Source organism: Streptomyces sp. SAS_281, from assembly GCF_052542855.1.
Genome location: NZ_JBMNDO010000052.1, coordinates 1 through 52,561, shown reverse-complemented (window position 1 = coordinate 52,561; position 52,561 = coordinate 1). Strand labels below are relative to the sequence as shown.

The following is a 52,561-nucleotide window of genomic DNA, read 5'->3' as shown; positions in this document are numbered from 1 at the left end:
GCTGATGCCGAGTTTCTCGGCGGCGGCCTGGTCGGTGCAGCCGTCGGCCAGGAGGCGGGCGATGCTCTGCTGGACGGCGGTGACGGGGGCGCCGGGGAGTGCGGTGGGGAGGTGCTGGCTGAAGGGTGTGGCTCCGGCCCAGAGCGTTTCGTAGATGGCGGCGAGGGAGCGCACGAGGGCGGGGTGGCGGATCTCCAGGGCGGCGCCGCCGCCGGGGTCGGCGGGGAGGTACGCGACGGTCCGGTCGAAGATGATGAGCCGGTCGACGGCCCGTTCCACGGTACGGACCTCCAGGAGTCCGCTGGGCAGCTGGGCCACGTACTCCTTGAGGCCGGTGCTGTAGCGCGCGGAGTGCTGGTAGATGTGCCGGACGCGGACGCCCCGCGCGACCGTGGGCAGTGTGCCCGACAGCGCGATCTGGAGCTGTTCCGGTGTACGGGTGCTGCCGGGCTGGATGGTCAGGATCTCGTCCCGGGCCTCGTGCGCGGAGCCGTTGATGGACGCCTGGATGGCCGACCGTCCGTGGAGCGTGACGAGGAGGACGGGTTCCCGGTTCGCCGACGCGAGGGGGACGAGGGACTTGGCCAGCAGGTCGACCGTGCGGACCTGGTCGAGGACCTGACGGGCGAGCGGATGCAGCAGGTGCGCCAGGGCGGCCGTGGGCGGTACGGGCCGCAGCCACGCGTCGTCGTGGGGGTCGGCGGTGAGCAGGGCGTGCTCGGCGAGGCAGGGCACTTCCTCGGCGGCGGACCGGTCGATGCGGCCCTGGGCCAGGGCCTGTGTATAGAGGTCCACTGCCGCGTCGCACAGTTCGTCCGTGCCGTGGCGGTGTTCGGTGGGCGGGTTCATCGGGTGGGCTCCGCGAGGCCGGACTGGACGAGGAGGGCGCCGAGGTGGGTGCGGCTGGTGGCGTTGAGGGTGTGCATGAGCTTGGCGATGTGGGCGCGGCAGGTGCGGACGCTGATGCCGAGTTTCTCGGCGGCGGCCTGGTCGGTGCAGCCGTCGGCCAGGAGGCGGGCGATGCTCTGCTGGACGGCGGTGACGGGGGCGCCGGGGAGGGCCGTGGGGAGGGGATCGTCGAAGGGGGTGGCGAGGGCCCAGAGCGTTTCGTAGACGGCGGTCAGATAGCGCACGAGGGCGGGGTGGCGGATCTCCAGGGCGGCGCTGCCGCCGGGGTCGGCGGGCAGGTAGGCGACGGCCCGGTCGAAGACGAGCATGCGGCCCACGCTCTGTTCCATGGTGCGGATCTGGAGCCGGCCGGCCGGGATCTCCGCCAGGTACTCCTTGAGCCGGGGGCTGTAGCGCGCCGAGTGCTGGTAGAGGTGTCGGAGCCGACCGCCCGATGCGAGGACGAACTGCGCGTTCGTCCGGCCCTGGCGCATGTTGTGGACCAGGCGGTTGCCGCCGGGCTGGGCGGTCAGGACTTCCTCCCGGGCCGACCGCGAGGCGTTGTGGAGCGCCGCGCGTATCCGGTCGGCCCCTTCGATCACGGTGACCGAACGGGTCGGGTCCTCGTCGGTCTCCGCGAGCAGCGGCAGCAGGGACCGGGTCAGCTCGGTGGTCAGCCGGAGCCGGGCGTCGATCTCACGGCTGAGAGGGCTGAGCAGTTGACCCAGCACCGCGGACGGCGGCACGGGGCGCAGCCACGCCCCGTCCTGCGGGTCGGGGAGGAGCAGTCCGAGCTCGGTGAGGCAGGGGGCGGGCTCGGTGGCGCTGCGGGCGATGCGTCCGGCGCTGAGGGCCTCGCCGTAGAGGGCGAGGGCGGCTTCGCAGAGTTCTCGTTCGCCGTGGGGGTGCGTCGTCGGCGCGGTCATGACGCAGGGCCCTTCCCGGAGTCCTGTCCCGCGCCCGCGAGGCCGGACTGGACGAGGAGGGCGCCGAGGTGGGTGCGGCTGGTGGCGTTGAGGGTGTGCATGAGTTTGGCGATGTGGGCGCGGCAGGTGCGGACGTTGATGCCGAGTTTCTCGGCGGCGGTCCGGTCGGTGCAGCCGTCGGCCAGGAGGCGGGCGATGCTCTGCTGGACGGCGGTGACGGGGGCGTCGGGGAGGGCGGTGGGGAGGGGATCACCGAGGGGTGTGGAGAGGGCCCAGAGCAGGTCGTACAGCTGCGCCAGGTAGCGGACCAGCCCGGGGTGGCGGATCTCCAGGGCGGCGCTGCGGTCGGGGTTGGCCGGGAGGTACGCGACCTCGCGGTCGAAGATCATCAGGCGGTCGATCGCCCGCTCCGTCGTACGGACCTGGAGGAGGTCCCCGGGCAGTTGGGCCAGATACCCCTTGAGCCCAGGACCGTAGCGTGCCGAGTGCTGGTAGATGTGGCGCAGCCGGACGTTCCGCTTGACGAGCGGCAGCGTGCTGGCCAGGGCCACTCGGAGCATCTCCGGGGAACGGGTGCTGCCGGGCTGGGCGGTGAGGACTTCGTCGTTCGCCTCGCGCAGGGCGGCGTCGATGGCCTCCTGGATGGAGGACTGCCCGGCGACGACCCTGATGGCGAGATCCGGGGGTTCCTCCGCGAGTGCGCTCAGCGTGCCCAGCGTCCTGCCCAGGAGATCGACCGTGCGGACCTGGTCGAGGACCTGACGGGCGAGCGGATGCAGCAGGTGCGCCAGGGCGGCCGTGGGCGCTACGGACCTCAGCCGCGTGTCGTCGCGGGGGTCGGCGGTGAGCAGGGCGTGCTCGGCGAGGCAGGGCACTTCCTCGGCGGCGGACCGGGCGATGCGGCCCTGGGCCAGGGCGTGCGTACAGAGGCCGACCGCCTCCTCGCACAGTGCGTCCACGCCGTGGCCGTGCTCGTGCGGTGCCGTCACCGAGTCGGTTCCACGAGGCCGGACTGGACGAGGAGGGCGCCGAGGTGGGTGCGGCTGGTGGCGTTGAGTGTGTGCATGAGCTTGGCGATGTGGGCGCGGCAGGTGCGGACGCTGATGCCGAGCTTGCGGGCCACGATCTGGTCGGTGTTGCCATCGATGAGGAGGCGGGCGACGCTCAGCTGGGCGGTGGTGATCGGGGTGTCGTGCGCGGGCGGCTGGAGGGGGGAGGTCAGCGGCTTGGCCTGGGCCCACAGCACCTCGTACACCTGGATCAGGTAGCGCACGAGGGCGGGATGGCGGATCTCCAGGGCGATGTCGCGCCGGGGACTGGCCGGGATGAAGGCGACGGTGCGGTCGAAGACGAAGAGGCGCTCGACGGTCTGCTCGATGGTGCGCACCTGGATGCAGCCCGACGGTATGTCGTCCAGGTACGCCTTGATGGCCGGGCTGTACCGGGCCGGGTGCTGGTAGATGTGGCGCAGTGTCACGCCCCGTCCGGCCATGGACAGTGCCCGGTCCAGCGCCTTCCTGAGCTGGTCCACGGGGCGGTTGCCACTGGGCTGGAGGGTCAGGACCTCCTCCCGTGCGCCGTCCGTGGCGTTCTGGATGGCTGCCTCGATCAGCGGAATGCCTTCGAGGACGGTGATGGCGAGGTTGGGGTCGGTGCTGGCGACGGAGGCCAGGGGGGCCAGTGAGTCGGCCAGGGCGGCGGAGAGCCGTATGCGCTCGTGGATCTCCCGGGTGACGGGCTGGAGCAGATGGGCGAGCGCCGCGGACGGAGGGACCGGCCGGATCCAGCCATCGTCCTGGGGATCGGGGTGGACGAGAGCCAACTCGATGAGGCACGGGGCGGGTTCGAGAGCGGAGCGGGGCAGCCGGCCGGCTCCGAGTGCTTCGGTGTACGTCCTGACGCCGGCGTCGCACAGTTCCAGAGCACCGTGCGGCTGGTGCGATATGCCCTCGTCCTTGCCCATTCGTGACCCCCCACTTTTGGCAGTGCAGCAAGATGACGGTGGTGCCAGCCTAGTTCCCGGGCCAGTGTGGAGATGTCGGGGGAGCCGGGAACTCCCCCGGCTGATCAAGGGCGTGGCCATGCTCTCCCCCATTGCGTGGTCCGCCCGCCCGGCCCGGGGGGTGGGGATCTTTGGGGCCGGCCGGTCAGGAATCCTGGTCCAGGATTCCTGACCGGGCGATCAGATAGCCGAGTTGGGCGCGGCTGGTGCTGCCGAGCGTGGCCGCGAGCTTGGCGACATGGGCCCGGCAGGTACGGACGTTCATACCGAGCCGACGGGCGATCGAGTCATCGACGTGTCCCTCGACGAGCAGTTGGGCAATGGAGTGCTGAACCCCGCTGATCCCCAGACGGGTCGGTTCGTACTTGACCTCCTCCCGCAGGGGAGCCGCCCGCGTCCAGAGCTGCTCGAACACGTTGGCCAGGTACTCGACGAGTCCGGGATGGCGCAGTTCCAGGGCGACTTGACGGTCGTCCTGGGCCGGGATGAAGGCCACCGTCCGGTCGAACACGATCAGGCGCTCGATGAGCTCCTCGAGTGTCCGGATCTCCACGTCGCTGTCCGCCATGCGCTCCGCGTACGCGAGTGTGCTGAGGCTGTGCCGCACGGTGTGCTGATAGAGGGTGCGCATCCGGACGCCTCGCTGAACGACCGAGAGGCCGCGGTCCAGCGATTTGCTGAGGCGGTCCTCGATGCGTCCGCCACCGGGTTGGATCGTCAGGACTTCCGTACGGCACTCTGCCGTGGCCTGGTCGAGCGCGGCGTTGATCCGGTTGAAGCCCTCCAGCACGGTGATCGCGTGGGTGACGGGAGGTCCCTGCGTGCTGATGTCCATGAATGGCTCGAATGACTCGGTCAGTTGGACCGTATGCCTGCGGCGCTCAAGGATCTCCCGTTCCAGGGGCTGCAGGTGCTGGGCCAGCGCGACCGAAGGTGGGACCGGCCGGAGCCATGCCGGGTCGTCGGGGTCGGGGTGAAGCAGGGCGAAATCCACGAGGCAGGGAGCGGGTTCGATGTCCGCCCGCGCTATGCGTCCCAGGCGCAGCGCGCTGGCGTAAAGGTGCTCCCCGGCCTGGCAAAGTTCGGTGATCCCATGAGGATGTGTCGGTTTCGTGCTCATTGTGGCCATATCTTCACCCCCCAGGTTCATGAACATACAGGAACATGATGCATCTCCTCGGTGGTGCTCGCGTGCCCCTGTGAGACATCGTTTTTGATGCGGGGGAGAGGAATCCACCAGTGAGGACGAAGCCGACTATGTATAAGCGAATGCTTCGCTCGGCGCTTGCCGCGTCGTTCGTTGCGGCCCTGGGCATAGGTTTGTTGGGCGGCAGCGGCTTTGAGCAGGTCAGCACCGCCGCCTCTGCCGCGGACATCGGCTGGGATGTCTCGCCTGCCAAGTCGGACATCGGCTGGAACGTCGCGCCCGCCGGAGCGGACACCGCGTCGACCGGTGCGGGCGCCTGACATGACCACCCCCCCGGACGACCGGACCTTCCGGCGTGAGATGGCGACCGCCTACCGGTCAGGGTGGCATTTCATCGATCTCGTCACGGCGCTGCCCCACCGTGGCGACTCGTTGATGGTCACTCTGTTCGGCGACCCGGTCGTCGTCGCCCGCGAGGACGACGGTGAGGTCCGTGCCTACCGATGCCTGCGCAAGCCGCGGGGCGCGCCGCAGCCGGTGCGCTGCGCCATCCGTTACGACATGATCTTTGTGAATCTCGCACAGCGTGACCACCAGCTGTTCGAGCCCGAAACCATTGCCGCCACCCCCCACAGTGCCTGAGCGATCCCCCGTCGTTCCACGTCGCTCAGTCACTTCCCCCACACAACGGCGCCACCGTGACCTGAACACGGTGGCGCCGTTGTGCTGTGCCCGCGAGCGGCACGCTCAGCCGCGTCCGAGCGCCCGGTCCAGGGTGATCTCGATGACGACCCGGTCCGGGTTGGGGGACGGCACCCGGTCGTAGCGCTCCGTGTGGCGGCGTACGGCCTCCGCGACCCGCTCCGGGTCCGTGCTGATCCTGGCCACGCCCTCCAGGGTCGCCCAGCGGCGGCGGTGTACCTGGCACGCCGCGACGCGGGCTCCCTCCGGGCCCGCGGCCAGGATGTTGGCCACCTTGCGGCTGTGCTTGTTGGTGATGACCCGGGCGAGGCCGGCCTCGGGGTCGTACGTCACGCACACCGGGACCACGTGCGGCGTGCCGTCGGGGCGGGGCGTGGTGAGCGTGCACACGTGGCTCTCGCGCCAGAACGCGAGGTACTCGGGGCTCGGCTGGTGTACGTCGACTGCCATGGCCCCAGCGTATGCGGGGCCATGCGCGCTGCGGTGGCGGGTACGAGGGGTGGCCGCTTCACTCGGAGAGGGGGCAGGGCGACGTTTCCGCCTTGAGTGGAATGCGCTCAACCCTTCGCGGGTACCACCTTGAGTGGAATAGACTCAACTTTGTGCACGTTGACCGTGTCAGTAGTGGGAACGGACTCGTCATCGCAAGGAGGAGACAGCGCACGTGGACGCCGAGCTGACCAACAGGAGCAGGGACGCCATCAACGCGGCCACCAGCAGGGCCGTGAAGGACGGACATCCCGATCTGACCCCGGGGCATCTGCTGCTGGCGCTGCTGTCGGGCGAGGACAACGAGAATCTGGTCGATCTGCTGGCCGCCGTCGAGGCCGACCAGATCGCCGTACGCACCGGGACGGAACGGCTCCTGGCCGCGCAGCCCAGCGTGACCGGGTCGACCGTCGCGCCGCCCCAGCCCAACCGCGAGCTGCTCGCCGTCATCGCGGACGCCGCGCAGCGCGCCAAGGAGCTGGGCGACGACTACGTCTCCACCGAGCACCTGCTGATCGGGATCGCCGCGAAGGGCGGCCGTGCCGGTGAGATCCTCGACGGACAGGGGGCCGGCGCGAAGAAGCTGCTGGACGCGTTCGAGAAGAGCAGGGGAGGGCGCCGGGTGACCACTCCCGACCCGGAGGGCCAGTACAAGGCCCTGGAGAAATTCGGTACGGACTTCACCGCCGCCGCGCGCGAGGGCAAGCTCGACCCGGTCATCGGCCGGGACCAGGAGATCCGCCGCGTCGTCCAGGTGCTCTCGCGGCGCACCAAGAACAACCCGGTGCTCATCGGTGAGCCGGGCGTCGGCAAGACCGCCGTGGTGGAAGGGCTCGCCCAGCGCATCGTGAAGGGCGACGTTCCCGAATCCCTCAAGGACAAGCGGCTCGTCTCGCTCGACCTGGGGGCGATGGTCGCGGGCGCGAAGTACCGCGGCGAGTTCGAGGAACGCCTGAAGACCGTCCTCTCCGAGATCAAGGAGAGCGACGGCCAGATCATCACGTTCATCGACGAGCTGCACACCGTCGTGGGCGCGGGCGCCGGCGGCGACTCCGCGATGGACGCGGGCAACATGCTCAAGCCGATGCTGGCCCGCGGCGAGCTGCGGATGGTCGGCGCGACCACGCTGGACGAGTACCGCGAGCGGATCGAGAAGGACCCCGCCCTGGAGCGGCGCTTCCAGCAGGTGCTGGTCGCCGAGCCGTCCGTGGAGGACACCATCGCGATCCTCCGCGGTCTCAAGGGGCGTTACGAGGCCCACCACAAGGTCCAGATCGCGGACGCGTCCCTGGTCGCCGCCGCGACCCTGTCCGACCGCTACATCACCTCCCGCTTCCTGCCCGACAAGGCCATCGACCTCGTGGACGAGGCGGCCTCCCGGCTGCGCATGGAGATCGACTCCTCGCCGGTCGAGATCGACGAGCTCCAGCGGTCCGTCGACCGCCTGCACATGGAGGAGCTGGCCCTCAGGAACGAGACCGACGCCGCCTCCAAGCAGCGCCTGGAGAAGCTGCGCCGCGACCTCGCCGACAAGGAGGAGGAGCTGCGCGGCCTCAACGCCCGCTGGGAGAAGGAGAAGCAGGGCCTCAACCGGGTCGGTGAACTGAAGGAGCGCCTGGACGACCTGCGCGGCCAGGCCGAACGCGCCCAGCGTGACGGCGACTTCGACACCGCGTCGAAGCTGCTGTACGGGGAGATCCCCGGCCTGGAGCGCGAGCTGGCCGAGGCCGACGAGGCCGAGCAGGAGGCCGCCCGCGAGCCCAAGGAGACCCTGGTCAAGGAGGAGGTCGGGCCGGACGACATCGCCGATGTCGTGGGCGCCTGGACCGGCATCCCGGCCGGCCGTCTCCTGGAGGGCGAGACGCAGAAGCTGCTGCGCATGGAAGCGGAGCTGGGCAAGCGCCTGATCGGGCAGACCGAGGCCGTGCAGGCCGTCTCGGACGCGGTGCGCCGCACCCGCGCCGGCATCGCCGACCCCGACCGCCCGACCGGCTCGTTCCTGTTCCTCGGCCCGACCGGGGTCGGCAAGACCGAGCTGGCGAAGGCCCTCGCGGACTTCCTCTTCGACGACGAGCGGGCCATGGTCCGCATCGACATGAGCGAGTACAGCGAGAAGCACAGCGTCGCCCGCCTGGTCGGCGCCCCGCCCGGTTACGTCGGTTACGAGGAGGGCGGCCAGCTCACGGAGGCGGTCCGCCGCCGTCCGTACACCGTCGTCCTGCTGGACGAGGTCGAGAAGGCCCACCCCGAGGTCTTCGACATCCTGCTCCAGGTCCTGGACGACGGCCGGCTCACCGACGGACAGGGCCGGACGGTGGACTTCCGGAACACCATCCTGATCCTGACGTCCAACCTCGGCAGTCAGTACCTGACCGATCCCCTGACCAAACCGGAGGAGAAGAAGAGCCAGGTTCTGGACGTCGTCCGGGCCTCCTTCAAGCCGGAGTTCCTGAACCGGCTGGACGACCTGGTGGTCTTCTCCGCCCTGTCCGGCGACGAGCTGGCGCACATCGCGGGCCTCCAGATCGACCGGCTCGCCAAGCGCCTGGCCGACCGGCGGCTCACCCTGGAGGTCACCCCGGAGGCCCTGGCGTGGCTGGCCGAGGAGGGCAACGACCCGGCGTACGGCGCCCGGCCGCTGCGCCGCCTCATCCAGACGGCGATCGGTGACCGGCTCGCCAAGGAGATCCTGGCGGGCGAGATCAGGGACGGTGACACGGTCCGCGTGGACCGCTTCGAGGACGGCCTGATCGTCGGCGCGGCGAGCTGAGCGCGGCCGCCGACGCGGTAAGCGGAATCCGTACGGCGTAATCGGAACGCCCCGGCCCCGGTTCCCACCGGCTGAATATCAGCTTGTGGCGGATCGGGGCCTTCCGGGCTTGCCATGCCCCGCCCGGCATAAGAGAGGATGGCAGCCAACCGCACGAAGGGAAGTAACGGTGAGCATCGATCCGTCCTCGATTCCTAACTTCGGGGCTCAGCCCGAACCGCAGGCGGCAGGACCGGAGGGCCCCGTCGTCCCTGACCAGGACCTCGTCAAGCAGCTGCTGGACCAGATGGAGCTGAAGTACGTCGTCGACGACGAGGGCGACCTCGCCGCGCCGTGGGAGGAATTCCGCACGTACTTCATGTTCCGCGGCGAGGGCGAGCAGCAGGTCTTCTCGGTCCGTACGTTCTACGACCGCCCGCACGCCACGGACCAGCGTCCGGTCCTCCTCGACGCGATCGACGACTGGAACCGCCGCACCCTGTGGCCCAAGGTCTACACGCACACCCACGAGCCCGAGGAGGGCTCGGAGGAGACCGGTCCCTCGGTCCGCCTGATCGGTGAGGCGCAGATGCTCATCGGTACCGGCGTCTCCCTGGAGCACTTCGTCTCCTCGACGGTCAGCTGGGTGCGCGCCTCCATCGAGTTCGACAAGTGGCTGCTGGAGCGCCTGGGCCTGGCCCCGGCGGAGCAGAAGTCCGAGGACGGCACGGAGCAGTCCGCTCCGGACGCCTGAGCCCCGCACACATGGAGAGGCCCGGCCCGGGGAAACCCGCGCCGGGCCTCTCCATGTGTCAGAGGCGCTTCAGCCGGGAAACCGCCTCCTGGAGCACGTCCGTACGTTTGCAGAAGGTGAAGCGGACGAAGGGCGCGCCCTGGTCGCGGTGGTCGTAGAACACGGCGTTGGGGACGGCCACCACGCCGCAGCGTTCCGGCAGCGCCCGGCAGAACGCGATGCCGTCGCTGGTCGCGTCGAGCGGGCGGATGTCGGTGGTGACGAAGTACGTGCCGGCCGGCCGGTACACCGCGAACCCGGCCTCGGCGAGTCCCGCGCACAGCAGGTCCCGCTTGGCTCCGAGGTCCGCGCGCAGCTCCTCGTAGAAGCTGTCGGGCAGCCGCAGCGCCTCGGCGACGGCGTACTGGAGGGGGCCGCCGGAGACGTACGTCAGATACTGCTTCGCCGAGCGCACCGCCGTCACCAGCTCGGGGCTCCCGGTGACCCAGCCGATCTTCCAGCCGGTGTACGAGAAGGTCTTGCCGGCCGAGGAGATGGTGACCGTGCGGTCGCGCATGCCGGGGAAGCCCGCCAGCGGCAGGTGTTCGCCCTCGAAGACCAGGTGCTCGTAGACCTCGTCGGTGACGACGAGAAGGTCGTGTTCGCAGGCGAGTTCCGCGATCGCGTGCAGCTCCTCGCGGCTGAGGACCGTGCCGGTGGGGTTGTGCGGGGTGTTGATCAGCAGCAGCCGGGTACGCCGGGTGACCGCCGCGCGCAGTTCGTCGAGATCCAGCCGGTAGGTGCCCGCGGAGGTGTCGGGCCGCAGTGTGACGGGAACGCGCGTCGCGCCCGCCATCGCGATGCAGGCGGCGTACGAGTCGTAGTACGGCTCCAGCGCGACGACCTCGTCACCGGGCTCCAGGAGCGCCAGCAGCGAGGCGGCGATGGCCTCGGTGGCGCCCGCGGTGACCAGCACCTCCGTGTCGGGGTCGTACGTCAGGCCGTAGCGCCGCTGCTGGTGGCCGGTGATCGCCGTGCGCAGCTCGGGGACGCCGGGACCGGGCGGGTACTGGTTTCCGTGCCCGGCGCGCAGGGCACGCACCGCGGCCTCGCGGACCTCCTCGGGGCCGTCGGTGTCCGGGAAGCCCTGGCCGAGGTTGATGGCTCCGGTGCGGACGGCCAGCGCGGACATCTCCGCGAAGATCGTCGTGCCGAACTCGGCGAGGCGGCGGTTGAGCAGCGGTCGTCCGTGTGTCATGGCCGCCATCCTGCGCGCAAGCTCTGGAGTTGCTCAAGTCTGCTTTGGCCGTACGGCGGCAAGGGCATCTCCCCTGCACGCCGGAAGGGCGCGGAGCGGGGGGCCTCGCTTCGGGGGACGGAAGGACGTGAGGTCATGGGCGGTGTGCTGGTCGGGGTGATTCTGGTCGTGCTGGTCGTGGTCCTTGTCGCGATGCTGGCGGGGGCCGGTGGACGGGGGCGTGCGCCGGCGCGCAGCAGGCGGCGCGGCGCGGCGGGCGGCTCGGCCGCCGGGGGCAGCTGGTGGGCCGGGGACAGCGGCGGCGGCTCGTCCTGCGGCAGCGGTGGGCACTCGGGCGGCCACTCCTGCGGCGGGGGGTCCTCGTGCGGCGGGGGTTCCTCCTGCGGCGGGGGTTCCTCCTGCGGTGGCGGGGGCGGATGCGGCGGAGGCAGCTGACACGGGGCAGTTGGTCCGCGTGGGCGTGTTCGCGAACACGCCCTGAGGCCCGGCGGGACGCGCGCTGATTGCGCCAAGTCCCGCCGGGCTCCTTTTTGTTGGGGGCTCTCATGGGTCTGCGGTGAACAGGTGAGCGGGAGGCCCCCCGAGGGGGAGGGAAACCCCGGCAAGTTGGGCAAAAACGCTGTGAGTGCGGTGTAGTTCGTGATTCCCTCGTGAGAGAGAACATCCAGCCCTCGGACCCCAGTTGGACCTGATCGGGCGCTTCCCACCCCCCACGCGCACGACACGGGGGCGTCCCCTGTCCATGTGTCCATGCGTGTTTGCGGAGCCGACCCATGCTCACGACCCTTCATACGGCCTATTCCGACACCCGTGCCGCCGATCTGGCCTGGGCGCTGGGGCGCGAACCGCTCCCCGCGCTGGCCGTCCTCGACCTCGAACTCGCGGGCGCCACCCTGCAGCTGCGGCTGCTCGGCGCCTCCCACCAGGTGCTCCTGGAGGAGGAGCAGGGCAGCTGTTCCGAGACCGTCGCCTGTATGCCCGGCAGCAGCACCCCGCTGCCGCTGGGCGTCGCCAAGCGGATCGGCGGCTGGGAGTACGAGTTCGCGGCCCGCGTGGAGACGCTGAACGCGGGCTCCTTCGCCGGACGCGCGCAGGAGCTGCTGGCGCTCGTCGCCGACCACCCGCACGGCCTGGCCGGAACGTTTCCGGGCAGTCCGCACGCCTTCACCGCCATGCTCGCCCAGCGGACCGAGGGCCAGGTGCGGTGGCGCACCTGGCACGCGTACCCGCAGGAGGGCCAGCTCGTCGTGACGCGGACCCGGGTGGGCGTGCGGACACCCGCGGTGGCGCTGTGACGCACGCCTGCCACGCCGCAGGTGCGCCACTTACACCCTTGTGGGTGACAAGCGGCGAGCGATCAGTGACGTAGCGTTCGCGGCATGATCGACCAGCAGGTGTCGCTGCGAGGGGGCGCGGCGCGGCTTCCCGTCCGGCCGAGGACCGGTCGGTACCTCGTGCTGGCCGCCGTCTTCATCTGTGCCGCCTGCGGACTGGTGTACGAGCTGGAACTGGTGGCGCTCGCCTCCTATCTGATCGGTGACTCGGTCACCCAGGCGTCCGTCGTGCTCTCCGTGATGGTGTTCGCGATGGGGATCGGCTCGCTGCTCGCGAAACGTTTACGCAGCCGGGCGGCGGTGGGCTTCGGGCTGATCGAGGCGGCGCTCGCCCTGGTGGGGGGCTTCTCGGCGCTGGTGCTCTACGCGTCGTTCGCCTGGTTCGGCGAGTCGCGGTACGCGCTGGTCGCGTTCTCGCTGACGATCGGCGTCCTGATCGGCGCGGAGATCCCCCTGCTCATGACGCTGATCCAGCGGGTGGACCGGCAGGACGCGGGCGGGGCCGTCGCCGATCTGTTCGCGGCGGACTACGTGGGCGCGCTCGTCGGCGGTCTCGCCTTTCCGTTCCTGCTGCTGCCGATGCTCGGCCAGCTCACCGGCGCTCTGCTGACCGGCGCGGTGAACGCGGCGGCGGGCGGGGCGCTGGTGCTGTGGGTGTTCCGGCGGGACGTGTCCCCCAGGGCGCGGTGGCTGCTGATCGCCGCCAATGTCACGGTGATCGCCGTGCTGGCCACCGCCGCGCTGCTGGCCGGCGACTTCGAGCGGGCGGCGCGGCGCGCGGTGTACGGGGACCAGGTGCGGGTCGCCGTGCGGACCGACGTGCAGGAGGTCGTGCTGACCGGGGCCGGCCGCAGCTCCCTGGACCTCTATCTGGACGGCCGGCTGCGGGTCAGCGCCCGCGACGAGTACCGGTACCACGAGGCGCTGGTGCACCCGGCGATGAACGGGCCGCACGCCCGGGTCCTGATCCTGGGCGGCGGGGACGGGCTGGCGGCGCGGGAGGTGCTGCGCTACCCGGACGTGCGGAGCGTGACCCTGGTGGAGCTGGACCCCACCGTCACCCGACTGGCCCGTACGGACCCCGCGCTCTCCGCGCTGAACGCGCACGCGCTGGACGACCCCCGCGTGACGACGGTGACCGGCGACGCGTTCACCTGGCTGCGGACCGCCCGCGGCCGCTACGACGTGGTGATCTCCGACCTCCCCGACCCCGGGATCTCCGATGGCACGAAGCTCTACTCGGCGGAGTTCTACGGCCTGGTCGCCGAGGCCCTCGCACCGGACGGACGGCTCGCGGCGCACGCCGGACCGCCCGTCGGCCGGCCGCGCACCTACTGGACGGTCGACGCCTCCATGCGGGCCGCCGGGCTGCGTCCGCGCCCCTATCGGATCAGCGGGCGCCGGTCGGGCTCCGTGGCCGGCCCCGACCGGGCCGAGGGCGACGCGGACGGCGGCTGGGGTTTCCTGCTGGCGGGGAAGGCCGCGACGCCCGCCCTCGGCCTGGCCCCGGACGCGCCCGCGCTGCGCTCCCTGAGCGTGCCGGGGCTGCTGGACGCGGGGCGCGGGGCGGAGGCCGGGCGGCTGTCCGGCCTCCCGCCGTCGACGCTGGTGCACCCGCGTTACTGGGAGGGGCGGTGAGGCGTCGTGGTGGCCGCGGCCACGCGGTGCGGGGCGGTCACGGGTGCGGAAGCGCTGACGGGACGGCCGGGGCTGAGTAGGCTCGTTCACCATGGAGCATGAGGTGTTCGTTCCGGTTCCGGTCCCGGCCCTGCGGCGGACGCTGGGCGACCCCGTCCGGGTCGCCCGCTGTGTACCGGGGTTCCAGCAGGACGCCGACGCGTCGGCGGGTCCTTTGGCGGGCCGGCTCAGAATCCGGGCGGGCGGCCACACCATCACGTACCGGGGCGCGCTGCGCCTCACGCCGGTGCCGGGCGACCCGGACGTGGACTCCGTGCACGCCGTCCTGGTGGAGGGCGAGGGCGTGGAGGCCCGGGGCGGAGGCTCGGCGAAGCTGTCGCTGACCCTCCGGCTCACGGAGGGCGACGAGGGCACGTCGATCGCCTTCGAGGGCGGGGCGAGCGGCGACGGGCGCCTGCGGGACCTGGAGCCGGCGGCGGCGCTGTCGACGGCCCACCGCCTGCTGGACCGGTTCGCCCAGCAACTCGTGACGGAGTCGCTGGCCGCCCAGGGCGAGGGCGCGGCGGACGAGGCCTGGGGCGGCGGGGTCGGCGACGGGGCCTCCGCCGGTGGTGGCTCTGCCGGTGGTGGGTCTGCCGGTGAGGGTCCTGCCGGTGGTGGCTCTGCGGGCGCCGGGGCTGCCGGTACGCCGGAGACGCCGGGTGCCGCCGAGGCCACCGCCGATGAGCTGGCCGTCGGGGAGGCCGTGGAGAAGGCGCTCGAAGAGGCCGCCGAGGAGGCGGACCAGAGCGGCCCCGAGCCCTCGGCCGGCTCCCCGCTCAGCGGCTCCGGGCCCTTGGGCGGCGCCGACGAGTCGCTGCCGACGCACGAGGCCGCCCCCGACGAGGCGCCGGGTGCGGAGCAGCCGGGGGAGCGGGACGCGGGGCAGGACGGGGAGCGGGACGGAGAGCCGTCGCAGGAGGAGTCCCTGTTCGACGCGCCCGTTCCGCCGTCGTCGCTGGATCCGGTCGCCGGGATCGAGTTCACCGTGCCGGACGGGCCTCCGGCCGAGGCCGCGCATGCCCGGCGCACCATGATCGGGCGCAGTGCGGAGGAGGTCGACCACGCCCCGCCGCGCGGCCGCTACGCCCCCGTGCCCTCGCCGGATTCGGGCGGGGGGGGGGGGACCCTGCGCTGGGTCGCCCCCGCGGCGGCTCTGGCCCTCGCCTCGGCGGTGGTCGTCAGCCGGGCGTTGCGGCGGCGGAGGTAGCGGCGCCAGTAGGGTCGTCCCGTGAGCAGTAGCGAGAAGGACGTCCGGCTCTCCGTCGGCGACACAGAGTTGACCGTGAACCCCGCCAACGGCTGCCGTATCAGCAGCCTGCGGATCGGTGGTACCGAACTGCTGAGGCAGGGGGAGCGGTACGGCTGCTTCCCGATGGTGCCGTGGTGCGGGCGGACCGAGAACGGGCAGTTCCGCGACGGCGGCGTCCTCCACCAACTGCCGCTGACGGCTCCCCCGCACGCCATCCACGGCACCGGCCGCGATACGGCGTGGCACACCGCCCTGGAGAGCGGGACGCAGGCGTCGTTCTATTACGACCTGGCCGACCCCTGGCCGTACCCGGGCCGAGTGACCCAGACCTTCGAACTGGGCGAGGACTCCCTCACGTTGGCGTTCGGCATCGAGACGTACGGGGACTCCTTTCCGGCCCAGGCGGGCTGGCACCCGTGGTTCCGGCGCCGTCTCGACACCGGTGAGGAGGTCCGTATCGACTTCGACGCCGCCTGGCAGGAGGAGCGCGGCGAGAACCACCTGCCGACCGGCCGCCGGATTCCGCCCGTGCCTGGTCCGTGGGACGACTGCTTCGGGATGCCGGACGGTGTGGACGTCACCCTCACCTGGCCGGAGCGGCTGGAGCTGACGGTGAAGAGCCGGTCCGAGTGGGTCGTGATCTACGACGAACAGGACGAGGCGGTCTGCGTGGAGCCGCAGTCGGGTCCGCCGAACGGGCTGAACACCGAACCTCGCTATGTCACCCCGATCGAGCCGCTGGAGATCGCCACCACCTGGAGCTGGCGCCGGCTCTGAGCGCGGGGCGCCGGCGGGCGGGCGCGGTCCGGACTCGGGCGGGTTCCGGACTCGGGCGGGACGTCGTGGAAAACGCGCGCCTTATCCTCATAGCCATGACTGACGTACGTGCTGAGCTGCTGCAGCAGATCAAGGACAAGGCCGTGGTTCACGGCAAGGTGACGCTCTCCTCCGGCCTGGAGGCCGACTGGTACATCGATCTGCGCCGCATCACGCTGGACGGCAAGGCCGCTCCGATGGTCGGTCAGGTCATGCTCGACGCGACGGCCGAGCTGGACTACGACTGCGTGGGCGGTCTGACGCTGGGCGCCGACCCGGTCGCCACGTCGATGCTGCACGCCTCCGCGGCCCGTGGCCAGGAGCTGGACGCCTTCGTCGTCCGCAAGGCCCAGAAGGCCCACGGGATGCAGCGCCGGATCGAGGGCACGGACGTGAAGGGGCGTCGCTGCCTCGTCGTCGAGGACACCTCGACCACCGGTGGCTCGCCGCTGACCGCCGTCGAGGCCGTGCGCGAGGCCGGCGGCGAGGTCGTCGCCGTGGCCGTGATCGTGGAGCGCGGCGCCGCCCCTGCCATCGCCGAGGCGGGCCTTCCGTACGTCCACGTCTACACGGTCCCGGACCTCGACCTCGACTGACCTGGCGGTTTGCCCGAAGGCGGTCGGTTTCACGTGAAACCGACCGCCTTCGTCGTACGCCCGTGAGCAGGGACCGCCCGGGCTGGGAGGCACCGCCGGGTGGAGCCGGAACCAGAGTCTGGGAAGATGGGGGCGACGATGACGTCGCCCCCAGGTCAGGGACCCAGCACGCACACCCGCACATCCCAAGGAGCGGACAGATGCCCATCGCAACCCCCGAGGCATACGCCGAGATGCTCGACCGGGCGAAGGCAGGCAAGTTCGCCTACCCGGCCATCAACGTGACGTCGACCCAGACCCTGCACGCCGCCCTGCGCGGCTTCGCGGAGGCCGAGAGCGACGGCATCGTGCAGATCTCGACCGGCGGCGCGGAGTTCCTGGGCGGCCAGTACAACAAGGACATGGTCACGGGCGCCGTCGCCCTCGCCGAGTTCGCGCACATCGTCGCCGCCAAGTACGACGTCACCGTCGCGCTGCACACCGACCACTGCCCCAAGGACAAGCTGGACACGTACGTCCGTCCGCTGATCGACGTCTCCGCGGAGCGCGTCGCCAAGGGTCTGAACCCGCTGTTCCAGTCGCACATGTGGGACGGCTCGGCCGAGACGCTGGCCGACAACCTGGCCATCGGCCAGGAGCTGCTGGCCAAGGCCGCCGCTGCCAAGATCATCCTTGAGGTCGAGATCACCCCGACCGGTGGCGAGGAGGACGGCGTCACCCACGAGATCAACGACGAGCTCTACACGACCGTGGACGACGCGCTGCGCACCGCCGAGGCGCTGGGTCTGGGCGAGAAGGGCCGTTACCTGCTGGCCGCCTCGTTCGGCAACGTGCACGGCGTCTACAAGCCGGGCAACGTCGTCCTGCGCCCGGAGCTCCTCAAGGACCTCCAGGAGGGCGTCGGCGCCAAGTACGGCAAGACGTCGCCGTTCGACTTCGTCTTCCACGGCGGCTCCGGCTCCACCGCCGAGGAGATCGCCACCGCGCTGGAGAACGGCGTCGTGAAGATGAACCTCGACACCGACACCCAGTACGCCTTCACCCGCCCGATCGTGGACCACGTGTTCCGCAACTACGACGGTGTGCTGAAGGTCGACGGCGAGGTCGGCAACAAGAAGGTCTACGACCCGCGCAGCTGGGGCAAGTCCGCCGAGGGCGGCATGGCCAAGCGCGTCACGGAGGCGTGCGCCAACCTGCGCTCCACCGGCACGAAGCTGAAGTAATCCGGTACGGCTGTGTGGCGTGGGCCCGGCACCCCTCGGGGTGCCGGGCCCACGGCATGTCCGGACCCGTCACGCACGACCCGAGGGAACAGGTGTGAGTACGTCCTACGACTTCGACACCGTGATCGACCGCCGCGGAACCTGGTGCGTCCAGTGGGACGGGGTCGCGGACCGCTTCGGGGTGGACGGGCTGCTGCCGTTCACCATCTCCGACATGGACTTCGAAACCGCCCCCGAGGTGCTGGCCGCCCTGCGGGCCCGGCTCGAACACGGCGTATTCGGGTACACGGACTGGCGGCTGGGCGACTTCCGGCCGGCCGTCGCCCACTGGTACGCGACGCGTTACGGCACCGCGATCGACACCGGGAGCCTGGTGTACGGGCCGTCCGTGCTCAGCCAGTTCTCGCAGCTGCTGCAGATGTGGACCGACGAGGGCGACGGGGTGGTCCTGCACACGCCCACGTACGACGGCTTCCGCAAGGCGGTCCACGGACTCGGGCGGGAGCTGCGGGGCGTGCCGCTGGGGGACACGGACGCGCTGGAACGGGAGCTCGCGCGCCCGGACAGCAAGGTCCTCGTGGTCTGCTCCCCGCACAACCCGTCCGGGCGGGTGTGGACCGAGGCGGAGCTCGCCGGGATGGCCGAGCTCGCCGCACGCCACGGTGTGGCCGTGATCAGCGACGAGATCCACGCGGACTTCGTGCACGACGGACGTCCGCACGTGCCGTGGACCCGGGTGGGCGGCGACGCGCGCTGGGCGGTCGTCAGCTCGGCCTCGAAGTCGTTCAACTTCCCCGCACTGACCGGTTCGTACGGTCTCATCGGGCGGCCGGAGGACCGGACCGAGTACCTGCGCCGGATGGAGACGGCGGAGGGCCTCGCCTCACCGGCGGTGCTCTCGCTGACCGCGCACATCGCCGCGTACCGGGAGGGCGGACCCTGGCTGGACGCGGTACGCGCGTACGTCGCGGAGAACCTGGCCCTGGTCGCCGAACGGCTGAACGCGGCGTTCCCCGCCCTGGAGTGGGAGCCGCCGCAGGCCGGGTACCTGGCCTGGATCGATCTGCGGCGCGCGGGCGTCCGGGACGACGAGGCGTTGCAGCGGGTCCTGATCGAGCGGGAGCGCGTCGCGGTGATGCCGGGCAGCACGTACGGGGCCGAGGGCTTCGTCCGGCTGAACGTGGGATGCGCCCGGAGCAAGGCCGAGGCCGGGCTCGACGCGCTGATCCGGGGCGTCGAGGCGGTACGCGTCGACGTCTGAGGTACGCGTCGACGTCCAAGGTACGCGTCGACGTCCGAGGGCCAGGGCCTGGCTGACGATGCCTGTCTGCCAGGCCCTACCGGTGGCCCTTCGGCCGGGTGCCGACGATGCTGAGGCCATGGAGAAGAGCGAGGCGGACGGGCCCGCGATCCGAGTGGCCTCCCCCGTCGGGCGCTGGGTCGTCCTGACGACGGTGCTCGGGTCGAGCATGGCCATGCTCGACTCCACCGTCATCAACGTCGCCCTGCCCCGTATCGGCGACGACCTGGGCACCGACCTGGCCGCGCTTCAGTGGACCGTCAACGCCTACATGCTGACCCTGGCGGGGCTGATCCTGCTCGGCGGGGCGCTCGGCGACCGCTACGGGCGGAGGCGGGTCTTCGTGGTGGGCGTCATCTGGTTCGCCGCCGCCTCGCTGGTCTGCGGCCTCGCCCCGAACGCCCCCGTGCTCATCGCCGCCCGCGCCCTCCAAGGGGTCGGCGGAGCGCTGCTGACACCCGGCTCACTGGCCCTGATCCAGGCGAGCTTCCATCCGGACGACCGGGCCCGCGCCGTCGGGCTGTGGTCCGGGTTCGGCGGGGTCGGCGCGGCAGTGGGGCCGTTCCTGGGCGGCTGGCTCGTCGACGGGCCGGGCTGGCGCTGGGTGTTCCTGCTCAACCTGCCGCTCGCCGCCGTCTGCGTGCCCGTCGCGCTGCGCCACGTACCGGAGTCCCGTGACCCGAACGCCCGGGGGCGGTTCGACGTCGCCGGAGCGGCCCTCGGCGCCCTCGCGCTCGCACTGGTGACGTACGCGCTGATCGACGCGCCGGGGCAGGGCGCCTCCCCGGCCGTGATCGGAGCGGCGGCGGGCGGGGCGCTCCTCGGTGCCGCCTTCGTCCAGCTCGAACGGCGGCGGGCACATCCGATGCTGCCGCCCTCGGTGTTCGCGTCCCGCCAGTTCACCGCCGTCAACATCGTCACCCTGTGCGTGTACGCGGCGCTCGGCGGCTACTTCTTCCTCTCCGCGATCCAGCTCCAGGTCGTCGCCGGGTACTCGGCGCTGGGCGCCGGCACCGCGCTGCTGCCGACCACCCTCCTGATGCTGCTGTTCTCCGCCGCTTCGGGCGAGCTGGGCCAGCGCATCGGCCCGCGCATCCCGCTCACCGCCGGGCCCCTGATCGCCGCCGCCGGCATGCTGCTGATGCTGCGCGTGGGGGAGGGGTCGAACTCCGTCACCGGCTACCTGACCGACGTACTGCCCGCCGTGGCCGTCCTGGGCGTCGGCCTGGTCACCGTCGTGGCGCCCCTCACCGCGACCGTCCTGGCCTCCGTGGACACGGGCCGGGCCGGACTCGCCAGCGGCATCAACAACGCTGCCGCACGCGCCGCCGGCCTCATCGCGGTGGCCGCGTTGCCGCTGCTCGCCGGCATGGGGCCGGAGGCGTACCGGGACGCCGGGGAGTTCGCCGCGACGTTCCGGCGGGCGATGCCGATGTGCGCCGGACTGCTGGTGCTCGGCGCGCTGATCGCCTGGGCGACCGTACGGAGACCCGCCCCCGTGCACGACGCCGCGCGGCCCGAGTGCGCGGTGCACTGCGGCGTCACGAGCCCGCCGCTGGAACCCGCGCCGGAGACGGCCCCGCCGGACACCACGGGCTGAAGGGCGCGGTGAGTCCGAAGCCGCGCGGGCCGGGGCGGAATTCGTGCCCACCGGGTCCCCGGCGGCCCCGTGCCAGGCACACTGGGAGCATGTCGATCCACGAAAACCTCCTCGGGGGCCCGCCCCCGACCCACCTGCCCGACGACCCGGAGCCGCGCGAACTGCTCGCCGCCGGCACGGCCCCCGCCGACGTCGCCGCGAAGTACCCGACCTCCTCGCTGGCCTGGGCGCAGCTCGCCGACGAGGCGTTCGAGGGCGGCCGGGTCGTCGAGTCGTACGCCTACGCCCGCACCGGCTACCACCGCGGCCTCGACGCGCTGCGCCGGGCCGGCTGGAAGGGCCACGGCCCCGTGCCGTTCGAGCACGAGCCGAACCGGGGCTTCCTCCGCGCCCTGCACGCCCTCGCACGGGCCGCGCAGGCCATCGGAGAGCAGGAGGAGTACGAGCGCTGCTCGACGTTCCTGCACGATTCCTCGCCGACCGCGGCCCAGACCCTCGGCTAGCCGACGCCCTACCGCAGGCCCCGCAGTTCCGCATCCGCGACTGCGGGGCCTGCGCGTGTCCGGAGCAGGCGTTTAGGATGCGAACAGGGGACCGGAGCTCCACTTCCGCAGGGAAGGGGCGGACCGCTACCCGGAAGCTCGTGTCGAGGAGACAGCGATGTCGACGATTCCCCCCGACCCCGAAGCCACCGGTGCGGCGACCCCGCACCTCGACTTCGCGGGCACGACTCCGTACGAGGACTATGTCCAGGCGGATGTCCTGACCCACCTCCAGCACCTCCGCTCGGACGATCCCGGCGAGATGGTCTTCCTGGTCACCACCCAGGTCATGGAGCTGTGGTTCACCGTCATCGTCCATGAGTGGGAGACCGCCGCGCACGCGATGCGCGAGGACCGCCTGGACGTCGCGCAGGACGCGCTGAAGCGGTCACTGCGCGAGCTGGAGGCCCTGAACGCCTCCTGGACGCCGCTCGCCCAGCTCACCCCCGCCCAGTTCAACTCGTACCGGTCCTCGCTCGGCGAGGGTTCCGGTTTCCAGTCGGCGATGTACCGGCGGATGGAGTTCCTGCTCGGCGACAAGTCCGCGTCCATGCTGGTGCCGCACCGGGGCGCGCCCCGCGTCCACGCGGAGCTGGAGAAGGCCCTCGCGGAGCCCGGCCTGTACGACGAGGCCCTCGCGCTGCTCGCCCGGCGCGGGCACGCGGTCCCGGAGGCGGTGCTCGGCCGGGACCTGACCCGGAAGTACGAGCCCTCGCCCGAGGTCGAGGCCGTCTGGGCGGAGATCTACGCCAACCCGGACCAGAACGACGAGCTGGTCCGCCTCGGGGAGGTGCTCACCGACGTGGGCGAGCTGGTGTGGCGATGGCGCAACGACCATCTCCTCGCGACCCGGCGGGCCATGGGCTCCAAGACCGGCACCGGCGGCTCGGCCGGCGTGGCCTGGCTGGAGAAGCGCGCCACGAAGAACGTGTTCCCCGAGCTCTGGACGGCCCGAAGCCATGTCTGACCTGCGGGAGCGCGCACAGGCGCTCGACACCGGGGACGCCCTCGCGCCGCTGCGCGAGCTGTTCACCCTGGACGACACCGTCTACCTGGACGGCAACTCGCTGGGCGCGCTGCCGCGCCACGTGCCCGCCCGGGTGCAGGAGGTCCTCACCCGCGAGTGGGGCGAGCTGCGCATCCGGTCCTGGGGCGAGAGCGGCTGGTGGACGGCGCCGGAACGGATCGGCGACCGCATCGCCCCGATCGTCGGTGCGGCGGCCGGACAGATCGTCGTCGGCGACTCGACCAGCGTGAACGTCTTCAAGGCCCTCGTCGCCGCGACCCGGCTGGCGCCGGGGGGCCGCGACGAGATCCTGGTCGACGCGCGGACGTTCCCCACCGACGGCTACATCGCCGCTTCGGCGGCCCGGATGACCGGCCACCGGATCGTGCCGGTCGACCCCGCGGACGTGCCGGACGCGCTCGGTCCGCGGACCGCCGCCGTTCTGCTCAACCACGTCGACTACCGCTCGGGCCGGCTGCACGACCTGCCGGGGCTGACCGCCGCGGTGCGGGCCGCGGGCGCGATCGCGGTCTGGGACCTGTGCCACAGCGCGGGCGCGCTCCCCGTCGGCCTGGACGAGCACGGCGTGGACCTTGCCGTCGGCTGCACGTACAAGTACCTCAACGGCGGCCCCGGTTCGCCTGCCTACCTGTACGTCGCCGAGCGCCACCAGACGTCCTTCGACTCGCCCCTTCCGGGGTGGACGTCGCACGCCGACCCGTTCGCCATGACGCCCGGTTACACCCCGGCGGACGGTGCGGTGCGGGCCCGGGTCGGCACGCCCGACATCCTGTCCATGCTGACCCTGGAGGCCTCCCTCGACGTCTGGGACGGGGTCGGGATCGAGACGGTCAGGGCCAAGTCCCTGGCCCTGACGGACTTCTTCCTGGAGTGCGTCGAGGCGTACGCCCCCGAAGGGCGGGTCACCTCCGTAACCCCGGCCGCCCACGCGGAACGGGGCAGCCAGGTCGCACTGCGGTGCGACGACGCGGAGCCCGTGATGGCCGAGCTGATCGCGCGCGGTGTCGTCGGGGACCTGCGCCGGCCCGATGTGCTGCGTTTCGGTTTCACACCGCTGTACGTGGGGTTCGCGGACGCGGAACGCGCGGCGCGGGTGCTCGCGGAGGTTCTGGGCGGCCCGGCGGCGTAGGCTGCCGCATCCGTCCGGTGACCGGCTCGCCCCGGTCACCGGACGGCGCCGTGCTGCGGGCCGGCCGTGGTGCCCGGGCCGGTGTGCGGGGGTGCGGATTCCCAGTGGGCGGGGCCGGCCGCCGTACTGGTACCGTCCCCGCAGGTCAGGCCAGTTGGGCCGGACGACAGGGAGGGTGGGAGCGGGATGTCGGATTCTGCCGCGCGCGAGCGGGACGCCGCCGAGACCGAGTCGGCGTTCTCGCATCCGGCCGTCGCTCCCGACGCGTCCGCGGCCTACGGCGGCCATCCCGACCAGGTCATCGACTTCTACGCCCCGCGTGGGGGCCGCGCCGGAGCACCGGTCGTGGTCGTGCTGCACGGTGGTGCGTGGCGGGCCCCGTACGACCGGGCGCATGTGTCGCCGTTCGCGGGCTTCCTGGCGCGGCGCGGGTTCGCCGTGGCCAGTGTGGAGTACCGGCGCGGCAGCGAGCTTCCGCAGCAGCGTGGGACCGGCCCGGTCGCGGGGCGCTGGCCGGAGACCTTCGACGACGTGGCCGCCGCGATGGACGCGCTGCCGGAGCTGCTGGCGCGGGAGCTGCCGGCGGCGGATGTCCGCCGGATCGTGGTCACCGGGCACTCGGCGGGCGGGCAGCTGGCCCTGTGGGCCGCCGCCCGGCACGTACTGCCGGAGGGATCGCCGTGGCGGCTCCCGAGGCCGCCCGCACTGCGGGGCGTGGTGGCGCTCGCGCCGCTCGCGGACTTCGGCTCGGCGGTGGCGCTCGACGTGTGCTCGGGGGCGATCGGGCAGCTTCTGGGGTCTGCGGAGGACTTCGCCGGGCGGAGTGCGCACGCCGACCCGGCGCGGCTGCTGCCCACGGGCATCGCGACCGCGGTCGTCCAGGGCACGACGGACCTCACGGTCCCGGCGGCCGTCTCCGAGGCGTTCGTGGACGCGGCGGCGAAGGAGGGCGAGACGGTGGGGCTGACCCTGCTGCCGGACGTCGGCCATTTCCCTCTGATCGACCCGGCCGCCGACGCGTGCGCGGTGGTCGCGGAGGAGATCGCCCAGCTCGCCTGGTAGGGCGTCGCGGCGGGCGCGCGTAGTACTTGCGACGGACGGCCGGGAATCCGCATCACTGCTGACGACCCGGCCCGCCGCCCCGCCTACCGTGGAGGCGTGACCGAGACCAAGACCAGAAGCCCGGAGCTCCTGCTCGCCGCGCGTGCGACGAACGACCTCCGGGACGACCTCTTCGAGGACGCCTTCGCCTACCGGCCGATGTCACCGATGCGCACGGGCGGCCCTCTGACCAGGCGGCTGCCGAAGCGGCTCGCGGCACGGGCCGCGTGGGCCCCGCACGCGGCCGTGCTGGGCGCCGCGCTGATCACCTTCATGGCGGGGTTCACCGCGACCGGCAACGCCGGCGTCCTGCTGTCCGGGCTGCTGCCCGCCGCCTGTGTGGCGATGACGCTGATCAGGCCGGTCGGGGCGTTCTGGATGTCGATGGTGCTGGTGCCCGTGAGCGTGGTGGTGGGCGGCTACGAGCCGTGGGCGCCGAGCGTCTTCCTCTCCCATCTGGTGGTGCTGTTCGTCGTCGCGGCCAGGACCCGGCCGCGTACCGCCGCCTGGATGTGGGCGCTCACGCTGCTGCTCGGCCTCGTCGTGGAGGGTGTCGTCACCGGCGGGGCCGGCGGCCCGAACACCGCGGGCATGGCGGTGGTCTCGGCGTTCGCGCTGCTCGTGGTGAGCATGGTCCAGGTCCGGCGGGAGGCGCAGCGCGAGGTCACCGTGCAGCGCACCGTCACCGCCGTCGAGCGCGACCGGCGCACGCTGCTGGAGGAGCGCACCACGATCGCGCGCGAACTCCACGACGTGGTCGCCCACCACATGTCCGTCGTCGCCATCCAGGCCGAGGCCGCCCCGTACCGGGTGGAGAACCCGCCGCCGGAGCTGGAGCAGGTGTTCGTCACGATCCGGGAGAACGCCGTGGCCGCGCTCACCGAGCTGCGCCGGGTGCTCGGTGTCGTCCGGGCCGACGACTACGAGGCACCGGACGCGCCGCAGCCCACCCTCGCCGACCTCGACCGGCTGCTCGCCAACGTCGGGGACGCGGGCCTGACGACGGAGAAGGCGGTGACCGGCGCGGTCCGCGAACTGCCCCAGGGCGTCGAGCTGTCGGCGTACCGGATCATCCAGGAAGCCCTCAGCAACAGCCTGCGGCACGCCCCGGGCGCCACGGCCAGGGTCGAGATCGGCTACGTCCTCGGCGGGCTGGGCCTGCGCGTGGTCAACGGCCCGCCGACCGCTCCGGTGAAGCCGTCGCCGGGTGCCGGTCACGGAATCACCGGGATGCGGGAACGGGTGGCGATGCTGAACGGCGAGATGACCGCCGAGGCCACCGAGGAGGGCGGCTACGAGGTCACGGCCTTCATCCCGGCCCAGCAGACGGCGCCCGGAGCGTCCGGCACTTTCAAGGAGCAGGTATGACGACGCAGCCCGCCGCCCCGCCCATCCGGGTCCTGATCGTCGACGACCAGATGATGGTCCGCGAGGGCTTCTCGGTCCTGCTCAACGCCATGCCGGGTATCGAGGTCGTCGGCGAGGCGGTGAACGGCCGCGAGGCCGTCTCCCAGGTCGCCGCGCTCCACCCCGACGTCGTGCTCATGGACATCCGCATGCCGGAGCTCAACGGCATCGACGCGACCCGCGAGATCGTCGCCGCGGACGCCAACGCGAAGGTCCTGGTCCTCACCACCTTCGACCTCGACGAATACGTCTACCAGGCCCTGCGCGCGGGGGCCTCCGGCTTCCTCCTCAAGGACGCCTCGGCCCGCCAGCTCGCCGACGGCGTACGTGTGGTCGCCTCCGGCGAGGCGCTGCTGGCCCCCACCGTGACCCGGCGCCTGATCACCGAGTTCTCCAGACTCGCCTCCGCTCCCCGCCCTCCGGCCCTGGCCCGGGTCGGCGAGCTCACCGAGCGGGAGACGGAGGTGCTCGTCCTCATCGCCCAGGGCCTGTCGAACGCGGAGATCGCCGGACACCTCGTCGTCGCCGAGTCGACCATCAAGACCCACGTGAGCCGCATCCTGGTCAAACTCGGCCTCCGCGACCGCACCCAGGCTGCCGTCTTCGCCTACGAGGCCCGCCTGGTCACCCCTTCCTGAGCACCGTGATCCCGGGGGACACCCGCCCCCGGGGCCGGGCCCTCCCCCTGCGGTCACGGCGGGACTGGCCCGTCGTGGGCGGCCCGGTTAGCGTCGGTCCATGGACCAGCGCAGCACCTCCCCCGCCCCGTTCGACCCCTGGTCGGCGGCGTTCGTCGCCGACCCGTACCCCGCCTATGCCGAGCTGCGGGCCACCGGCCGGGCGCACTACTTCGAAGCGACCGACCAGTGGCTCGTCCCGCACCACGCCGACGTGTCGGCTCTCCTGCGTGACCGGCGGTTGGGGCGGACCTACCTCCACCGGTTCACGCACGAGGAGTTCGGCCGGACACCGCCGCCCCTGGAGCACGAGCCGTTCGAGACGCTCAACGGGCAAGGGCTGCTGGACCTCGAACCGCCGGACCACACCCGCATCAGGCGCCTGGTGTCCAAGGCGTTCACCCCGCGCACCGTCGAACAGCTCGTCCCCACCGTCCAGCGGCTGGCCGCCGGACTCGTGGACGACTTCGTCGAGCAGGGCGGGGGAGACCTGCTGGCGGCCGTCGCCGAGCCGCTGCCCGTCGCCGTGATCGCCGAGATGCTCGGTATCCCGGAGTCCGACCGTGCCCCGCTGCGACCCTGGTCCGCGGCAATCTGCGGGATGTTCGAGCTCAACCCGTCGGAGGACACCGCCCGCGCCGCCGTCCGTGCCTCCCTCGAATTCTCCGCGTATCTGCGCGAGCTGATCGCCGAGCGACGCGCGCACCCGGGCACCGACCTCGTCTCCGCCCTCGTCGCCGCCCACGACGAGGGCGAGCGGCTGACCGAGCAGGAGATGGTTTCCACCTGCGTCCTCCTCCTGAATGCAGGGCACGAGGCGACCGTCAACACCACGGTCAACGGCTGGTGGACGCTGCTGCGCCACCCCGGGCAACTGGCCGCCCTCCGCGCCGACCACGGGCTTCTGCCCACGGCGCTCGAAGAACTGATGCGGTACGACACCCCCCTCCAGATGTTCGAGCGCTGGGTCCTGGACGACATCGAGATCGACGGCACGGTCATCCCACGGGGCTCCGAGGTGGCACTGCTCTTCGGCTCCGCCAACCGCGACCCCGCTCGCTTCGCGGCCCCGGACACCCTGGACCTCGCCCGGCGGGAGAACCCGCACATCACCTTCGGCGCCGGCATCCACTTCTGCCTGGGCGCCCCGCTCGCCCGGGTCGAGCTGGCCGCCTCCTTCGGTGAGCTGCTGCGCAAGGCACCCGGACTGCGACTGGCCGCCGAGCCCGAGTGGAACCCGGGCTACGTCATCAGGGGCCTGAAGGAGTTGCGGGTAGAGGTGTGAGGCCGTGGCGGGCGGCCTTCCCGCGCGCCCGCCCGCATCGCCTCAGGTCACCAGATCCCGGCGGCGCAGCGCCGCCAGGGCCGCGGTCACCAGCACCGCCGACATCACGGTGAGGAGCGTCACCGGCCCCCACTCCATCCCCGCTCCGGGCAGCTTCGGCAGATGTGTGAACGGCGACGCGTCCATCACCGGCTGCGGCAGGTCCAGGGCGGGCCCGATCCAGCCGAGCGCCAGGCAGAGCCCCACCACGCCCCAGCTCGCCGGAGCCGCCTTCGGTATCGCCCCATGGAGCAGGGCCGTGACCCCGCCGAGCAGCCAGACGGCGGGCAGTTGCACCAGGCAGGCGCCGAGCACGGCCGGAAGCGCGTGACCGTATCCCGCCGCCAGACCGAGACCACCGGCCGTCATGATCAGGGCCGCGCCGCCGAAGGCGATGGACAGATGGCCCCCCGCCCAGCGGAGCCGGCCGACCCCGCCCGCGAGCACCGGCTCCGCGCGGCCGGCGGTCCCCTCACCGTGCAGCCGGAGCACCGACGCGGCGATGTACAGAGCGGCGACTGTGCCGAGCACGGAGACCATCGAGGCGAGGAAGGCATCGGTGAGGCCGGACTGCCCGCCCATCCGCTCGAAGATCTCCCGGGCCTTCTCGCTGTCCCCGACCAGGTCCGCCGCCCCGCCGGCCAGTCCACCGAAGACGAACCCGACCACGCCGAAGGACACCGTCCACCCCAGGAGCGCGCCGCGTTGCAGACGTATCGCGAGGCCCCAGGCGGTGGACATCCGGCCCCGCGACGGCCCCGGACGCGCGGCCAGGAAGCTCATGCCGACATCCCGGCGCCCGGTCAGCACGTACGCCACGAGGCATTGCGCCGCCACCGCGCCGGCGAACACGAGGAGCACCCACCACCGCTCGTCCGCGTACGGCCGGACATTCTCCGCCCAGCCGAGCGGGGAGAGCCAGGTGAGGAGGGAGGAGCCGTCGTCCGTGGCCGAGTCGCCCGCCGCCTTCAGGACGAACGCAGCACCCACCACCGCCGCCGTGACCCCCTTGGCGAGGCGCCCGCTCTCCGTGAACTGAGCGGCGATCGCGGCCGTACAGGCGAACAGCACACCGACCCCGGCGACGGCCGACGCGAGCGCCACCGCCCCCGCGCCCCCCGCACCCGAGCCGGCCATGCCGGCTGTGATCACCAGGGCCAGGCCGGCATTGGCGAGCACAGCCGCGAGCAGTGCGGCGGTGAGCGGGGCACGGCGGCCGACCCTCGCCGACGACAGCATCTCCTGACGGCCCGTCTCCTCCTCCTCGCGGGTGTGGCGCACCACGACGACCAGACTCATCACCGCTGCCAGCGCCGCGCCGAAGGCGATCATGCGCCAGCTGACCAGCCCACCGACGGAGTCGTCGAACACGGGCCCGTACATCGCCCGCACCGAACTGTTGCCGTTCATCGACGCGGCGAGCTCGGCTCGCTGGGCCGGCGTTCCGTAGAGCGACGAGATGGACGTACCGACCGAGGAGAAGGAGCCGCCGAGGACGAGCACCCAGACGGGAATGACGATGCGGTCGCGCCGCAGGGCGAGCCTCAGCAGGGTCCAGGTGCCGGTGAGCTGACCGGTGGACGCCCGGCGTCGCACACCGGTCTTCGCTCCGAGGGAGACGGCGGTCATCGCGCCACCACCTCCGACGACTGCTCAGCGTCTCCCGCGTAGTGCCGGAGGAAGAGCTCCTCCAGCGTGGGCGGGGTGCACGTCAGCGAACGGACGCCGGACGAGGAAAGGACCTTGAGGACGGCGTCCAATCGGTCCGTGTCCACTTGGAGCGAGACCCGCCGCCCTTCGATATCGAGGTCATGGATCCCGGGGAGCCGTGCCAGGCCGTCCGGATCGCGTATCAGCTCGGCGCTGATGTGCGTCCGTGTCAGATGACGCATGTCCGCCAGTGAACCGGTCTCCACCGTCCTGCCCTGGCGGATGATGCTGACCCGGTCGCAGAGCGATTCGACCTCGCTCAGAATGTGGCTGGACAGCAGCACCGTCCGGCCGTGCGCACGCTCCTCCGCCACGCAGCGCTGGAACACCTCCTCCATCAGCGGGTCGAGCCCGCTGGTCGGCTCGTCCAGGATCAGCAGGTCGACGTCCGACGCGAAAGCGGCGACCAGGGCCACCTTCTGCCGGTTGCCCTTGGAATACGTCCGGCCCTTCTTCGTCGGGTCGAGCTCGAAGCGGTCCACGAGGTCCGCGCGCCGGGCCTCGTCGAGGCCGCCGCGCAGCCGCCCGTACAGGTCGATCACCTCGCCGCCGGAGAGGTTGCGCCACAGCGTGACGTCCCCGGGGACGTACGCCACGCGCCGGTGCAGCTCGACCGCGTCGTGCCAGGGGTCGCGGCCGAGCAGCTGGGCCGCACCGGAGTCGGCTCTGAGCAGCCCCAGCAGGACCCGGATGGCGGTGGACTTCCCCGACCCGTTCGGCCCGAGGAAGCCGTGGACCTCACCGGTCTCGACGGCCAGGTCGAGCCCGTCCAGCGCCTGCGTCCGGCCGAACGATTTGCACAGTCCGGCCACGGTGATTGCCTTCGTCATGATTTTGAACGTACGCTACTTTCACAACTTTGTGAAGTTAAGGAAGCGTATAAACTCGAAGGAGTGACCTGCAGTGGCGCACGGAGGAAGAGGAGCGGGATGAGCGGCGAATCCGCGGAGGAGAGCGCGGTCGATGGCGCGGTCCGGAGCCCGGGGGACCGGGACGCCGAGGCGGTCGCGCGGTTCGTGGAGCGGTTCGCGTCCGAGATGACCGAGGCGGGGATGCAGCGCATGGCCTCGCGCGTCTTCGCGGCCCTGCTCGCGGACGACGACGCCTCGATGACCTCGGCGGAGCTCGCGCTGGCCCTGCAGATCAGTCCCGCGGCCGTATCCGGCGCGATCAACTACCTCACGCAGGTCAGCATGGTCGGCCGCGAACGCGAACCGGGCTCGCGTCGCGACCGGTACCGCCTGCACAACGAGATCTGGTACACCACCTTCGCCGGCCGCGACCAGGTCCTCATTCGCTGGGAGCGCACCCTCAGGGAAGGCGCGCGCACCCTCGGCGAGCACACCCCGGCCGGCGCCCGGATCGCCGAGACGGCGGCGTTCTTCGAGTTCCTGCAGGTGGAGCTGGAGGGGCTGATGGGCCGCTGGGAGGAGCACCGCAAGACCCTCGACCTGCCGGCGGGCAGTACCGGCGCGGGCACCTGAGCACCCGCACCCGCTATCCGGCCGGGAGCATCAGCCCCCAGGCCCCCGCCCGGACCGTCCACGTCCGGGTCCGCACCGGCCCCGCGACCTGTATGTCCGCCCGGTAACGGAAGTCCGCACCCGAGACGGTGACCGCCTTCGCCTCCGTGGTGACCGGGGCGGTGTCCGGAGCGTCGATCGTCACGGCGGCCAAGCCGTCGTCGCCACAGCCCGACGTCACCGTCACGGAGGCGACCGGGCGGTCGAGGTCGTTCAGCACGACGCCGTCGGCCTCCACGCGCAGCCGGTGGGTCGGTGGCACGGCCGGCGGTTCCGGAGGCGCTGGGCGCACCAGGGTGCGGACCAGCGAGCGGCAGGCGTCCCAGACGGAGGAGACGCCCGAGTGGTCGGCTCCCGCCCCCGGGGCTCCGTTCAGCGCGGGGATGCGCAGTGCGCCGAGGACCACACCGTCGCTGTCGTCGACGAGCAGGTCGAGGCGCCGCACCGCCCCGTCCAGCGCTGTGCGCGCCGCTGCCACGGCGCCGTTCGGCACGCCGAGCGAGTGGGCGAGTTCCAGCGCGCCCGACGCGCCGACGGGAACGAGAGACAGCGCGCTCATGGCGGGCTCCCGCTCCCGGTGCAGCAGAGACACGGCGCGCCGGAGCGCCCGGTCGTCGCCGATCACCACCGGCCGCCGGCCGCCCCGGCGGGACAGGGCCCGGGCGAATTCCCCGGGGCTGTCCGGGAGGCAGATCTTGGCGTGCGAGCCCGCGCTCAGCACGTCCTTCGCGATGCGGACGGACTCGCCGTCCGTCCGGCGGGCGACCGGATCGATCACCACCAGCAGGTGGGGCGCACCGTTACCGGGGGGCTGGGCAGCCGACACCTCGGTCCTTCCTCGGGTAGCATCTTGGTGCAAGAGCCCCTTGCGCTATTGCGCCAGGGGTTTCGTCTATTCCGGGGCACCCGGTTCGACGGTTCGGACTGTGTCGTACAACGACGTACGGCATGCACGGCGTTTTCGTACGCCCCCTGACCTTGGACATGCCCCGCCCGGAAGGGGTGTACGCCTGTGCCCGCACTTGTGCTGCTCGGTGCTCAGTGGGGTGACGAGGGCAAGGGAAAGGCCACCGACCTCCTCGGTGGATCCGTGGACTATGTGGTGCGCTACCAGGGCGGCAACAACGCCGGCCACACGGTGGTCGTCGGTGACCAGAAGTACGCACTGCATCTCCTCCCCTCCGGCATCCTGTCACCGGGATGTACCCCGGTCATCGGTAATGGTGTCGTCGTCGACCCGGCGGTCCTGCTCTCCGAGCTGAGTGGGCTGAACGACCGCGGCGTGGACACGTCGAAGCTGCTGATCAGCGGCAACGCTCATTTGATCACCCCGTACAACGTCACCGTCGACAAGGTGACGGAACGGTTCCTCGGGAAGCGCAAGATCGGCACCACCGGGCGCGGTATCGGCCCGACGTACGCCGACAAGATCAACCGGGTCGGCATCCGCGTCCAGGACCTCTACGACGAGTCGATCCTGGAGCAGAAGGTCGAGGCGGCCCTGGAGCAGAAGAACCAGCTTCTGGCCAAGGTCTTCAACCGGCGCGCCATCGAGGCCGGCAAGGTCGTCGAGGACATGCTCCAGTACGCGGAGCAGCTCAAGCCCTACGTGGCCGACACGACGCTCGTCCTGAACAACGCCATCGACGCGGGCAAGGTCGTCCTGTTCGAGGGCGGCCAGGGCACGCTGCTCGACGTCGACCACGGCACGTACCCGTTCGTGACCTCCTCGAACCCGACCGCGGGCGGCGCCTGCACCGGTGCCGGAGTCGGCCCGACCAAGATCAGCCGCGTCATCGGCATCCTCAAGGCGTACACCACCCGCGTCGGCGCCGGTCCGTTCCCGACGGAGCTGCTCGACGAGGACGGCGAGGCGCTGCGCCGGATCGGCGGCGAGCGCGGTGTCACCACCGGCCGTGACCGCCGGTGCGGCTGGTTCGACGCGGTCATCGCGCGGTACGCGACCCGGGTCAACGGCCTCACCGACTTCTTCCTCACCAAGCTGGACGTGCTGACCGGCTGGGAGCAGATCCCGGTGTGCGTGGCGTACGAGATCGACGGCAAGCGCGTCGAGGAGCTCCCGTACAACCAGACCGACTTCCACCACGCGAAGCCGGTCTACGAGATGCTGCCGGGCTGGTCCGAGGACATCACCAAGGCGAAGACGTTCGCCGACCTGCCGAAGAACGCGCAGGCGTACGTGAAGGCGCTGGAGGAGATGTCCGGCGCCCCGATCTCCGCGATCGGCGTCGGCCCCGGCCGTACCGAGACCATCGAGATCAACTCGTTCCTGTAGTCGTACGGGTGCACAGGAGGGCCGGGGCGGCGGTTGAGCCCCGGCCCTCCGGCATGTGCGCGCTCAACGCGGTCGGCTGGTCTAGACCTTGACAGGTCCAGACCAGCGGCGGTTGGGTGCAGGGACGTCCGCACGGCCTGCCCGCCGAGGTGTGCGGCGCTCCATGCCCGTCCTCGTCGAAGGAGTGAGCAGCGCTGAACCGCATCAAGAGCATCCTGACCGTAGTGAGCGCGGTCGTCGCCACGGCAGCCTTCCTGCCCGGCATCGCCACCGCCGCACCGGCCGCATCGGACGCCGCAGGCTCCGCGCCGTGCGCACCCCTGTGGAACTCCTCGACCGCCTACACGGCGGGCGGCGCGGTCTCGCACCACGGCCGCAACTGGACGGCGAAGTGGTGGACGCGGAACGAGAATCCGGGCGCCACCACCGCCTGGGCCGACGCGGGCGCCTGTACGGGAGGGGTTTCCGACTTCGTCATCAGTGAGGCGGAGTTCGACGAGATCTTCCCCGAGCGCGACCCCTTCTACACCTACCAGGGCCTGATCGACTCGCTGCACGCGTATCCCCGTTTCGCCAACACCGGTACCGAGGAGACCAGGAGCCGGGAGGCCGCGGCGTTCCTGACGCATGCCGACTTCGAGTCGGTCGGCCTGCGGTACGTGAAGGAGATCAACGAGGCCAACTACTGGATCAAGTGCGACTACAGCCGGCCGTTCGGCTGTCCGGCCGGCCAGTCCGCCTACTACGGACGCGGCCCGATCATGTTCAGCTGGAACTTCAACTACAAGGCGGCGGGGGACGCGCTCGGCCTCGACCTGCTCAACGACCCCTGGCTGGTGGAGCGTGATCCGTCCGTCGCCTGGCAGACCGCCCTCTGGTACTGGAACACCCAGAACGGTCCCGGAACCATGACCTCCCACGACGCCATGGTCGGCGGGGCCGGCTTCGGCGAGACGATCCGCTCGCTCAACGGCTCGTTGGAGTGCAACGGCGGAAACCCCGGCTCGGTGCAGGCCCGGGCGGCCAAGTACGAGCACATCACGGAGGTCGTCGGCGTCAACCCGGGCTCACATCTCACCTGCTGACGCGCCATCGGGGCCCGGGGCCGGTGCGATCGGCGAATCGTGAGCAGGGCCCCGGGGCCCTCGCGGTCGAAGAGGGTCCGTTCTTTTGGTCTAGACCTTGACAGGTCCAGACCAACCGCGCTTGAGTGGCGGCAACCCCCCACAGCGGTGTGCCGCGACGACCGGTGCGCCGCGACGAAGGAGTGTGCAGATGTTCCGACGCATCATGGGCCTGCTCGCCGCGCTGGGCGCGGTCGTCGCAGGGCTCGTCGTACTCCCCGCCACCACCGCCTCGGCCGCCGACTGCGCGGTCGCGTGGAACGCCTCGTCCGTGTACACGGGCGGCGGCTCCGCCTCGTACAACGGGCACAACTGGACCGCCAAGTGGTGGACGCTGAACGAGAAACCGGGCAGCTCGGACGTCTGGGCCGACCAGGGCGCCTGCGGAAGCGGAGGCGGCACCGACCCGGGCGGCCCGGGCTCGTCCTCCGGCTTCGTGGTCAGCGAGGCGCAGTTCAACCAGATGTTCCCCGGCCGCAGTTCCTTCTATACGTACAGCGGGCTGGTCGCCGCGCTGGACGCCTATCCGGGCTTCGCCAACACCGGCAGTGACACCGTGAAGAGGCAGGAGGCCGCGGCCTTCCTCGCCAACGTCAGCCACGAGACCGGCGGACTGGTGTACATCGTCGAGCAGAACACCGCCAACTACCCCCACTATTGCGACAGCAGCCAGCCCTACGGGTGCCCGGCGGGCCAGGCCGCGTACTACGGGCGCGGTCCGATCCAGCTCAGCTGGAACTTCAACTACAAGGCCGCGGGCGACGCGCTGGGCATCGACCTGCTCCACAACCCGAACCTGGTGCAGACCGACGCCGCCGTGGCCTGGAAGACCGGCCTCTGGTACTGGAACACCCAGAACGGCCCCGGCACCATGACCGCCCACAACGCCATGGTGAACGGCGCCGGCTTCGGTGAGACGATCCGCTCCATCAACGGCTCGATCGAGTGCAACGGCGGCAACCCCGCCCAGGTCCAGAGCCGTATCGACAAGTACCAGGCGTTCGTGCAGATCCTCGGCACCACGCCCGGTTCCAACTTGAGCTGCTGACCAGCGCTTTCACCCGGCAACTTCACTCGTGTGGGGGACGCCTCCGGCCTTGCGGACGGAGGCGTCCCCCACCTCGTTGTCAGTGGTCGCCTCTAACGTCGCAAGCATCGGGACCGCAGGCGGTCGGCGCACGAGGAGAGGTCATCACGATGGAGTTCCGGATCGAACGAGGCGAGCTGGCGGATGCCGTCGCCTGGGCCGCCCGCGTTCTGCCCACCAGGTCGCCCGTGCCCGTCCTGGGTGGTCTGCTGCTGGAGGCGACGGACGGCAGACTGAGCATCTCCGGCCTGGACTACGAGGCATCCGCCCGTATCGAGGTCGCGGCGCGGACCGAACGGCCCGGGAAGGTCCTGGTCATGGGCCGCCGGCTGCTCGACGTGTGCAAGGTGCTGCCCGAAGGGCCGGTGGAATGCGCGGTTGAGGGCTCACGGTTCACGGTGACGGGCGGCGGCGCCGGATTCGGTCTGTCCGTCCTGCCGCTGGACGACTATCCCGCGCTGCCGCCGCTGCCCGAGATACTCGGTGAGGTGGACGGGCAGGAGTTCGCGGCAGCCGTCGCCGACGTGTCGGTGGCCGCCGGCCGGGACGACACCCTCCCCACGCTCACCGGAATCCGCCTGGCGCTCGACGGCGAGCGGATGACCCTCGCGGCCACCGACCGCTACCGCTTCGCCGTCCGTACGCTCGACTGGCGGCCCTCGGGCCACGGCACCACCGCCGACGTCGTCGTCTCGGCCCGTCGGCTCAGCGAGATCGCCCGCTCGGTCGGCGCCCGCCCCGGCACGGTCCGCCTCGCCCTGGACAGCGGTTCGGCGGGCTTCGAACGGGAGGGCATGCGCACCACGGTCCGGCTGCTCGACGGCCGGCTCCCGCGCCACGACAAGCTGTTCGTGCTGAGCGGTCCGGTCAAGGCGGTGACCGAGCGCGAACCGCTGGTGGAGGCGGTGAAGCGGGTCGCGGTCGTGGCGGACGGCGACAGCCCGCTCCAGTTCGTGTTCACCGGGGACTCCGTCCTGCTCCAGGCCGGGTACGAGGACGACGTGGCGTCCCAGCGCCTGCCCGCCGGGCTCCTGGGCGCCGATGAGATCGCCGTGGGGTTCAACCCTTCCTACCTGATGGACGCGCTGGCCACGTTCGACAGCCCGGTGCTCCGGTTCCAGCTCATGGGCCAGGGGCAGCGCGCCATGATCACCGGGCACCGGAACCACGAGGAAGCGGCGGCAGCGGCGGACGGGGTGGGGGACACGGTCCACCAGCACCTGCTCATGTCGCTCCGGCCGCTGATCCAGTGAAACCGGCGGCGGGGCAGGGCAGCGGGCGGCCGTGCGCGCGCACCGGCGGTCCCGCCCGGCCCGGTGCGTCAGCCGGACTTCGTGTACGTGAGCTTCTCACCGCTCGACGTGTTCTCACGGCTCAGACTCCCGTCCGGGAGCAGGGTGAGCGTCGTCGGAGCGCCCGGGGAGCAGGAAGCCGCAGGCTCCCCCTCCGTCACGGTGGAGGGGCCGATGCTGACGGACTCGCCCTCGGCGGCCGCGGCGGTCAGGGGCGCCTCGAAGACGCAGTGGTAGGTGCCGCCGTCGGCGAGGGGGCCCTCGGCGGTCAGGGTGAGGACCGTGTCGCCCGCCTCGCCCTGGCGGATGACGAGTTCACGTGTGGAGTGGCCGGTGTCGTTGTCGATGCTGCCGGACCAAGAGCCCAGGTAGCCGTCGGGGATGCCGCCGTCGCCGTTTTCCCCGTCGTCGGGCGAGGGGTCCGGGGAGACGTCGGGGGAGGGGGACTCGTCGATGGCCCGGGACGGACTGGGCCCGGCCGAGTGGGTGGGCCCGGCCGTGGGCGTGCCGCCCTTGTCGTTCATGAGGGCGTAGACGGACCCGCCGGCGCCTACGGCGACCAGCACGGCGACGAGGATCAGCGCGATGGTCGAGCCGCTGCTCCTGCGGGCCGGTCCGGGAGCGGGGGCCGGATGCTGGGCGGCGGTGGGGTACCCGGGGCCGTACGGGGGAGTGGCGCCCTGGCCGGGCTGCGGCGGGTAGCCGTACGGATAGCCGTGGTCCGGGCTCGGCTGCTGGGGGTAGCCGTATGCCTGGCCCTGGTCGGGCTGCTGCGGATAGCCGTATCCCGGGCCGGGGGCGGCCTGCTGCGGGTGGCCGTAGCCCTGGACCTGCTGCGGCTGGGCGGCCTGATGCGGGTAGCCGTAGCCGGGTGGCGGGGCGGCCGGGGGCGGCCCGCTCGGCGGCGCGGCGGCGGGACCGGCCGCGCCGGGGCCCGCGGTGGGGAGCGCGTGGCCGGGGCCGGACCCGGGCTGTCCGGGGGACGGCAGCGGGGCGGTCGGACCGGTGGGAGCGTCGAGGACCTCGGTCGCCGGCTCGGCGGCAGGTTCGGCGCCCGGGCCGGACGGGGCGCCGGACACAGCGCCGGGGGGAGTGTCGGACGGGGCGCCGCTCACCGCGCCGGCGGGGGCGCCCGGCTTGGTGAGGGGGACCGCACCCTGCGGCTGCCCGGCGCCGGGAGTCGGGGCGGGGCCCGTGACCCTGGCCGGCCCCGGCACGGCGTCCGTCGGCACGCTGTCGGCCGGCACCGCGTCGGCCGGCACCGCGTCGTCCGGCGCGTCACCGCACCCCGCAGCGACGGGCATCCCGCCACCTGGCACCGCTGCGTCGGCCGGGACCGCGGCGTCGGCCGGGACCGCGGCGTCGGCCGGCACCGCTGTGCCCGCCGGGACCGCTGCGTCGACCGGCACCGCGTCCTCGGGATCCTCCGAGTCGAGCAGACCCACGGCGTGGCGGCCGAGCTGGGCGAGGAGGGCACCGGGGAGCCAGGGCTCCGCGCCGCTGTCGTCGTCGGCCAGGAGCGCCAGGATGTCGTCCGTGGACGGCCGGGCCTGCGGGTCCTTGTGGAGGCAGCCGCGAATCAGGTCGTCGAGCCCGGGCGTGACCCCGGTCAGGTCCGGGTCCTCCTGCGCGATGCGGAACAACAGGGCGTGCATCTCGTTGGCCGCGGCGCCGAAGGGGAGCCTCCCGGTCAGGGCGTACGTCAGCACCGACCCCAGGCAGAACACGTCACTGGCCGCGCTGACCCGCTCGCCCCGCACCTGTTCCGGCGACATGAACCCGGGTGTGCCGACGAGGGCGCCGGTGCGGGTGAGGCCGCCGTCGGTGATGGTGTCCAGGGCCCTCGCTATCCCGAAGTCGATGACGCGCGGGCCGTCGATCGTGAGCAGGATGTTGGAGGGCTTCAGGTCCCGGTGGATGAGGCCGGCCGTGTGGATGGCCTTCAGGGCGTGAGCCAGACCGGAGCCGAGAACGCGGACGGACCGCTCCGGCAGAGGACCGTAGGCGCCGGGGTACGGGCCGGATGCGGTGGCCGGCCCGCCCGAGACGGTGGCGTGCAGGGAGGGACCCGCCACATACCCGGTGGCGACCCACGGGACGTCGGCCTCGGTGTCGGCGTCCAGGACGGGCGCGGTCCACGCGGAACCCACCCGGCGAGCGGCCCGCACCTCCTGACGGAACCGGTCGCGGAATTCCTGCTGCGCGGCCAGCTCCTCGCGGACCAGCTTGAGCGCGACCGTACGGCCGCGGTCGGACCGGGCCAGATACACCTGGCCCATCCCGCCCGCGCCGAGCCGCCCGAGCAGGCGGTAGGCGCCGATGCGCTGTGGATCGGTGGACCCGAGCTTCTCCATGGTGTGCGGCCTCCCCCGTACGACAACACGCCGGACGGGGACGAGAATAGCGGCGTGGATCGCGGCGCCGGGCCCCTCCGGGGCTCAGGACCGGTGCGACCCCGGTCTAAGGTGACCCGGAACCGAATGGGGGAGGGGCGCCCATGTGCGCGAGCGGAGCCGTCACCCGCAGCACCCTGCGACAGCAGATCGCGGACGCGCTGCGCGACGAGGTGCTCGCCGGGCGTCTGCTGCCGGGGCGGGAGTTCACCGTCAAGCAGATCGCCGAGCAGTACGGGGTGTCCGCGACACCCGTCCGCGAGGCGCTGTTCGACCTGTCCGCGCAGGGTCTGCTCGAATCCGACCAGCACCGCGGCTTCCGGGTGCACCAGTTCACGGTCGATGACTACCGGGCGATGGTGGAGGCCCGTGCCCTGGTCATGGACGGGGTCATCCGGGACGTCTTCCACGAGCCGGTTCCGGACCGGCGGGCCGACTACCGGGACGCGCTCGTCTCGGTACGCCGCCGGGCAGAGGAGGCCGCCCGTGCGGCGCGCAGCGGCGACCTGGACATCCTCATCGGCTACGACCTGCGCTTCTGGCGCGAACTCGGCGGGCTCATCGGCAACGGCTACATCAGCGACTTCCTGCACCGGCTGCGCGTCCAGGCATGGGTGTTCGCCGTGCCGTACCTGCGGGACGACGCCGACCTGCGGGACTGGCTGTGGAACGGCCACGCCGAGCTGGTCACCGCCATCACGCACCGGGACCGCGAGGCCCTGCGTGCGGCGATAGACGGATACAACGGCCACGCGCTGAGCTGGGCCGACCGCCTGGCCGGGCTGGGGCCGTCCGCGGGGGACACCGAGGGGCACGCCTGAATCCCCCGGGCACGGTCGCCACCGAGCGCGCCCCGGGCCGGTCCTGAGCGACCACTGTGCGCGCGGTGCCGGTCGCATTACGCTGTCCCGACCACCGCACACCCCCGTTGGAGAGCGAGACTTCGTGGCCTGTGACCTGTGGCTGGTCCCCCTCGTCGATGTGCTGTGCCACAGCCCCGACAACCCCTTCGCCGAAGAGATCGCCCTCTACGACAAAGCCCTGGGCGAGGCCGGTCTGCCGCCCGTCCCCGTTTACGCCTACATGCCGGGACTGACCGGAGACGTCGCCCCGGTCGCCGGCTTCGACTACGACGCGCTGCACTTCCTGCGCCGCGCCTACCTCCTCCAGCTCAGCGGTCTCGCCGTCACGCCGGTCGGTGAGCTGGGCGGGGACTACGAGCAGTTGCTGGAGATGTTCGAGGCCACGGCCCGGCAGTCGCACCTGGTGTGGCACTTCGACCACGCGGGGGCTTACGTCCCCCTCGACTTCGCCGCGCCCGTCTCCACCGACGACCTGCTGGCAGCGGGCGGCCCGCTCGGTTCCGCGCACGGGCTGCTGCGAGAGCTGGAGTTCGTCGCCCCGGCCATCGGAATCGACCCGGCGAACCCGCCGGCCGCGCCCCTGCCGCCCGCCGCCCCCACCGAGCTGGAGGAACCGGCGACCTCCGTCCCGTACGACGACAATCCGTTCGCCCTGGAGCGCCACGTCTGGCTCGGCCTGCACGCCGCGGCCACCCGCAGCCTCGCCCAGGGATCGATGATCGTCTTCAGCTGACGCGTTCCCGGTGCCCCCGCCGGAGCCCCGCACCGGCCGGCGAACGGTCAGCGCGGGGACTCCGGCGGCCGCTGCCGAGGCATGTTCGGCCGGCCCATCGACTGGAGCGGGAAACGTCCGGGTGCCGCTCCCGGCTCCGGGCGCCCGTTCCCGGAACCGCCGGAGACCAGGGCCTGCATCCCCAGCGGCGCGGGCCCGGCCCGGAACTCCACCATCCAGTCGGCGGTCTCCGACCGTACGAGCTCCGTGATGTCCTCGGAGAAGCGCCGCAGCACGCCCAGGCACCGCTCGGTCGCCTCGCTCGCCGTGCCCTCGGCCGGCCCGAGCACCTCCCGTACGCACTCCGACGCCCAGTCGAACCGGAGCACCTGAAGACGGCGCTGCACCGCCTGCGCGGTCGCGAGGTTCCTTATCCAGCCCGAGGTCAGGCCGAAGTAGCGGTCGCACGCCATGCACGCGGCACCGAGGAGCAGCGACAGATAGCCCCAGCCGGCCGCGCCGTGCAGTGCGCCCGTCAGGTCGAGCAGCGGCAGGGCGGCGCCCGCGACCGCACCGGCGGCGGTGCCCATCCGCAGCGCCCTGGCAGCGCGGCGCTTCCACAGCCGGTCGTTCAGATACCAGTCGGCGGTGCGCAGCGCGTCCGCCTCCAGCCACCGGTAGAGCTCGTCCAGCCGCTGGGAGGGCTCTCCCCAGTCGCCCAGCGGGAACGGCTCCCCGGTCAGGTCACGGGCTCGCCCCGCACGGTCCTCGGAGTCCGTACCGGAGGGAGCGGCCGCACCCGCCGGTCCGGGCGTGCCGGACTTGCGGGGCGGCACTTCGGGCTGCATCTCCGGCTGACTCACCGGGGTACTCCTCTGCATGCTGCATAGCGACGCGTGCTCTCGACCGCGTACTCGACGACGGGGCGGATCCTTGCTCTGCTCCCGGTCCCTGGACGCGACGGGCAGTCCCCCATGCGTAACCATGCGTGAGGAGGGGTAGGCGCGTGCGTGCCGGGACGCATGCCCTTCCTACCGCCGAATGGTGGGCCGTGGGGTCGAAATCGCGGTATTCCCGGGTGTGCACGGCCTCTGGTCAGGTATAGGAGCCGCGGCACGGCTCCCCCGATCTCACTCGAAAGAGTTGCTCGTCGGCGGGTGGGGCGCGCCGCCCGGGGACCACGTAGGCTCGGCATACCGAAACATTTGTCGTCGAAATGCCTGGAGTGACCGTGATTCCCGGTGGTGGTCAGCCCAATATGCAGCAGCTGCTGCAGCAGGCCCAGAAGATGCAGCAGGATCTCGCCCAGGCCCAGGAAGAGCTTGCCAGAACCGAGGTCGACGGCCAGGCCGGCGGCGGCCTGGTCAAGGCGACGGTCAACGGCTCGGGCGAGCTGCGCGCCCTGGTGATCGACCCGAAGGCGGTGGACCCGGAGGACACCGAGACCCTCGCGGACCTCGTCGTCGCGGCGGTCCAGGCGGCCAACGAGAACGCCCAGCAGCTCCAGCAGCAGAAGCTGGGCCCGCTGACCCAGGGGCTGGGCGGCGGCATGCCCGGCCTGCCGTTCTGACCGGCCGCATACCCAAGACCGTACGTACCCCCTACGGTACGTACCACGACTCAGCCGACTCAGTCAGGAAGGCGTTCCGTTGTACGAAGGCGTGGTTCAGGACCTCATCGACGAACTGGGCAGGCTGCCCGGCGTCGGTCCCAAGAGCGCGCAGCGGATCGCCTTCCACGTGCTGCAGGCGGAGCCGACGGACGTGCGGCGCCTGGCCCACGCCCTCCTGGAGGTCAAGGACAAGGTCCGCTTCTGCGCGGTCTGCGGCAACGTGGCCCAGGAGGAGGAGTGCGGGATCTGCCGCGACCCGCGGCGCGACCGGTCGGTCATCTGCGTGGTCGAGGAGCCCAAGGACGTCGTCGCGATCGAGCGCACCCGTGAGTTCCGGGGGCGCTACCACGTGCTGGGCGGGGCCATCAGCCCCATCGAGGGTGTCGGTCCGGACGACCTGCGCATCCGCGAGCTCCTCGCCCGGCTCGCCGACGGCTCCATCACCGAGCTGATCCTGGCGACCGACCCCAACCTGGAGGGCGAGGCCACCGCGACGTATCTGGCGCGGATGGTGAAGCCGATGGGCCTGCGTGTCACCCGGCTCGCCAGCGGCCTGCCGGTGGGCGGCGACCTGGAGTACGCGGACGAGGTCACGCTCGGCCGCGCCTTCGAGGGGAGGCGTCTGCTCGATGTCTGACGGTCGCGTTCCCGCATCTCACGGCGGCTTTACGTTCAGCGCGGTTATCTTCTACCCACCGTCTCCGACCGGTCACACGGGAGGTCTCCTCGATGTCTGACGCCACGTTGAACACCGTCACGCAGGACCCCGGCGATTTCGCGGTCCAGATCGCCGACCAGATCAAGACGTTCATCGTCGCGGTCACCGAGGTGTCCAAGGTCGAGGAGCCGGAGGAGGCCGTTCCGGTCCTGCTCCTCCAGGTCTCCCAGCTCCTGCTGGCCGGCGGCCGGCTCGGCGCGTACGAGGACATCGTCCCCGACGAGCGCTACGAGCCCGACCTGGGCGCCGAACCGGACGCGGACGGCCTGCGCGAGCGCTTCGCGGCCCTCCTGGAGCCGATCGACGTCTACTCCGAGGTCTTCGACCCGTACGAGCCCCGCAAGGCCCCGGTCGCGGCCCGCATCTCCGACGACCTGGCCGACCTCGTCACCGACCTGCGCCACGGCCTGGCCCACTACGAGGAGGGCCGCACCACCGAGGCCCTGTGGTGGTGGCAGTTCTCCTACTTCTCCAACTGGGGCTCCACCGCTTCCGCCGCTCTGCGCGCCCTCCAGTCCCTGATCGCCCACATCCGCCTCAACCAGCCCCTCCAGGAGCTGGACGGCCTGGACACCGACCAGGACGCCGGCGACGACGATCTCGCCGAGGAGGCGGGCCGCGTCATGTTCGAGGAGATCGCGGGACCGCTGGGTCTGCGCCCGGCCAAGTAGGGGCCCCGGCCGTCCGGTGGCCCGGACCGCGTGTGGGCTGGGCCACAAAAGGGAATGCGTACGTGTCCGGTGGGCAGCAGGGCGGTACGAGCGGTTCGGAGCGACACGCCGATGATCACGTGGTGAGCGGGACATCTCAGCATGTGGTATCAGCGGGGTGTTTCCGGGCTGCTCGTTAAACTGAGCCGACCGCAGTAATGGACTGAGCGAGGAGCGCACGTGGGCCTTGTCGTGCAGAAGTACGGAGGCTCCTCCGTAGCCGATGCCGAGGGCATCAAGCGCGTCGCCAAGCGAATCGTCGATGCCAAGAAGAACGGCAACCAGGTGGTTGTCGTGGTGTCCGCGATGGGCGACACGACGGACGAGTTGATCGATCTCGCCGAGCAGGTATCCCCGATACCGGCCGGGCGTGAGTTCGACATGCTGCTGACCGCGGGAGAGCGGATCTCCATGGCGCTGCTGGCCATGGCGATCAAAAACCTGGGCCACGAGGCCCAGTCGTTCACCGGCAGCCAGGCGGGCGTCATCACCGACTCGGTCCACAACAAAGCGCGCATCATCGATGTGACGCCGGGCCGTATCCGTACGGCGCTGGACGAGGGGAACATCGCGATCGTCGCGGGGTTCCAGGGTGTGTCCCAGGACAAGAAGGACATCACCACCCTCGGCCGCGGCGGGTCCGACACCACTGCCGTCGCGCTCGCGGCCGCACTGGACGCCGAGGTCTGCGAGATCTACACCGATGTGGACGGCGTGTTCACCGCCGACCCGCGGGTCGTCAAGAAGGCCCGTAAGATCGACTGGATCTCCTTCGAGGACATGCTGGAGCTGGCCGCGTCCGGTTCCAAGGTGCTGCTGCACCGCTGCGTCGAGTACGCACGCCGATACAACATCCCGATCCATGTCCGCTCGTCCTTCTCCGGACTCCGCGGCACCTGGGTCAGCAACGAGCCGCAAGGGGACCAGAAGGTGGAGCACGCGATCATCTCCGGAGTCGCCCATGACGTCTCCGAGGCCAAGATCACCGTCGTCGGCGTGCCCGACAAGCCGGGCGAGGCCGCCGCGATCTTCCGTACGATCGCGAACGCCGAGGTCAACATCGACATGGTGGTGCAGAACGTCTCCGCCGCGTCGACCGGCCTGACGGACATCTCGTTCACGCTCCCGAAGGCGGAGGGCCGCAAGGCCATCGACGCCCTGGAGCGCAACCGCGGCGTGATCGGCTTCGACTCGCTGCGCTACGACGACCAGATCGCCAAGATCTCCCTGGTCGGCGCGGGTATGAAGACGAACCCCGGGGTCACCGCGGGCTTCTTCGAGGCGCTGTCCGACGCGGGCGTCAACATCGAGCTGATCTCGACGTCCGAGATCCGCATCTCGGTGGTCACCCGCGCCGACGACGTCAACGAGGCCGTGCGCGCCGTGCACACCGCCTTCGGCCTCGACAGCGACTCCGACGAGGCCGTCGTGTACGGGGGCACCGGCCGATGACCGCGCGCCGCCCTTCGCTCGCGGTCGTCGGCGCGACCGGGGCGATCGGCGGCGTCATGCTCCAGATCCTCTCGCAGCACGCGGACGTCTGGGGCGAGGTCAGACTCGTCGCCTCACCACGCTCGGCCGGCCGCAAGCTGGTCGTACGCGGTGAGGAGAGCGAGGTCCTCGAACTCACCGAGGACGTCTTCGAGGGCATCGACGTGGCACTGTTCCTGGTGCCCGCCGAGGTCTCCGCGCGCTGGGCTCCGCTCGCGGCGTCGAAGGGTGCCGTCGTCATCGACGACTCCGCCGCCTTCCGGGCCGACGACGACATCCCGCTCGTCGTGCCCGAGATCAACCCGCACGCCGTCCGGATGAGACCGCGCGGCATCGTCGCGAACCCGAACTGCACCACGCTGGCGCTGATCGTCGCCATCGGCGCCCTGCACGCCGAATTCGGTCTGCGGGAGCTCGTCGTCTCTTCGTACCAGGCCGTCAGCGGCGCCGGCCGCGACGGGGTCGCCGTACTGCGCGAACAACTGTCGATGGTGGCCGGTACGGAACTCGGTACGAAGCCGGGCGACGTGCGCCGCGTGGTGGGTGACACGCACGGCGGCCCGTTCGCCGCGCCGGTCGCGCTGAACGTCGTCCCGTGGGCCGGGACGGACGCCGGGGACGGCTGGTCGTCGGAGGAACTGGCCATCCGCGAGGAGTGCCGCAAGATCCTCGGCCTGCCGGGCCTGCGCGTGTCGGCGACCTGCGTGTACGTACCCGTCGTCGCCACACACTCGATGTCCGTGCACGCCCGCTTCGAGAACGAGGTCGCGGTCGACCGGGCGCACGAGATCCTGGCCACCGCTCCCGGGGTGGTGCTCTACGACAGCCCGGGCGCCGGCGACTTCCCCACCCCGTCCGACGTGGTCGGCACCGACCCGACCTGGGTCGGCCGGGTCCGCCGCTCGCTGGACGACCCGCAGGCGCTGGAGCTCTTCGTCTGCGGCGACAACCTCCGCAAGGGGGCCGCGCTCAACGTGGCCCAGATCGCCGAATCCGTGGCCGCGGAATTCCCCCTGTCCTGACAGCCCGTGGTCACGAGGTCCGGATCGAACCTGTTTCGCACTTTCTGTGAACGATCTGTGAGCAACTCTCTGGTCTGAACCTCTTGAGCTGGGCAGTCACCGTGACGGACGATGACCTTTCGGTTCGTTGCAACCGCGGGTCGGGCGCCAGGCGTCTAAGCGGTCACTTCTTGCGCGGCGGGGCGCATGTGCGGGGCATCTGGGGAAGAGCGGGTACGTATGAGGGCATATCGCAGGGTCTCAAACGCGCTGCCGTATGCGTACAACCCTGACGGGGGGAAGCGTGTCCAACTGGCGTGGCAGAGGTTCTCGATATCACAGTGGTGGGCCCCTTGCGCGGCGCTTCGGTGCGACCGCTCCGACGGGCCCGTGCAGCCGGTGGCATGCCGGTGATCGCGCCCATGCCCGCCGCGCGTCAGACGGGGCTGCCGGCGCAGCGCGAGGGTGCTGAAGAGGGCGTGGCAGCCGGAACCACCGTCGACCATCTCACCGAAACCTACCGCGCCCACTACCGTTCGCTGCTCGGCCTCGCGGCCCTGCTGCTGGACGACACGGCGTCCTGCGAGGACGTCGTGCAGGAGGCGTTCATCCGCGTGCACTCCGCGCGCAACCGGGTCCGCGAGCCCGAGAAGACCCTCGCGTATCTGCGCCAGACCGTCGTCAACCTCTCCCGCTCCGCGCTGCGCCGCCGCATCCTCGGGCTCAAGCTGCTCTCGAAGCCGATGCCGGACATGGCGAGCGCCGAGGAGGGGGCGTACGACCAACTGGAACGGGACGCGCTGATCAAGGCGATGCGCGGCCTGCAGAGGCGCCAGCGCGAGGTGCTGGTCCTGCGCTACTTCGCGGACATGACCGAGGCTCAGGTCGCCGAGACGCTGGGCATATCCCTGGGCTCGGTGAAGGCGTACGGGTCACGCGGTATCGCGGCCCTGCGCGTGGTGATGGAGGCGCAGGCATGAACCGGCGCGGTGACCAGCACGACCATGAACAGGACCTGCGGCCGGGGGGCCGTAACGGATACCGGCGCGGTTCCTCGCGCGGGTTCCCGCTGGACCGGACTGGGAACGGAACTGTGAACCACGGGCCGGAGAACGCCCCGCACGCGGACCGCGACGGCGACGGCGACACCCAGGGCCTCGTGGCCCCGGCCGGACTGTTCGGCGGGGGCGGCTCGTCCGGCGGAGGCACGCCCTTCGGCGACGACGGTGACGACGGCGCCGAGGATGCGCTGCGCCGCATGATGCACGGTGTCGTGCAGGGACTGGAGCCGAGCGAGGGCAGCCTCGACCGGCTGCAGCGCGCGGTCCCCGCCCGGCGGGCCCGTCGGCGGCAGGCCCTGGTCGGCGCCGCCGCGGCGGCACTGCTCATCGGCACCGCGATCCCCGCGTTCGTCCACGTCGCCAACTCGGAGGGCTCCAGCACGGCCAGCCCCGCCATCGCCGGCCACGGCGAGCAGGCGCAGGGCGGTAACGGCGACGACCGCGGCGCGGACTCCGGCAACGGCGGTGGCGGCGAGAGCGGCGGCGGCCATCCGAACGGCGGCCAGGGGCTTCCGGACAGCACCACGACCCCGTCCGACCGCAGCGGCCAGGGCCAGGACGGCGATCCGTCCGGCGCGTCCGCCGATCCCGCCAGGAGCGCGGTGGACCCCATGCGCCCGTGCGACCCGGGACAGCTCGGCGTGAGGTCGGCCACGGCCGGCGCGGCGGGTGCCGACGGCACCGTGTACGGAGCCTTCCGCATTGCCAACGTGTCCGGCGACAACTGCGTGGTGAGCAGCGGCGGCACCGTGGGCTTCGAGGCGATGGGTGCGGCCGATCCGGCCCGGATCGAGGTCGTCCGGCACACCGAGGGCGACCCCGCCTCCGGTCTGCCCGACCCCGCCACCGAGGAGACCGCTGTCGTGTTGAAGCCGGACGCGGTCTACGAGGTGCAGTTCGCCTGGGTTCCCAAGGACACCTGTCCGTCCACCGGTGGTTCGCCCTCCCCGACGCCGACGGACGGCACGGTGGGTGCCGGCAGCGGCGGTTCGGCCGGATCCGCGGCGGCCGGCGGCACCGGCGAGAGCGAGACGGGTACGGAGACGCAGTTCGGCAGCGACGGTGCCGCACCCGCCCAGGGCAGCATCTCCGTGCAGCACACCCCGGAGCCGGGGGCCCCGGTCGCCGCGACGAAGATCGACAACGCCTGCGCGGGAACCATTTACCGGACGGGCGTCCTGGAACCCTCTTCGTAGGAGCGGGTACGGGCGGCCGGTGGCCCGGGCCGCCTGCTCACGCCCCTGAGCGGGCCTCCGCCTCGGGGGCCGGCGGGATGGCGGTTCCCGCCTCGGGGGCCGGCGGGGTGGCCGTCTCCGCCTCGGGGACCAGGCCGAGCCGCACGTCCCGGGCGGCCTCGGCCTCGCGCCGGAGCAGTCGGAACCACATGAAGACCACGAACCCGGCGAAGACGAACCACTCACCCGTGTAGCCGAGGTTCTGGAAAGCCTTGAGGTCGAGCCCGCCGCCCTCCGGCGCGGCGGCCGGCACCGGGCGCAGCGTGGCCGCCCCGGACCGGGCGGCACCGCTCGTCGCCTCCTCCGAGGCGCCCACGGCCCTCTCGGAGCCGCCCGCACCGCTCTTCGGGAGTGTCACCCAGGCGTCGTACACGTCGTACGGCACCAGGTTGACGAGCGACGCAGCGCTGATCATGCCCACCTGGCCGTCCGGCAGCCCACCCGTCGCGTCGACCCCCGCGGTGCCCGCGTTCTCCGATGCCTGGAGGTCGCCGGTCACCGTGACCCGGCCGGACGGTGCGGGTGCTACCCGGGTCTGTCCGGGCTTCCCGGGCAGCCAGCCGCGTACCACCGGCAGGGCCTTGCCGCTGTCGGTCCGCAGCATGTCCAGGACGTAGTAGCCCTTCCGGTCGTCCAGCTCACGGCCGGGCACCAGGAAGCGGTCCACGTACCGCCCGGTCGCGACGGCGGGCCGGCCGGAGGTCTCCGTGTCGACGGGCAGCAGCTCGTCGAGCGGTTTGGCGGCCCGGGTGCCCGGCGCGGGCTGCTTCTCGGCGGCCTCGTGCGTATGCACGCGGTCCTCGAAGCGGCCGAGCTGCCAGGTGCCCATGAACACGCAGAACGGGATGGCCAGCACGACGAAGAGGTTGATCCCCCACCATCGCGGGGTCAGCAGGAACCGGTACACCCCTCCACGGTACGGTCCCCGTTCCGGCCGGCCGGAGCGGGGGCATCCGCAGAGCGGCCCTTTATCCGGCCCCTACACGCCGGTCGGCACCTCTCCTACGCGCTGCCGGCCGGTGCCTCCTCGCCCGGGCCGCCCGGGTCGCCGGGCCCCGCCGGCGACACCCCGGACAAGTGCCGGCGGGTGAAGTCGAGCTCCAGCCGGACCTGCTTGATCCGCTCCTCCACGACGAGCGAGCCGTGCCCCGCGTCGTACCGGTAGACCTCGTGCACGGCGTCCCGGTCCTTCAGCCGGTCCACGTAGTTCTCCACCTGGCGGATCGGGCAGCGCGGGTCGTTCACCCCGGCGGAGATGTAGACCGGGGCGCGCACGGCGTCGACGTACGTCAGGGGGGACGACGCCTCGAACCGCTCGGGCACCTCCTCCGGCGTTCCGCCCAGCAGCGTGCGGTCCATCGCCTTCAGAGCCTCCATCTCGTCGTGATACGCCGTGACGTAGTCCGCGACGGGTACCGCGGCCAGTCCGAGGGCCCAGTCGCCGGGCTGCGTACCGAGTCCGAGCAGCGTGAGATAGCCGCCCCAGGAGCCGCCGGCCAGGACGAGCTTCGCCGGGTCCGCGAGGCCGGACTTCACCGCCCACTCCCGTACCGCCGCGATGTCCTCCAGCTCGATCAGCCCGACCCGGTGCTTGAGCGCGTCCGTCCACGCCCGTCCGTAGCCGGTCGAGCCTCGGTAGTTGACCCGGACGACCGCGTAGCCGTGGTCGACCCAGGCAGCGGGGCCCGCCGCGAAGGCGTCGCTGTCGTGCCAGGTGGGGCCGCCGTGGATCTCGAAGACCGTCGGGAACGGCCCCTCGGCGGGGGCCGCCGGACGCTGGACGAGCGCGTGGATCCGGCCGCCGGGCCCGTCCACCCACACATCCTCGACGGGCACCGAGGCCGGTGCCTTGGCCCCCGGCGGGTCGAGCACCACCGCGCCGGTCGTGGAGCGGACGACGGGCGGCTCGGCCGCCGAGGACCACAGGTATTCGACCGTCCCGTCCGGGCGGGCCGTGGCGCCGGAGACCGTGCCGGCCGGCGTCTCCACCCGGACCAGCTCGCCGTCGGCCGCGGCGGGCCCGTACCGCCAGAGCTCGCTGCGGGCCTCGAAGCCGTGCTCGACCAGCAGCGCGGAGCCGTCCGGATACCACTCGGCGCCCACATCGCCCGGCAGGTCGATGGCCAGGTCCGTCTCCGTGCCCGCCACCGGGTCCCAGATCATCGGCTCCCAGCGTCCGCGCCGCTGGTGTCCGACCAGCAGCCGGGTGTCCCCGGCGACCGGCGCGAAGCCGAGGACCGCGAGGCCCAGCTCCTTCGTACCGCCCTCGGTGTCGTCCAGCTCCGCGACCGTCGTCCCGTCCGGGCGGACCACGCGCAGCGCGGAGTGCATCGCGTCCCCGTGCTCGGTGTGCTCCAGGGCGATCAGCGTCCCGTCGTGGCTCAGGTCGCCGACCCCGGCCGACTCGCGGTGGCGGTAGATCTCCACCGGGTCCGCGCCCGGCCGCACGACATGGACCGTCGTACCGTCCTCGTCCGTCGAACGGCCGATCACCGCCGTGCCGTCCCGGCCGATCGCGAGCCCGGCGGGATAGGACGGCCCGAGGCCAGGAGCGGCCGGCGTGGACTCGGTGTCCACCCCGCCGTGGAACGGCCGGCGCAACCACACCCCGAACTCGTCTCCGTCGGTGTCGTCGAACCACCACACGGAATCGCCGTCCGGCGTCAGCACGCCGTCCGTCGTCCCGTTCGGCCGTTCCGTCACCTGGCGCTGCTCACCGGTCGCCCGGTCCCACGCGTACAGCTCGTAGGTACCCGTCGCGTTGGAGACGAACAACGCGCGGTCCGGCGCGTCCTCGGCCCAGTCGGGCAGCGATACCCGGGGAGCGCGGAAGCGCTGCTCCCAGAGCGGGACGGATGCGGTCGTCGGCGAACCAGTGGCCTCAGTCATGACCCCATTCTGCGCCGGGCGCCCGACAATCCGTTCGCTTCGTCCGCAGCCTGTGGATAACCTCGCGCACATGTCCACTGCTCCGACACCGCCCGACTGGCGCGAGGCCAACCGCAGGATGTGGGATGAACGTGTGCCCATCCACACAGGCAGTGACTTCTACGACCTGGGCTCCTTCCGTGCGGGGAAGGATGCCCTGCGGCCCTTCGAGCTGGCCGAGGTCGGCGATGTGACCGGCCGGTCGCTGTTGCACCTGCAGTGCCACATCGGCCTCGACACGCTCTCCTGGGCGCGGCACGGCGCGGCTCAGGTCGTCGGCCTCGACTTCTCCGAACCGGCCGTCGAGACCGCCCGGGCCCTCGCCCAGGACCTGGGGTTCGGGCCCGACCGTGCGGCTTTCGTCGCCGCCGACGTGTATGACGCGGCCCAGGCAGTGCCGGACTCCTCGTACGACATCGTCTACACGGGCGTCGGCGCGCTGAACTGGCTGCCCGACATCGACCGCTGGGCCGAGACGGCCGCGTCACTGGTGGCGCCCGGTGGCTTCCTCTACCTCGCGGAGTTCCATCCGCTCACGGACTGTCTGGACGACGAGACGGGTTCGCGGATCGCGCACGACTACTTCAGCCGCGAGGCATGGGTGGACGAGACGCCGGGTACGTACGCGGACTTCGATGCCCCGACCGTCCACAACCGCAGCGTCGAGTGGCAGCATCCGGTGGGCAGCGTGGTGACCGCGCTGGCCGCCGCCGGTCTGCGGATCGAATTCCTCCATGAGCACGACGTCTCGCTCTTCGCACGTTTCCCGGTTCTGAAACGCGGAGGGGACGACTTCTTCCGCTTTCCGCCGGACCGCCCGAGGATCCCGCTGATGTACTCCCTCAAGGCGACCCGCCCGGCGGCCTGACGGAGGAGGGGGGGGGGGGGGGGGGGGGGGGGGGGGGG

General features: G+C 71.9%; 48 protein-coding genes. 34 read left to right on the top strand and 14 right to left on the bottom strand.

All coding sequences use genetic code 11. The features are described from left to right. The 5 genes from ACN6LM_RS20745 to ACN6LM_RS20725 all read right to left on the bottom strand — a co-directional run. Positions 1 to 849: helix-turn-helix transcriptional regulator (locus tag ACN6LM_RS20745; protein ID WP_445066870.1), on the bottom strand; the 849-nt coding region annotated here is incomplete at its 3' end. Continuing rightward, the gene (locus ACN6LM_RS20740; RefSeq protein WP_445066869.1) at positions 846 to 1,814 is read right to left on the bottom strand and encodes a helix-turn-helix transcriptional regulator; all 969 of its coding nucleotides are present in this window, start codon (positions 1,812 to 1,814) and stop codon (positions 846 to 848) included. The genes ACN6LM_RS20740 and ACN6LM_RS20745, both read right to left, overlap by 4 nt. Further along, complete coding sequence (locus tag ACN6LM_RS20735) at positions 1,811 to 2,803, bottom strand: LuxR C-terminal-related transcriptional regulator (RefSeq protein ID WP_445066868.1); 993 nt, start codon at positions 2,801 to 2,803, stop codon at positions 1,811 to 1,813. Before ACN6LM_RS20735 ends, ACN6LM_RS20740 begins: the two co-directional genes overlap by 4 nt. Further along, entirely contained in the window at positions 2,800 to 3,777 is a 978-nt protein-coding gene (locus ACN6LM_RS20730; RefSeq protein ID WP_445066867.1) for a LuxR C-terminal-related transcriptional regulator, read from the bottom strand. The genes ACN6LM_RS20735 and ACN6LM_RS20730 overlap by 4 nt, the downstream gene beginning before the upstream one ends. A 184-nt stretch (positions 3,778 to 3,961) precedes the next feature. Beyond that, complete coding sequence (locus ACN6LM_RS20725) at positions 3,962 to 4,966, bottom strand: helix-turn-helix transcriptional regulator (protein WP_445066874.1); 1,005 nt, start codon at positions 4,964 to 4,966, stop codon at positions 3,962 to 3,964. 119 nt (positions 4,967 to 5,085) lie between these two features. Here ACN6LM_RS20725 and ACN6LM_RS20720 point away from each other — a divergent pair, with 119 nt between their 5' ends. Together ACN6LM_RS20720 and ACN6LM_RS20715 are read left to right on the top strand one after the other, a co-directional pair. After that, positions 5,086 to 5,283, top strand: coding sequence for a hypothetical protein (locus ACN6LM_RS20720; protein WP_445066866.1), 198 nt, complete (start codon positions 5,086 to 5,088; stop codon positions 5,281 to 5,283). A 1-nt stretch (position 5,284) separates the two neighbouring features. Further along, positions 5,285 to 5,605: a Rieske (2Fe-2S) protein gene (locus ACN6LM_RS20715; RefSeq protein ID WP_018102083.1), complete on the top strand. Its 321-nt coding sequence runs from the start codon at positions 5,285 to 5,287 to the stop codon at positions 5,603 to 5,605. A gap of 105 nt (positions 5,606 to 5,710) precedes the next feature. On the opposite strand, the gene ACN6LM_RS20710 is transcribed toward ACN6LM_RS20715, so the two are convergent. Then, positions 5,711 to 6,115 carry a pyridoxamine 5'-phosphate oxidase family protein gene (locus tag ACN6LM_RS20710; RefSeq protein WP_383292796.1) on the bottom strand — a complete coding sequence of 135 codons (405 nt, stop codon included), beginning with the start codon at positions 6,113 to 6,115 and terminating at the stop codon, positions 5,711 to 5,713. A gap of 214 nt (positions 6,116 to 6,329) precedes the next feature. Between ACN6LM_RS20710 and clpB the strand changes: the two genes are divergently transcribed. Together clpB and ACN6LM_RS20700 are read left to right on the top strand one after the other, a co-directional pair. Beyond that, positions 6,330 to 8,924 carry an ATP-dependent chaperone ClpB gene (clpB, locus tag ACN6LM_RS20705; RefSeq protein ID WP_445066865.1) on the top strand — a complete coding sequence of 865 codons (2,595 nt, stop codon included), beginning with the start codon at positions 6,330 to 6,332 and terminating at the stop codon, positions 8,922 to 8,924. 169 nt (positions 8,925 to 9,093) lie between these two features. Further along, entirely contained in the window at positions 9,094 to 9,657 is a 564-nt protein-coding gene (locus tag ACN6LM_RS20700) for a YbjN domain-containing protein (RefSeq protein WP_445066864.1), read from the top strand. A gap of 58 nt (positions 9,658 to 9,715) precedes the next feature. Here the strand turns inward: ACN6LM_RS20700 and ACN6LM_RS20695 are convergent, their stop codons facing one another. Beyond that, positions 9,716 to 10,894, bottom strand: coding sequence for a pyridoxal phosphate-dependent aminotransferase (locus ACN6LM_RS20695; protein ID WP_445066863.1), 1,179 nt, complete (start codon positions 10,892 to 10,894; stop codon positions 9,716 to 9,718). Positions 10,895 to 11,667: 773 nt separating this feature from the next. On the opposite strand from ACN6LM_RS20695, the gene ACN6LM_RS20690 reads away from it, so the two are divergent. The 15 genes from ACN6LM_RS20690 (at position 11,668) to ACN6LM_RS20620 (ending at position 27,860) form a co-directional block, all read left to right on the top strand. After that, on the top strand, positions 11,668 to 12,189 hold the full coding sequence (locus ACN6LM_RS20690) for a DUF2617 family protein (RefSeq protein WP_445066862.1): 522 nt from the start codon (positions 11,668 to 11,670) through the stop codon (positions 12,187 to 12,189). Between the two features lie 84 nt (positions 12,190 to 12,273). Beyond that, positions 12,274 to 13,866 (top strand): polyamine aminopropyltransferase, encoded by a 1,593-nt coding sequence (locus tag ACN6LM_RS20685; RefSeq protein WP_445066861.1) that lies wholly within the window; start codon positions 12,274 to 12,276, stop codon positions 13,864 to 13,866. A gap of 103 nt (positions 13,867 to 13,969) precedes the next feature. Continuing rightward, on the top strand, positions 13,970 to 15,115 hold the full coding sequence (locus ACN6LM_RS20680; protein ID WP_445066873.1) for an SRPBCC domain-containing protein: 1,146 nt from the start codon (positions 13,970 to 13,972) through the stop codon (positions 15,113 to 15,115). Between the two features lie 21 nt (positions 15,116 to 15,136). Further along, entirely contained in the window at positions 15,137 to 15,934 is a 798-nt protein-coding gene (locus ACN6LM_RS20675; RefSeq protein WP_445066860.1) for an aldose epimerase family protein, read from the top strand. A gap of 95 nt (positions 15,935 to 16,029) precedes the next feature. Then, complete coding sequence (pyrE, locus tag ACN6LM_RS20670) at positions 16,030 to 16,569, top strand: orotate phosphoribosyltransferase (RefSeq protein ID WP_164398682.1); 540 nt, start codon at positions 16,030 to 16,032, stop codon at positions 16,567 to 16,569. A 200-nt stretch (positions 16,570 to 16,769) separates the two neighbouring features. After that, complete coding sequence (gene fbaA, locus ACN6LM_RS20665) at positions 16,770 to 17,792, top strand: class II fructose-bisphosphate aldolase (protein ID WP_425812694.1); 1,023 nt, start codon at positions 16,770 to 16,772, stop codon at positions 17,790 to 17,792. Between the two features lie 94 nt (positions 17,793 to 17,886). Further along, positions 17,887 to 19,053, top strand: coding sequence for a MalY/PatB family protein (locus tag ACN6LM_RS20660; RefSeq protein ID WP_445066859.1), 1,167 nt, complete (start codon positions 17,887 to 17,889; stop codon positions 19,051 to 19,053). A 118-nt stretch (positions 19,054 to 19,171) separates the two neighbouring features. Then, on the top strand, positions 19,172 to 20,692 hold the full coding sequence (locus ACN6LM_RS20655; protein WP_445066858.1) for an MFS transporter: 1,521 nt from the start codon (positions 19,172 to 19,174) through the stop codon (positions 20,690 to 20,692). Between the two features lie 89 nt (positions 20,693 to 20,781). Next, positions 20,782 to 21,195, top strand: coding sequence for a DUF3151 domain-containing protein (locus tag ACN6LM_RS20650; protein ID WP_445066857.1), 414 nt, complete (start codon positions 20,782 to 20,784; stop codon positions 21,193 to 21,195). 157 nt (positions 21,196 to 21,352) lie between these two features. Beyond that, on the top strand, positions 21,353 to 22,201 hold the full coding sequence (locus ACN6LM_RS20645; protein WP_445066856.1) for a tryptophan 2,3-dioxygenase family protein: 849 nt from the start codon (positions 21,353 to 21,355) through the stop codon (positions 22,199 to 22,201). Next, positions 22,194 to 23,390 carry a kynureninase gene (gene kynU / locus ACN6LM_RS20640; protein ID WP_445066855.1) on the top strand — a complete coding sequence of 399 codons (1,197 nt, stop codon included), beginning with the start codon at positions 22,194 to 22,196 and terminating at the stop codon, positions 23,388 to 23,390. The genes ACN6LM_RS20645 and kynU overlap by 8 nt, the downstream gene beginning before the upstream one ends. Before the next feature lie 186 nt (positions 23,391 to 23,576). After that, the gene (locus tag ACN6LM_RS20635) at positions 23,577 to 24,452 is read left to right on the top strand and encodes an alpha/beta hydrolase family protein (RefSeq protein ID WP_445066854.1); all 876 of its coding nucleotides are present in this window, start codon (positions 23,577 to 23,579) and stop codon (positions 24,450 to 24,452) included. 96 nt (positions 24,453 to 24,548) lie between these two features. Next, complete coding sequence (locus ACN6LM_RS20630; RefSeq protein ID WP_445066853.1) at positions 24,549 to 25,859, top strand: sensor histidine kinase; 1,311 nt, start codon at positions 24,549 to 24,551, stop codon at positions 25,857 to 25,859. Beyond that, entirely contained in the window at positions 25,856 to 26,536 is a 681-nt protein-coding gene (locus tag ACN6LM_RS20625) for a response regulator (RefSeq protein WP_445066852.1), read from the top strand. The genes ACN6LM_RS20630 and ACN6LM_RS20625 overlap by 4 nt, the downstream gene beginning before the upstream one ends. 100 nt (positions 26,537 to 26,636) lie before the next feature. After that, complete coding sequence (locus ACN6LM_RS20620; RefSeq protein WP_445066851.1) at positions 26,637 to 27,860, top strand: cytochrome P450; 1,224 nt, start codon at positions 26,637 to 26,639, stop codon at positions 27,858 to 27,860. A gap of 42 nt (positions 27,861 to 27,902) precedes the next feature. On the opposite strand, the gene ACN6LM_RS20615 is transcribed toward ACN6LM_RS20620, so the two are convergent. After that, entirely contained in the window at positions 27,903 to 29,528 is a 1,626-nt protein-coding gene (locus ACN6LM_RS20615; protein ID WP_445066850.1) for an ABC transporter permease, read from the bottom strand. Then, the gene (locus ACN6LM_RS20610) at positions 29,525 to 30,439 is read right to left on the bottom strand and encodes an ATP-binding cassette domain-containing protein (RefSeq protein WP_445066849.1); all 915 of its coding nucleotides are present in this window, start codon (positions 30,437 to 30,439) and stop codon (positions 29,525 to 29,527) included. The genes ACN6LM_RS20615 and ACN6LM_RS20610 overlap by 4 nt, the downstream gene beginning before the upstream one ends. Positions 30,440 to 30,538: 99 nt before the next feature. On the opposite strand from ACN6LM_RS20610, the gene ACN6LM_RS20605 reads away from it, so the two are divergent. After that, positions 30,539 to 31,093: a GbsR/MarR family transcriptional regulator gene (locus ACN6LM_RS20605; RefSeq protein WP_445066848.1), complete on the top strand. Its 555-nt coding sequence runs from the start codon at positions 30,539 to 30,541 to the stop codon at positions 31,091 to 31,093. A gap of 13 nt (positions 31,094 to 31,106) precedes the next feature. Here ACN6LM_RS20605 and ACN6LM_RS20600 read toward each other — a convergent pair whose 3' ends face one another. Then, positions 31,107 to 31,958 (bottom strand): diacylglycerol kinase, encoded by an 852-nt coding sequence (locus ACN6LM_RS20600; RefSeq protein WP_445066847.1) that lies wholly within the window; start codon positions 31,956 to 31,958, stop codon positions 31,107 to 31,109. A 186-nt stretch (positions 31,959 to 32,144) separates the two neighbouring features. Between ACN6LM_RS20600 and ACN6LM_RS20595 the strand changes: the two genes are divergently transcribed. The 4 genes from ACN6LM_RS20595 (at position 32,145) to dnaN (ending at position 36,892) form a co-directional block, all read left to right on the top strand. Further along, positions 32,145 to 33,428, top strand: a complete 1,284-nt coding sequence (locus ACN6LM_RS20595) for an adenylosuccinate synthase (RefSeq protein WP_445066846.1) — start codon at positions 32,145 to 32,147, stop codon at positions 33,426 to 33,428. 224 nt (positions 33,429 to 33,652) lie between these two features. Beyond that, positions 33,653 to 34,513, top strand: coding sequence for a glycoside hydrolase family 19 protein (locus ACN6LM_RS20590; protein WP_445066845.1), 861 nt, complete (start codon positions 33,653 to 33,655; stop codon positions 34,511 to 34,513). A 190-nt stretch (positions 34,514 to 34,703) separates the two neighbouring features. Beyond that, entirely contained in the window at positions 34,704 to 35,600 is an 897-nt protein-coding gene (locus ACN6LM_RS20585; RefSeq protein ID WP_445066844.1) for a glycoside hydrolase family 19 protein, read from the top strand. A gap of 149 nt (positions 35,601 to 35,749) precedes the next feature. Continuing rightward, a complete protein-coding gene (dnaN, locus tag ACN6LM_RS20580) occupies positions 35,750 to 36,892 on the top strand; it encodes a DNA polymerase III subunit beta (protein ID WP_445066843.1) in 1,143 nt (380 codons plus the stop codon). 68 nt (positions 36,893 to 36,960) lie between these two features. On the opposite strand, the gene ACN6LM_RS20575 is transcribed toward dnaN, so the two are convergent. Then, the gene (locus ACN6LM_RS20575) at positions 36,961 to 39,285 is read right to left on the bottom strand and encodes a protein kinase domain-containing protein (RefSeq protein ID WP_445066842.1); all 2,325 of its coding nucleotides are present in this window, start codon (positions 39,283 to 39,285) and stop codon (positions 36,961 to 36,963) included. 143 nt (positions 39,286 to 39,428) lie between these two features. Between ACN6LM_RS20575 and ACN6LM_RS20570 the strand changes: the two genes are divergently transcribed. Then, a complete protein-coding gene (locus ACN6LM_RS20570) occupies positions 39,429 to 40,145 on the top strand; it encodes a GntR family transcriptional regulator (protein WP_445066841.1) in 717 nt (238 codons plus the stop codon). 124 nt (positions 40,146 to 40,269) lie between these two features. Then, positions 40,270 to 40,920: a hypothetical protein gene (locus ACN6LM_RS20565; RefSeq protein WP_445066840.1), complete on the top strand. Its 651-nt coding sequence runs from the start codon at positions 40,270 to 40,272 to the stop codon at positions 40,918 to 40,920. Positions 40,921 to 40,967: 47 nt separating this feature from the next. Here the strand turns inward: ACN6LM_RS20565 and ACN6LM_RS20560 are convergent, their stop codons facing one another. After that, positions 40,968 to 41,747, bottom strand: coding sequence for an SLATT domain-containing protein (locus ACN6LM_RS20560; RefSeq protein WP_445066872.1), 780 nt, complete (start codon positions 41,745 to 41,747; stop codon positions 40,968 to 40,970). Between the two features lie 383 nt (positions 41,748 to 42,130). Here ACN6LM_RS20560 and ACN6LM_RS20555 point away from each other — a divergent pair, with 383 nt between their 5' ends. From ACN6LM_RS20555 to ACN6LM_RS20525, 7 genes are all read left to right on the top strand, one after another. Continuing rightward, positions 42,131 to 42,469 carry a YbaB/EbfC family nucleoid-associated protein gene (locus ACN6LM_RS20555; protein WP_330315266.1) on the top strand — a complete coding sequence of 113 codons (339 nt, stop codon included), beginning with the start codon at positions 42,131 to 42,133 and terminating at the stop codon, positions 42,467 to 42,469. Positions 42,470 to 42,548: 79 nt separating this feature from the next. Then, positions 42,549 to 43,148: a recombination mediator RecR gene (gene recR / locus ACN6LM_RS20550; protein WP_164402686.1), complete on the top strand. Its 600-nt coding sequence runs from the start codon at positions 42,549 to 42,551 to the stop codon at positions 43,146 to 43,148. A 92-nt stretch (positions 43,149 to 43,240) separates the two neighbouring features. After that, on the top strand, positions 43,241 to 43,900 hold the full coding sequence (locus ACN6LM_RS20545; protein ID WP_383292718.1) for a DUF5063 domain-containing protein: 660 nt from the start codon (positions 43,241 to 43,243) through the stop codon (positions 43,898 to 43,900). A gap of 219 nt (positions 43,901 to 44,119) precedes the next feature. Further along, a complete protein-coding gene (locus ACN6LM_RS20540; protein ID WP_018102119.1) occupies positions 44,120 to 45,391 on the top strand; it encodes an aspartate kinase in 1,272 nt (423 codons plus the stop codon). Continuing rightward, positions 45,388 to 46,452: an aspartate-semialdehyde dehydrogenase gene (locus ACN6LM_RS20535; RefSeq protein WP_445066839.1), complete on the top strand. Its 1,065-nt coding sequence runs from the start codon at positions 45,388 to 45,390 to the stop codon at positions 46,450 to 46,452. The genes ACN6LM_RS20540 and ACN6LM_RS20535 overlap by 4 nt, the downstream gene beginning before the upstream one ends. A 383-nt stretch (positions 46,453 to 46,835) precedes the next feature. Then, positions 46,836 to 47,411, top strand: a complete 576-nt coding sequence (locus ACN6LM_RS20530; RefSeq protein ID WP_445066838.1) for a SigE family RNA polymerase sigma factor — start codon at positions 46,836 to 46,838, stop codon at positions 47,409 to 47,411. Beyond that, positions 47,408 to 48,688, top strand: a complete 1,281-nt coding sequence (locus tag ACN6LM_RS20525; protein WP_445066837.1) for a hypothetical protein — start codon at positions 47,408 to 47,410, stop codon at positions 48,686 to 48,688. Before ACN6LM_RS20530 ends, ACN6LM_RS20525 begins: the two co-directional genes overlap by 4 nt. Positions 48,689 to 48,725: 37 nt before the next feature. Here ACN6LM_RS20525 and ACN6LM_RS20520 read toward each other — a convergent pair whose 3' ends face one another. Both ACN6LM_RS20520 and ACN6LM_RS20515 read right to left on the bottom strand, forming a co-directional pair. Continuing rightward, a complete protein-coding gene (locus ACN6LM_RS20520) occupies positions 48,726 to 49,634 on the bottom strand; it encodes an SURF1 family protein (protein WP_445066836.1) in 909 nt (302 codons plus the stop codon). Positions 49,635 to 49,729: 95 nt separating this feature from the next. Then, positions 49,730 to 51,616 carry a S9 family peptidase gene (locus ACN6LM_RS20515; RefSeq protein WP_445066835.1) on the bottom strand — a complete coding sequence of 629 codons (1,887 nt, stop codon included), beginning with the start codon at positions 51,614 to 51,616 and terminating at the stop codon, positions 49,730 to 49,732. 70 nt (positions 51,617 to 51,686) lie between these two features. On the opposite strand from ACN6LM_RS20515, the gene ACN6LM_RS20510 reads away from it, so the two are divergent. After that, entirely contained in the window at positions 51,687 to 52,523 is an 837-nt protein-coding gene (locus ACN6LM_RS20510) for a class I SAM-dependent methyltransferase (protein ID WP_445066834.1), read from the top strand. The last annotated feature ends 38 nt before the right edge of the window (positions 52,524 to 52,561 follow it).

Bases quoted from the DNA above. Each gene is read 5' to 3' on its own strand.
- ACN6LM_RS20635 (WP_445066854.1), top strand. From the start codon at position 23,577: ATGTCGGATTCTGCCGCGCGCGAGCGGGACGCCGCCGAGACCGAGTCG.
- ACN6LM_RS20605 (WP_445066848.1), top strand. From the start codon at position 30,539: ATGAGCGGCGAATCCGCGGAGGAGAGCGCGGTCGATGGCGCGGTCCGG.
- ACN6LM_RS20515 (WP_445066835.1), bottom strand. From the start codon at position 51,616: ATGACTGAGGCCACTGGTTCGCCGACGACCGCATCCGTCCCGCTCTGG.
- ACN6LM_RS20725 (WP_445066874.1), bottom strand. From the start codon at position 4,966: ATGAACCTGGGGGGTGAAGATATGGCCACAATGAGCACGAAACCGACA.
- ACN6LM_RS20655 (WP_445066858.1), top strand. From the start codon at position 19,172: ATGGAGAAGAGCGAGGCGGACGGGCCCGCGATCCGAGTGGCCTCCCCC.
- ACN6LM_RS20525 (WP_445066837.1), top strand. From the start codon at position 47,408: ATGAACCGGCGCGGTGACCAGCACGACCATGAACAGGACCTGCGGCCG.
- ACN6LM_RS20535 (WP_445066839.1), top strand. From the start codon at position 45,388: ATGACCGCGCGCCGCCCTTCGCTCGCGGTCGTCGGCGCGACCGGGGCG.
- ACN6LM_RS20645 (WP_445066856.1), top strand. From the start codon at position 21,353: ATGTCGACGATTCCCCCCGACCCCGAAGCCACCGGTGCGGCGACCCCG.
- ACN6LM_RS20615 (WP_445066850.1), bottom strand. From the start codon at position 29,528: ATGACCGCCGTCTCCCTCGGAGCGAAGACCGGTGTGCGACGCCGGGCG.
- ACN6LM_RS20730 (WP_445066867.1), bottom strand. From the start codon at position 3,777: ATGGGCAAGGACGAGGGCATATCGCACCAGCCGCACGGTGCTCTGGAA.
- ACN6LM_RS20695 (WP_445066863.1), bottom strand. From the start codon at position 10,894: ATGACACACGGACGACCGCTGCTCAACCGCCGCCTCGCCGAGTTCGGC.
- pyrE (WP_164398682.1), top strand. From the start codon at position 16,030: ATGACTGACGTACGTGCTGAGCTGCTGCAGCAGATCAAGGACAAGGCC.
- ACN6LM_RS20625 (WP_445066852.1), top strand. From the start codon at position 25,856: ATGACGACGCAGCCCGCCGCCCCGCCCATCCGGGTCCTGATCGTCGAC.
- kynU (WP_445066855.1), top strand. From the start codon at position 22,194: ATGTCTGACCTGCGGGAGCGCGCACAGGCGCTCGACACCGGGGACGCC.
- ACN6LM_RS20545 (WP_383292718.1), top strand. From the start codon at position 43,241: ATGTCTGACGCCACGTTGAACACCGTCACGCAGGACCCCGGCGATTTC.
- ACN6LM_RS20585 (WP_445066844.1), top strand. From the start codon at position 34,704: ATGTTCCGACGCATCATGGGCCTGCTCGCCGCGCTGGGCGCGGTCGTC.
- ACN6LM_RS20650 (WP_445066857.1), top strand. From the start codon at position 20,782: ATGTCGATCCACGAAAACCTCCTCGGGGGCCCGCCCCCGACCCACCTG.
- ACN6LM_RS20510 (WP_445066834.1), top strand. From the start codon at position 51,687: ATGTCCACTGCTCCGACACCGCCCGACTGGCGCGAGGCCAACCGCAGG.
- ACN6LM_RS20740 (WP_445066869.1), bottom strand. From the start codon at position 1,814: ATGACCGCGCCGACGACGCACCCCCACGGCGAACGAGAACTCTGCGAA.
- ACN6LM_RS20620 (WP_445066851.1), top strand. From the start codon at position 26,637: ATGGACCAGCGCAGCACCTCCCCCGCCCCGTTCGACCCCTGGTCGGCG.
- ACN6LM_RS20685 (WP_445066861.1), top strand. From the start codon at position 12,274: ATGATCGACCAGCAGGTGTCGCTGCGAGGGGGCGCGGCGCGGCTTCCC.
- ACN6LM_RS20575 (WP_445066842.1), bottom strand. From the start codon at position 39,285: ATGGAGAAGCTCGGGTCCACCGATCCACAGCGCATCGGCGCCTACCGC.
- ACN6LM_RS20690 (WP_445066862.1), top strand. From the start codon at position 11,668: ATGCTCACGACCCTTCATACGGCCTATTCCGACACCCGTGCCGCCGAT.
- ACN6LM_RS20530 (WP_445066838.1), top strand. From the start codon at position 46,836: ATGCCGGTGATCGCGCCCATGCCCGCCGCGCGTCAGACGGGGCTGCCG.
- ACN6LM_RS20610 (WP_445066849.1), bottom strand. From the start codon at position 30,439: ATGACGAAGGCAATCACCGTGGCCGGACTGTGCAAATCGTTCGGCCGG.
- ACN6LM_RS20710 (WP_383292796.1), bottom strand. From the start codon at position 6,115: ATGGCAGTCGACGTACACCAGCCGAGCCCCGAGTACCTCGCGTTCTGG.
- dnaN (WP_445066843.1), top strand. From the start codon at position 35,750: ATGGAGTTCCGGATCGAACGAGGCGAGCTGGCGGATGCCGTCGCCTGG.
- fbaA (WP_425812694.1), top strand. From the start codon at position 16,770: ATGCCCATCGCAACCCCCGAGGCATACGCCGAGATGCTCGACCGGGCG.
- ACN6LM_RS20720 (WP_445066866.1), top strand. From the start codon at position 5,086: ATGCTTCGCTCGGCGCTTGCCGCGTCGTTCGTTGCGGCCCTGGGCATA.
- ACN6LM_RS20715 (WP_018102083.1), top strand. From the start codon at position 5,285: ATGACCACCCCCCCGGACGACCGGACCTTCCGGCGTGAGATGGCGACC.
- ACN6LM_RS20570 (WP_445066841.1), top strand. From the start codon at position 39,429: ATGTGCGCGAGCGGAGCCGTCACCCGCAGCACCCTGCGACAGCAGATC.
- ACN6LM_RS20560 (WP_445066872.1), bottom strand. From the start codon at position 41,747: ATGCAGCCCGAAGTGCCGCCCCGCAAGTCCGGCACGCCCGGACCGGCG.